Origin of the sequence: Phenylobacterium sp., assembly GCF_035539035.1 — a bacterium.
Classification (GTDB): Bacteria; Pseudomonadota; Alphaproteobacteria; order Caulobacterales; family Caulobacteraceae; genus Phenylobacterium.
Genome location: NZ_DATLJI010000009.1, coordinates 1 through 56,010 on the forward strand (window position 1 = coordinate 1; position 56,010 = coordinate 56,010).

General features: G+C 71.4%; 50 protein-coding genes and 1 pseudogene (1 of these 51 only partly in view). 16 read left to right on the forward strand and 35 right to left on the reverse strand.

Annotation, left to right across the window (positions count from 1 at the left end; all coding sequences use genetic code 11):
- Positions 1–274: 274 nt before the first annotated feature.
- On the reverse strand, positions 275–1,429 hold the full coding sequence (locus VM685_RS02815) for an acyl-CoA dehydrogenase family protein (protein WP_325458595.1): 1,155 nt from the start codon (positions 1,427–1,429) through the stop codon (positions 275–277).
- 143 nt (positions 1,430–1,572) lie between these two features.
- On the opposite strand from VM685_RS02815, the gene VM685_RS02820 reads away from it, so the two are divergent.
- The gene (locus VM685_RS02820; protein WP_325458596.1) at positions 1,573–2,139 is read left to right on the forward strand and encodes a GAF domain-containing protein; all 567 of its coding nucleotides are present in this window, start codon (positions 1,573–1,575) and stop codon (positions 2,137–2,139) included.
- A gap of 73 nt (positions 2,140–2,212) precedes the next feature.
- Complete coding sequence (locus VM685_RS02825; RefSeq protein WP_325458597.1) at positions 2,213–2,425, forward strand: hypothetical protein; 213 nt, start codon at positions 2,213–2,215, stop codon at positions 2,423–2,425.
- Between the two features lie 37 nt (positions 2,426–2,462).
- On the opposite strand, the gene VM685_RS02830 is transcribed toward VM685_RS02825, so the two are convergent.
- Together VM685_RS02830 and VM685_RS02835 are read right to left on the reverse strand one after the other, a co-directional pair.
- Positions 2,463–3,761 carry an OmpP1/FadL family transporter gene (locus tag VM685_RS02830; protein WP_325458598.1) on the reverse strand — a complete coding sequence of 433 codons (1,299 nt, stop codon included), beginning with the start codon at positions 3,759–3,761 and terminating at the stop codon, positions 2,463–2,465.
- A gap of 483 nt (positions 3,762–4,244) precedes the next feature.
- A complete protein-coding gene (locus VM685_RS02835; RefSeq protein WP_325458599.1) occupies positions 4,245–4,826 on the reverse strand; it encodes an ATP-binding protein in 582 nt (193 codons plus the stop codon).
- Positions 4,827–4,885: 59 nt separating this feature from the next.
- Between VM685_RS02835 and VM685_RS02840 the strand changes: the two genes are divergently transcribed.
- Positions 4,886–5,062, forward strand: a complete 177-nt coding sequence (locus VM685_RS02840; RefSeq protein WP_325458600.1) for a hypothetical protein — start codon at positions 4,886–4,888, stop codon at positions 5,060–5,062.
- A 571-nt stretch (positions 5,063–5,633) separates the two neighbouring features.
- Here the strand turns inward: VM685_RS02840 and VM685_RS02845 are convergent.
- Positions 5,634–5,792 carry a hypothetical protein gene (locus VM685_RS02845; protein WP_325458601.1) on the reverse strand — a complete coding sequence of 53 codons (159 nt, stop codon included), beginning with the start codon at positions 5,790–5,792 and terminating at the stop codon, positions 5,634–5,636.
- Between the two features lie 997 nt (positions 5,793–6,789).
- On the opposite strand from VM685_RS02845, the gene VM685_RS02850 reads away from it, so the two are divergent.
- A complete protein-coding gene (locus tag VM685_RS02850; RefSeq protein WP_325458602.1) occupies positions 6,790–8,016 on the forward strand; it encodes an alpha/beta hydrolase in 1,227 nt (408 codons plus the stop codon).
- 189 nt (positions 8,017–8,205) lie between these two features.
- Here the strand turns inward: VM685_RS02850 and VM685_RS02855 are convergent, their stop codons facing one another.
- Together VM685_RS02855 and VM685_RS21005 are read right to left on the reverse strand one after the other, a co-directional pair.
- Positions 8,206–8,589, reverse strand: a complete 384-nt coding sequence (locus VM685_RS02855; protein WP_325458603.1) for a response regulator — start codon at positions 8,587–8,589, stop codon at positions 8,206–8,208.
- A gap of 267 nt (positions 8,590–8,856) precedes the next feature.
- Complete coding sequence (locus tag VM685_RS21005) at positions 8,857–9,249, reverse strand: DUF6894 family protein (RefSeq protein WP_414693334.1); 393 nt, start codon at positions 9,247–9,249, stop codon at positions 8,857–8,859.
- 174 nt (positions 9,250–9,423) lie between these two features.
- Here VM685_RS21005 and VM685_RS21010 point away from each other — a divergent pair, with 174 nt between their 5' ends.
- Entirely contained in the window at positions 9,424–9,606 is a 183-nt protein-coding gene (locus tag VM685_RS21010; RefSeq protein ID WP_414693335.1) for a DUF6894 family protein, read from the forward strand.
- 929 nt (positions 9,607–10,535) lie between these two features.
- Positions 10,536–10,715 carry a hypothetical protein gene (locus tag VM685_RS02865; protein ID WP_325458605.1) on the forward strand — a complete coding sequence of 60 codons (180 nt, stop codon included), beginning with the start codon at positions 10,536–10,538 and terminating at the stop codon, positions 10,713–10,715.
- A gap of 170 nt (positions 10,716–10,885) precedes the next feature.
- Here VM685_RS02865 and VM685_RS02870 read toward each other — a convergent pair whose 3' ends face one another.
- On the reverse strand, positions 10,886–11,071 hold the full coding sequence (locus VM685_RS02870; RefSeq protein WP_325458606.1) for a hypothetical protein: 186 nt from the start codon (positions 11,069–11,071) through the stop codon (positions 10,886–10,888).
- A 527-nt stretch (positions 11,072–11,598) separates the two neighbouring features.
- Between VM685_RS02870 and VM685_RS02875 the strand changes: the two are divergent.
- A pseudogene (locus VM685_RS02875) lies at positions 11,599–12,128 on the forward strand (iron-containing redox enzyme family protein).
- 121 nt (positions 12,129–12,249) lie between these two features.
- Here the strand turns inward: VM685_RS02875 and VM685_RS02880 are convergent.
- The 12 genes from VM685_RS02880 to VM685_RS02935 form a co-directional block, all read right to left on the reverse strand.
- Positions 12,250–12,462, reverse strand: coding sequence for a hypothetical protein (locus VM685_RS02880; RefSeq protein ID WP_325458607.1), 213 nt, complete (start codon positions 12,460–12,462; stop codon positions 12,250–12,252).
- Positions 12,459–12,779, reverse strand: coding sequence for a hypothetical protein (locus VM685_RS02885; protein WP_325458608.1), 321 nt, complete (start codon positions 12,777–12,779; stop codon positions 12,459–12,461). The genes VM685_RS02880 and VM685_RS02885 overlap by 4 nt, the downstream gene beginning before the upstream one ends.
- Entirely contained in the window at positions 12,773–13,729 is a 957-nt protein-coding gene (locus VM685_RS02890) for a peptidylprolyl isomerase (RefSeq protein ID WP_325458609.1), read from the reverse strand. The genes VM685_RS02885 and VM685_RS02890 overlap by 7 nt, the downstream gene beginning before the upstream one ends.
- On the reverse strand, positions 13,726–14,517 hold the full coding sequence (gene narI, locus VM685_RS02895; RefSeq protein WP_325458610.1) for a respiratory nitrate reductase subunit gamma: 792 nt from the start codon (positions 14,515–14,517) through the stop codon (positions 13,726–13,728). Before narI ends, VM685_RS02890 begins: the two co-directional genes overlap by 4 nt.
- 11 nt (positions 14,518–14,528) lie before the next feature.
- Complete coding sequence (narJ, locus tag VM685_RS02900; protein ID WP_325458611.1) at positions 14,529–15,224, reverse strand: nitrate reductase molybdenum cofactor assembly chaperone; 696 nt, start codon at positions 15,222–15,224, stop codon at positions 14,529–14,531.
- A complete protein-coding gene (gene narH / locus VM685_RS02905; RefSeq protein WP_325458612.1) occupies positions 15,221–16,747 on the reverse strand; it encodes a nitrate reductase subunit beta in 1,527 nt (508 codons plus the stop codon). Before narH ends, narJ begins: the two co-directional genes overlap by 4 nt.
- Positions 16,747–20,484, reverse strand: coding sequence for a nitrate reductase subunit alpha (locus tag VM685_RS02910; protein ID WP_325458613.1), 3,738 nt, complete (start codon positions 20,482–20,484; stop codon positions 16,747–16,749). The genes narH and VM685_RS02910 overlap by 1 nt, the downstream gene beginning before the upstream one ends.
- A complete protein-coding gene (locus tag VM685_RS02915) occupies positions 20,481–23,228 on the reverse strand; it encodes an MFS transporter (RefSeq protein WP_325458614.1) in 2,748 nt (915 codons plus the stop codon). The genes VM685_RS02910 and VM685_RS02915 overlap by 4 nt, the downstream gene beginning before the upstream one ends.
- Before the next feature lie 311 nt (positions 23,229–23,539).
- Positions 23,540–23,998 (reverse strand): chemotaxis protein CheW, encoded by a 459-nt coding sequence (locus tag VM685_RS02920; protein WP_325458615.1) that lies wholly within the window; start codon positions 23,996–23,998, stop codon positions 23,540–23,542.
- Positions 23,998–25,935, reverse strand: coding sequence for a HAMP domain-containing methyl-accepting chemotaxis protein (locus tag VM685_RS02925; protein ID WP_325458616.1), 1,938 nt, complete (start codon positions 25,933–25,935; stop codon positions 23,998–24,000). Before VM685_RS02925 ends, VM685_RS02920 begins: the two co-directional genes overlap by 1 nt.
- 437 nt (positions 25,936–26,372) lie before the next feature.
- Entirely contained in the window at positions 26,373–27,728 is a 1,356-nt protein-coding gene (locus tag VM685_RS02930) for an ATP-binding protein (protein ID WP_325458617.1), read from the reverse strand.
- Positions 27,725–28,384 carry a response regulator transcription factor gene (locus VM685_RS02935; protein ID WP_325458618.1) on the reverse strand — a complete coding sequence of 220 codons (660 nt, stop codon included), beginning with the start codon at positions 28,382–28,384 and terminating at the stop codon, positions 27,725–27,727. The genes VM685_RS02930 and VM685_RS02935 overlap by 4 nt, the downstream gene beginning before the upstream one ends.
- Positions 28,385–28,524: 140 nt before the next feature.
- On the opposite strand from VM685_RS02935, the gene VM685_RS02940 reads away from it, so the two are divergent.
- The 3 genes from VM685_RS02940 to VM685_RS02950 are packed head-to-tail and all read left to right on the forward strand — an operon-like array spanning position 28,525 to position 29,972.
- A complete protein-coding gene (locus tag VM685_RS02940) occupies positions 28,525–28,791 on the forward strand; it encodes a PepSY domain-containing protein (RefSeq protein WP_325458619.1) in 267 nt (88 codons plus the stop codon).
- Between the two features lies 1 nt (position 28,792).
- On the forward strand, positions 28,793–29,335 hold the full coding sequence (locus tag VM685_RS02945; RefSeq protein ID WP_325458620.1) for a cytochrome b/b6 domain-containing protein: 543 nt from the start codon (positions 28,793–28,795) through the stop codon (positions 29,333–29,335).
- A 25-nt stretch (positions 29,336–29,360) separates the two neighbouring features.
- Positions 29,361–29,972: a DUF6448 family protein gene (locus tag VM685_RS02950; protein ID WP_325458621.1), complete on the forward strand. Its 612-nt coding sequence runs from the start codon at positions 29,361–29,363 to the stop codon at positions 29,970–29,972.
- A gap of 211 nt (positions 29,973–30,183) precedes the next feature.
- On the opposite strand, the gene VM685_RS02955 is transcribed toward VM685_RS02950, so the two are convergent.
- Genes VM685_RS02955 through VM685_RS02965 form a run of 3 tightly spaced genes read right to left on the reverse strand, consistent with a single transcriptional unit; the run spans position 30,184 to position 34,564 of the window.
- On the reverse strand, positions 30,184–30,864 hold the full coding sequence (locus VM685_RS02955; protein WP_325458622.1) for a hypothetical protein: 681 nt from the start codon (positions 30,862–30,864) through the stop codon (positions 30,184–30,186).
- A 15-nt stretch (positions 30,865–30,879) separates the two neighbouring features.
- On the reverse strand, positions 30,880–32,838 hold the full coding sequence (locus VM685_RS02960; protein WP_325458623.1) for a hypothetical protein: 1,959 nt from the start codon (positions 32,836–32,838) through the stop codon (positions 30,880–30,882).
- A 46-nt stretch (positions 32,839–32,884) separates the two neighbouring features.
- Positions 32,885–34,564, reverse strand: coding sequence for a hypothetical protein (locus tag VM685_RS02965; RefSeq protein WP_325458624.1), 1,680 nt, complete (start codon positions 34,562–34,564; stop codon positions 32,885–32,887).
- A 266-nt stretch (positions 34,565–34,830) separates the two neighbouring features.
- On the opposite strand from VM685_RS02965, the gene VM685_RS02970 reads away from it, so the two are divergent.
- Entirely contained in the window at positions 34,831–35,040 is a 210-nt protein-coding gene (locus tag VM685_RS02970) for a hypothetical protein (protein ID WP_325458625.1), read from the forward strand.
- Positions 35,041–35,262: 222 nt separating this feature from the next.
- On the opposite strand, the gene VM685_RS02975 is transcribed toward VM685_RS02970, so the two are convergent.
- Positions 35,263–35,706 carry a MarR family winged helix-turn-helix transcriptional regulator gene (locus VM685_RS02975; protein ID WP_325458626.1) on the reverse strand — a complete coding sequence of 148 codons (444 nt, stop codon included), beginning with the start codon at positions 35,704–35,706 and terminating at the stop codon, positions 35,263–35,265.
- A 2,097-nt stretch (positions 35,707–37,803) separates the two neighbouring features.
- Here VM685_RS02975 and VM685_RS02980 point away from each other — a divergent pair.
- Positions 37,804–40,215, forward strand: a complete 2,412-nt coding sequence (locus tag VM685_RS02980; protein ID WP_325458627.1) for an ATP-binding protein — start codon at positions 37,804–37,806, stop codon at positions 40,213–40,215.
- A gap of 360 nt (positions 40,216–40,575) precedes the next feature.
- On the opposite strand, the gene VM685_RS02985 is transcribed toward VM685_RS02980, so the two are convergent.
- Positions 40,576–40,824 (reverse strand): hypothetical protein, encoded by a 249-nt coding sequence (locus tag VM685_RS02985; protein ID WP_325458628.1) that lies wholly within the window; start codon positions 40,822–40,824, stop codon positions 40,576–40,578.
- A 470-nt stretch (positions 40,825–41,294) separates the two neighbouring features.
- On the opposite strand from VM685_RS02985, the gene VM685_RS02990 reads away from it, so the two are divergent.
- On the forward strand, positions 41,295–42,305 hold the full coding sequence (locus tag VM685_RS02990; protein WP_325458629.1) for a helix-turn-helix domain-containing protein: 1,011 nt from the start codon (positions 41,295–41,297) through the stop codon (positions 42,303–42,305).
- Here VM685_RS02990 and VM685_RS02995 read toward each other — a convergent pair.
- Positions 42,302–43,933 carry a tannase/feruloyl esterase family alpha/beta hydrolase gene (locus VM685_RS02995; RefSeq protein WP_325458630.1) on the reverse strand — a complete coding sequence of 544 codons (1,632 nt, stop codon included), beginning with the start codon at positions 43,931–43,933 and terminating at the stop codon, positions 42,302–42,304. The genes VM685_RS02990 and VM685_RS02995 overlap by 4 nt on opposite strands.
- Positions 43,933–46,134, reverse strand: a complete 2,202-nt coding sequence (locus VM685_RS03000; protein WP_325458631.1) for a TonB-dependent receptor — start codon at positions 46,132–46,134, stop codon at positions 43,933–43,935. The genes VM685_RS02995 and VM685_RS03000 overlap by 1 nt, the downstream gene beginning before the upstream one ends.
- A 700-nt stretch (positions 46,135–46,834) precedes the next feature.
- Here VM685_RS03000 and VM685_RS03005 point away from each other — a divergent pair.
- Positions 46,835–47,017, forward strand: a complete 183-nt coding sequence (locus VM685_RS03005) for a hypothetical protein (protein WP_325458632.1) — start codon at positions 46,835–46,837, stop codon at positions 47,015–47,017.
- 1 nt (position 47,018) lies between these two features.
- On the opposite strand, the gene VM685_RS03010 is transcribed toward VM685_RS03005, so the two are convergent.
- Genes VM685_RS03010 through trbB form a run of 9 tightly spaced genes read right to left on the reverse strand, consistent with a single transcriptional unit; the run spans position 47,019 to position 55,295 of the window.
- Positions 47,019–48,041, reverse strand: coding sequence for a TrbI/VirB10 family protein (locus VM685_RS03010; protein WP_325458633.1), 1,023 nt, complete (start codon positions 48,039–48,041; stop codon positions 47,019–47,021).
- A complete protein-coding gene (gene trbG / locus VM685_RS03015) occupies positions 48,038–48,784 on the reverse strand; it encodes a P-type conjugative transfer protein TrbG (RefSeq protein ID WP_325458634.1) in 747 nt (248 codons plus the stop codon). Before trbG ends, VM685_RS03010 begins: the two co-directional genes overlap by 4 nt.
- Positions 48,784–49,470 carry a conjugal transfer protein TrbF gene (gene trbF, locus VM685_RS03020; RefSeq protein ID WP_325458635.1) on the reverse strand — a complete coding sequence of 229 codons (687 nt, stop codon included), beginning with the start codon at positions 49,468–49,470 and terminating at the stop codon, positions 48,784–48,786. The genes trbG and trbF overlap by 1 nt, the downstream gene beginning before the upstream one ends.
- On the reverse strand, positions 49,467–50,702 hold the full coding sequence (gene trbL, locus VM685_RS03025; protein WP_325458636.1) for a P-type conjugative transfer protein TrbL: 1,236 nt from the start codon (positions 50,700–50,702) through the stop codon (positions 49,467–49,469). Before trbL ends, trbF begins: the two co-directional genes overlap by 4 nt.
- On the reverse strand, positions 50,699–51,364 hold the full coding sequence (trbJ, locus tag VM685_RS03030) for a P-type conjugative transfer protein TrbJ (protein WP_325458637.1): 666 nt from the start codon (positions 51,362–51,364) through the stop codon (positions 50,699–50,701). The genes trbL and trbJ overlap by 4 nt, the downstream gene beginning before the upstream one ends.
- Positions 51,361–53,802, reverse strand: coding sequence for a conjugal transfer protein TrbE (gene trbE / locus VM685_RS03035; protein WP_325458638.1), 2,442 nt, complete (start codon positions 53,800–53,802; stop codon positions 51,361–51,363). The genes trbJ and trbE overlap by 4 nt, the downstream gene beginning before the upstream one ends.
- A 1-nt stretch (position 53,803) precedes the next feature.
- On the reverse strand, positions 53,804–54,058 hold the full coding sequence (locus VM685_RS03040; protein ID WP_325458639.1) for a VirB3 family type IV secretion system protein: 255 nt from the start codon (positions 54,056–54,058) through the stop codon (positions 53,804–53,806).
- Positions 54,058–54,351, reverse strand: a complete 294-nt coding sequence (locus tag VM685_RS03045; RefSeq protein ID WP_325458661.1) for a TrbC/VirB2 family protein — start codon at positions 54,349–54,351, stop codon at positions 54,058–54,060. The genes VM685_RS03040 and VM685_RS03045 overlap by 1 nt, the downstream gene beginning before the upstream one ends.
- Before the next feature lie 23 nt (positions 54,352–54,374).
- Positions 54,375–55,295: a P-type conjugative transfer ATPase TrbB gene (gene trbB / locus VM685_RS03050; protein ID WP_325458662.1), complete on the reverse strand. Its 921-nt coding sequence runs from the start codon at positions 55,293–55,295 to the stop codon at positions 54,375–54,377.
- 311 nt (positions 55,296–55,606) lie between these two features.
- Between trbB and VM685_RS03055 the strand changes: the two genes are divergently transcribed.
- Together VM685_RS03055 and cpaB are read left to right on the forward strand one after the other, a co-directional pair.
- Positions 55,607–55,822 carry a Flp family type IVb pilin gene (locus VM685_RS03055; RefSeq protein ID WP_325458640.1) on the forward strand — a complete coding sequence of 72 codons (216 nt, stop codon included), beginning with the start codon at positions 55,607–55,609 and terminating at the stop codon, positions 55,820–55,822.
- Positions 55,823–55,845: 23 nt separating this feature from the next.
- On the forward strand, positions 55,846–56,010 hold the 5' portion of the coding sequence (gene cpaB, locus VM685_RS03060; RefSeq protein ID WP_325458641.1) for a Flp pilus assembly protein CpaB. 669 nt of this gene lie beyond the right edge of the window; 165 of the gene's 834 nt are visible here — the first part of the coding sequence; it begins with the start codon at positions 55,846–55,848; the stop codon falls past the right edge of the window.

The following is a 56,010-nucleotide window of genomic DNA, read 5'->3' on the forward strand; positions in this document are numbered from 1 at the left end:
CCAACCACACGCCGCAGAACATCCGCGACGCGGTGCAGCGGCTGAGGGACGCCTACGAGGTCGGCCACGCCGAGTTCGAGGCCCTCAACAGCGAGCCGGAAACCCTGCGCGCCACGGCCTGAGCCGCGTCAGCAGCCAGTACGACGAAGGGCCGGGCGGCGACCTGGTGTTCCGCCTGAACGACGAGGACGAGGTGCGCCCCCCTTCTCGGGGGTGGCGTGCGCGGCGGGATCCTGCCGCCCTCAGCGCGACCCGAGCAGCGCTCGCCCCTCCCCTAAAACGGCGGCAGCCCCAGAACGGTGCGCCCGAGCCAGGTCTTGAGGATATGGGTGGTGGGGCCCATCACATGGGCCGCCTGGGCGTCCCGCAGGAGCCGCCCGGCCTTGCCGTGCTCCTCGTAGCCCCGCCCGCCGAGAAGCATCATCGCGCTGTTGGCGGCCGAGACGCAGGCTTCCGCCACATCCACCTTGGCCGCGAACAGAGCCGCATTCGCGCCCGGCGCGCCGGCGTCCCAGAGCCCGGCCGCATGCGCCACGAACTGTCGGGTCCTGGCCACCAGCCGCCAGAGATCGGCGATCTGCTCCACGAGCAGCGGCTGCGCCATGAGCGGCTCGCCCGTGTGCACGTGAACGCGCGCCTGGAGATGCGACACCGCGGTGCGGAGCGCCGCCTCGGCGAGCCCGAGGTAGACCCCGGACATCGCCACCAGGAAATAGGGCGCGACCACCTCGAAGACATACCAGTCCTGGTCGCCCTCAGTCCCCAGCAGGTTTCCCGGCGGCAGCGTGGCGCCGTTCAGCATCATGCGGCGCGAGGAGTTCCCGCGCATGCCGAAACCTGCCCAGGGGGGGCCCCAGTCAAGCCCCGGCGCGGTGCTGTCCACCAGCAGGCAGGTGAAGGTGCCAGGGTCGATCTGCTCGTCACGCAGCACGGCGGACACGACATAGGAATCCGCGTGGCCGCCGTTGGTCACGAAGCTCTTCTCGCCCTGCAGGGCGAAGCCGCGGCCGGTCCGGCGGAAGGTGGTGCGCGGCAGGTAGAAGTTCGCCCCGGTCCCGGGTTCGCTCAGGGCGAGGCTGGTGATGTGGCGCCCCTGAGCGATGGGCGCCAGGTACCGCTGCTCCTGGAACGGCGTCGCCTTGGCGGCGATCACCGCCGTGCCGACGCAGTGCATGGCGTAGCACATGGCCGAGGACGAGCAGCCGACGGCGAGTTCCTCGGCGATCCGGGCCAGCGCGGCCAGGCCCAGCCCGTGTCCGCCGAGCCGCCGTGGCACGTGGAGCCCCAGCAATCCGGCGGCGGCGATCGCCTGCAGCTGTTCCGCGGGCCAGAGCGCCTCCGCGTCCGTCTGCTCGGCGCGCGGCGCCAGAACCTCGGCGCTCAGGGTTCGCGCGCGGAGGACCAGCGCCTCGACGGGATCGTTCGGCACGCGGCGGCGCTCCTCCAGCTTCCGGGCAGGTCCCCTTAGACGCCGGGGCGCGGCGAGTCATCAGGCTTGCCAGGGCCGCTCCGCCGGCCGTGGCGGATCCGAAGCAGGCCGCTATACTGGCCCGCTCTGGAAAAGAGGCCCGCGTGGACCAGAGACTTGCGGAGCGCCTTGCCGCTCGCCTGAGCGAGAGCCCGGCCCTGACGGCCGAACTCCGGTGCGCCGACGACCTGGAGGCGCTGCTCGACGGGCTGCTCCGCATCGTGGAGCACGAACTCGGGGGCGACATGCTGACCTCGATCCTGCTTCTGGACGAGACAGGGACGCGTCTGCTGCACGGTGCGGCGCCCCGCCTGCCGGACTCTTACAGTCGGGAGATCCACGGCGTAGAGATCGGCCCCAGCGTGGGCTCCTGCGGCACTGCGGCGTATCTGGGGCACCCGGTCTATGTCGTCGACATCGCCCGCGACCCCCTCTGGACCGACTACAGGGACCTGGCGGCCGCGCACGGCCTGGCGGCGTGCTGGTCGACCCCGATCGAACGCCCGGGGGGCGACATCCTGGGCGCCTTCGCGGTGTATCATCGCCAGTCCCGTGGGCCCTCGATGGACGAGGTCGACGCCATCGGCCTCGTCTCAAGGATGGCCTCGCTGGCCATCGAGCGCTTCCGGGCAGGCGGAGCATTGGTCCGGGACACTGCCACGGCGCGCTAGCGCCTCACGGGTGCTCCTGGGGTCCTCGGACGGGCGGCGGAACCCGCGGGAGCCGCCCGAAGTTGCCGCTGGCATGAGCAAGCTCGATCCCGACCACCTCTACGACGAGGGCCTTCAGGTGACGACGGAGGGCGCCGCCGTGGTGATCCTGGGCCCTGACTCGGTGGCGATCGCCCTGACGCCGGCGGCCGCCCGGCGCTCATCCGCCCGGCTGCTCGACGCGGCCGCGACGGCGGAACGCGCCGGGGGTCCCCCTGCTCCGACGCTGCCCATACAGCAGGAATGAGCCGCGCGGCGACGCAACCCCGACGCGTCGGCGGCGGCTAGAAACGGGTGCGGACGGCGATCCCGGCGGAGAGCTCCTGCCGGTCGATGTCGCCGCGGATGCTGGCGGCGGTGGCCGCAGGGCTGCCGGCGTAGAAGTCGAGGTCGCGCCGCAGCCCGGCGTCGGCGAAGTCGGCCAAGGCCAAGGCGACGTCCAGGTCCAGGCTCGATGTGGCCGCGAAGGTCGCCCCAACCGCCCAGGTCGTGCGGTCGGCGTCCGGCACGCCGGGCTCGCGCATCAGGTCCGGCGTCGGCGTCGGCTCGTGCGCGAGCCCCGCGCGCACGGTCCAGGCCGGACCCGCCCGCCATTCGAGGCCGGCGGCGAGGCTGGTGGTGTCGCGATAGGCCTGCTCGATGGCGGCGCTCTGGCCGGCGAAGCCGAGCTCGATCTGGTCGTACCGGCTCCAGCCGTTGCGCTGGACCTGGGCGTGCACGGCGAGCGACGGCGAGGCCTGCCAGCGCCCGCCGAGCGACACCACCCAGGGGGTGGAGAAGGCAACCTGCGCCGGCGCATCGAAATTGGCGGCGGCGAGCGGCCCGCTGAGGCCGGTCATGCGAAGCTGGCCGTCCAGTTCCCGGCTGATCGCAGCGCGGTAGCTGAACCCGAGGGTCAGGTTCTCCAGACGGGCGAGCCCGCCCACGGCCCAGCCGATGTCCCACCCCTTCGCGGTGAGCTGCTGCCGGGCGTCCGGGGACGCCGGGGCGAGGTTGGGCGAGGCGGCGTCGAGCGCGGCCCGGGTCTCCTGGGCGTCGATAGCGAGGCCAAGGTCGAGCCAGGGCGTGGCCTGCAAGGCCACCGCGCCGCGCACCTCCGTCGTCTCGATGCGGTTGCGGTCGAGGTCGTACCGGACGAAGCCGTCGGCGGGATATTCCAGCCGCAGGTGGAACGGCTTGGTCACCGCCAAGCCCACGGCCAGCCGCTCCCCCACCGGGGCGGAAAACGCCAGGACCGGCGCCCGGAAATCCTCCGCCGGATCCTCAAGGCGAGCGGCGCCGCCGACCGGGCCGGTCGGCTGGCCCGGTCGGGTGATCGTCGAGCCGCCGTCGGTCAGCGTCAGCTGCGTCTGGCGGAACATGGCCCCGGCCGCGGCCTGGCGCTCCGTGCGCGCAAGGGCGGCGGGATTCCAGGCCAGGACGTCGGCGCCCTCCAGGGCGACCGCGCCGGCGTTGGCCATGCCCATGGCGCGCACCGAGAGCTCCGGCGTCTGGAAGCCGCCCGCCCGAGCCTGACCGGCGGCCGCGAGGGCGATGGCGGCCGACAGAACCGATCTTCCGGCTGAAGAAAGGGCGGAACTCAAGATCTCAGCTCCCGGTGCAAGTTTATCGCTGCCGCGACTTGTGACGTGGAGGCATTACCACGGTGTTTATCGTGTAGGCTCATCAATGCGGGGGATGAGGAATTCCGTAACCCCAGCCGCCTATTGAGATGATCGGACCGGCGAAGTGGAGATCAAGGGACGTGGCGTTGCTTCTCATCGGGGGCGGTATGCTGGCGCTTACCCTCGGCGTCATGGCGCTCATGGCGCCTGCCCGCCGCCGTCGACCGGAGGAATCCGCGCCAGACGCCGAAACCGCCGAAGACCCGGAGCCCGGGTCCCCGCCCGCGTGACCCGGGCTCGCCGAGCCGCAACCTACTCCAGCCTGAACGGCCTTGTGAGGAGGCGCCGCCCGCGTCCAGCATACCGGTGCGCACGGGGGCGTTGCTCCTGCAGCCGGGGGCGTAGAGCAACTTAAGGCGAGGGCCGCGGCCCGCCGGGCGCGGGACGGGGCCGATCGGTCCCCTAGCCGGCGCCGCGGGGAGGCTCCATGTGCAGCCTGACCGTGAGGCCTTCCCTTCGCCAAGCGACCTCAAGGCTGGCCTGCAGCTGGCTGGGGAGGGCCTTGAGCAGGCGCGATCCGAAGCCGGCCTGCCCGGGCCCCTCCACCGCGGGGCCATCGGTCTCCCGCCACGTCAGCTCGAGGAGGCCCTTCTTCGACGCGCGCCAGCTGACCTGCACCCGGCCCGCGTCTACGGAGAACGCCCCGTACTTCACCGCGTTGGTGGCGAGTTCGTGGACGATCACGGACAGCGGCTGCACCTGATCGGCGGCGAGAAGCAGGTCCTCGCCCTCCAGGATCCGCGGCGCCCGTGGTCCGGAAGCCGCTCGGTGACGAGGGGTCGGTTCCGCCGCGGAGGAATGCGCCGCGAGAGGGAGCCAGAGCTCGAACGTTGAGCCCACCGCCAGTCTACGCTGCAGCATCAGGGCGCCGCCGAGTTGCCCCACGAGGCCGTGCACCATCGACAAGCCCAGCCCGGTTCCCTTGCGGATCGCCTTGGTGGAGAAGAATGGCTCGATGGCGCGGGCCAGGGTCTCTTCGTCCATGCCATCCCGGTGTCGGACGCCGTGAGCCGCACATAGGCGCCCGGCGGGAGACCGCACCGGTGGCCGGTGTCGACGTCCACGGGCGCGGCGGCGATGGTGATTTGACCGCCGTTGGGCATCGCGTCGCGGGCGTTCACCGCCAGGTTCAGCAGCGCCATCTCGAGCTGGTTGGCGTCAGCCCGGGCGGCGGGCAGATCCGGCGCCAGGTCCAGCAGGATCTGAACGCGGGGACCTGAGGTGCTGGCGAGCAGATCGATCATCCCTTCCACCAGCGTGTCGACCGCGACCGCCGTCGGCTGGAGCGGCTGGCGCCTTGGGAAGCCATGTGACACGTGAAGACGTGGAGAACGCCATGGAGGCTGCAACCAGGCGCACTGGTCGGCGGCTGAACAAAGCTGTCATATTGTTCGCGTTGCTCGTCCTGGCGGCGCAGCTGCTTGTCAGCCTTGGCTAGAGGGGCGGCCCAGGTGTCAGAGCGGCACAGCAAGAGCCGAGCCCGCAACCGCACCATAAAGCTCCCAGCGCGAAGCCAAGGCGCGCATCGCGAGAACGGCCACCCGCCGCACAGCTTGGCCTCCTGGGAAGCAGATGAGGGTATCTAGCGCGCTCCGCCGAAGGGATTGACCCCTCGCCTCCCTCGGGTCACTTGCGACCCTGAGGGCGCTGAGCCCAGCTCCGCTGGCTAGATTGCACCGCGCGTGCGATGCACCTAGGCCCCTCGCCGTAGTGTCGCACCGAGGGTGTCGAAACTCGGCGGCTGCTGACGCCGTCCGACATCGCCCCAGCAATCACCGACAGGACTCCTGGTTAGATGCCGCGCCTCTTTGCCACCGTCGCAGAGGCTTCCAGCTCACGCCAAGCCTTCGCGATTTTCTCAAGCTCATCGCGCACATGCGGGTCTTGAGCCCGCAGGGCTGCGCGTTCAGCTTGCTCCGCATTTTCCCGATATTCAGCGACACGATCCATGTCTCGGTGTGCGCGAGCCAGGCGATGCAAGCAAGGGCGTAGCAGCGTGCCAGGAGGGGCGAGCCCTCCGCAGGTTCCGCCGCGCACGAGCAGACTGGGTTTGCCGTAACCTCGTTGCAGCGTCTTGAACGGAACGCGCGCGCCCCCGATCAGTTGAGTTCTCTTGGACGGGCTTCGTCACGTCGGCAATCCCCGCCGTGGATGCCCTGGCCTGCCGATAAGCCATACGGGCAGCACGATGCTCCAGACTCACTCGGGCACAGTGAAGCGGTCACCGAACGGGGTGCTGTACGAACTCTATCGAACCGACGGACGCGCAATGCTCTACATCCCCGAGATACGTAGCTGGGAAGTGAACGCCCAGCGGCTCCCGGGGAATAGACACGCGCTCGTGGACTGGCTGCCCAAGCCAGGGATCGACCCTCAGGGAGCTTAGGCGCGAATAGCCGGGAACAGCGGTCGTCCGCGCATCGCTAGCCCCCGCCAGACGGGCGCGCGTTCTTGACGGCTCGCCCTGCTACGGCGTGCAGTTGCGCGCGAGGCTCGGCGCACTCGGGATGAGACGCTCCGGTCGAAGAGACAGCTGGCGCCCCAATCGAGCCTCGGCTCCTGATGATCGCCTTGCGGTACGCGGGTGAGCGGCGCGTGCGGGCGCCGGCCCCGGCAGGACGAGAAAGAGAGCGCTAGTCGCGGACGTTCACTCAACAGGCTCAGAGCCTGGTCCGGAACGACGCTCCGCCGGCCCCGGCGCCAGGTCGTCTTCGGGCGCCTGTTCGGGAAAGTCCCAAAGTCCCCTTCCATGCTCCCTCAGAAGCGAACACCCAGCCAGTTCCCGCCTCTCCCAGCGGAGAGCGGTAACAATCCATGCCACCGGGCTTGCAGTTGCGCCTCCATGCAGGCGGCACGCCACCTCCCGCGACCAACGTCGGCTAAGGGTGGTTAGGCGGAACACCGGCGCGGCTGGCGGGTTGCCTCTGCCCAGCAGGTAGGACCAGCCATGCCACTTCTCTCGATCATTCGCTTCTTCACCACGCTCCTGTCCCTCCTGGTCCTTGGCGCGGCCGGATATCTCCTGTGGACCTGGTACCAGGGGGAGTGGGTCCGCGATGCCGTGGGCGTGCCGCGGACCGTTCGGGAGGACTGGCGGCTCTGGGCGGGTATGGGCCTGCTCGCATGGTCCACCCTGGGCCGTTTCCTGGTTCTTCCGCTGATTGCCCGCGGTGACCACCGACCGACCGAACCGCGGCGCGGCAATGGCCACGAAGTCAACGGGGCGAACGGCTCGAGCCTGTATGTGGAGCGACACGGCCGTGCGGATGGGCCCCCGATCATCTTCACGCATGGCTGGGGGATGGACAGCACCTTCTGGTCCTACGCGAAGGAGGATCTCGGCGACCGCTTCGATCTCACGTTCTGGGACCTGCCAGGGTTGGGTAAGAGCCGGGCGCGCCACATCGGCCTTCCGGCTTTCGCGGCGGATCTGGCCACGCTGCTCGAGGCGTCGGGCCGGCGTCCGGTCGTCCTCGTTGGACACAGCATCGGCGGCATGACGATCCAGACCCTTGTGCGGGACCGACCGGAGCTGGCTGAGCGCATCGCCGGGGTGGTGCTGCTGAACACCACCTACACCAACCCGCTGCGGACGATGATCTTCAGCGGCCTGCTGCGCGCCCTCCAGAAGCCGGTCATCGAGCCTGCCATGAAGCTCACCAAGATCCTGCATCCGCTCGTCTGGCTGTCGAAGTGGCAGAGCTACCTCAGCGGCTCGTCACACCTCGCCCACCGCTTCGGGTTTGGGCGGTACGTGACGCGCAGCCAGCTGGAGCACGTGACGCTGCTCTCGACCCGCAACCCGCCGGCGGTTGAGGCCGCGGGCAACCTCGCCATGCTGCACTGGGACGCCACCGGCGCGATGACCAGCTTCCGCCGACCGGTGCTGGTCATCGGCGGTGACATGGACCTCGTCACCAAGCTCGAGGCCAGCCGCGAGATCGCGGACACCTCGCCCAAGGGCGAACTCCACATCGTCCAGGGCGTGAACCACCTCGGCCCCATGGAGCGTGCGGACCTCTACAACCGCCTCATCGCCGACTTCGCGCTTGCGGTGCAGCCCGCCGCATCTGCGGATCTGCCGCGCGACCGCCCGCAGGGCCCATCGGCCGGCGCCGACTGGCGCATTGACGGCGACAATCCAGCTATCTCCCGCGGCGCGGGGCCCCTCTAGCGCACCCAGGTCGGGGCGGCTGCACAAGCCCGACTTAGGATCGCCGCCGGCGCGGGATAGCTATGGTGCGCAGTGGCCACGCAGGTGAGTAGCACGGGTTCTGGAGCCCTTTAGGCCGCGAAACGGAGCTCTGGAAGCTCGCCAAGGCGCGGTGGACGTGCAGAGGCTTGGAGATCCCTGCTGAACTATCTAGGCCGGCGAATTGGAGACGTTGATCAGCCCGGAGATGGCGATGACGATCTGACATGGCGCAAAGGGCTTGGGCACAAGGACGCTACCCGGCACGCCCTGGGAGGTCCACTCAGCCTCGCTGTCACCGCTCACGTACACTACCGGCAAGCCGGGTCTCTGCTCCCGAACCTTGCGCGCAACGGCCCACCCGTTGAGTCCAGGTCCCAGCCGAATGTCTGTCACCAAGGCGACAAACGCCGGGTCGCTGCCGAGCCAGGCCAGGGCTGCGTCTCCGGAATCTACCACAACGACCGCGAACCCCACTTCTTCAAGCGCCGACTCCACGAGGTCAGCTACGAGAGCTTCGTCCTCCGCCAACAGCACGAGCGGTCTTTCCGTCATTTGAGGCTTCCCGCGGTGCGGCTGGATAGGCCATGCCACCTGGATGAATCCCACTTCTGATCAACGCTCGGCAGGCGCTTTGGCCTCCGATCCGCCAAAGAAGTTCTCGGAAGCTGCCGCGAGGGGGCCGTTGCGCGGGCTATCGTCGAATGGCGTAGGTGCGCAGCGCCAGACGCAACTGAGAGCTACGAGTTCGCTGGAGCCCTGTAGGCCCCGCTGCCCTCCTTCACGCGAGAAGCAGCCGCTTCGAAGGTCAGCCGAGGGTGGCTAGCGGCCACTGCCGCCTTCGTCGCGTGATGGGCGTGCCCCGGTCGCGACTGGACCTTCTGTAGCGGACAAGATGAGGCTCAACACCGTGAGGCCCCGCTCATCAGTCACGGTCATCTCCCACTCGCCGGTTTTCCAGAATTCGACCTCGTGGGCGAGAAGCAGCTCGGTCATGGATCGAAGCGCAATTCGTCGAGCCCCGCCGATGTCCGGCAGCTCGACGCCTTCCTTGTCCGGATAGCTGCGCCCGTCGCGTTGGTGAAAATGAAATCGAGGCATAACGGCACGCCCAACCAACTCATGCCCACGGCGGTTGCAGCCAGCAGCAGTTAATGTCGGGAACCCGACGCCGAGCTTGGCTTTGTGCCGATTGCGCTTGGGTCTAGCGGACATTGGCTCACGCGTGCCTCTCGGCAACTTTCAACGATTGCAGTAGGTTGATGTTCGTCCGGGGACGAGCCTCGTTCGAGGAGCCCCAGATGCCCCGCTACTTCTTCCACTTCGGCGAAACCCCGAGCGGCGTGGACAGCCGGGGTCAGGAACTGCCTGACCACAACACCGCCCCGCATCGAGGCTGTCCGCCTCCTGGGCGAAGTGCTGAGGGACAAGGCGGGAGAGTTCTGGGACGAGCAATCAATGAAGCTCATCATCACTGATGACACAGGCCTGATGCTCTTCGTGCTCGACGTTTCCGCGATTGAAGCGCCCGCTGTCACTCGTCTGCGAACAGGTCCTAGATCGATCGGCTGAGCCTATGCGGGGCTTGGGGTGCGGACGTTCTGGACGTCTGCGATGGGTCGATAGCGGAACTTGGCTCTGCCACCAGAAGCTGACCTTCAGCCGAACCTAGCGCCGGAACACTGCCTACGAGCGTAGAAGGGGCAGCGCACGCAGGCACCCTGCACGGTCAAGGAGAGTTCGCGCCAGCGCTGCTCCATTTCTCGCCGCTGCAGTGAGAGGCTGATCACCCCATCTCGGCGTGCCCGATACCCCGTGGCCGCCGGGATTCGCTCCATGATCTGCCGGCATTTGCTCGTCAGTCTTTTGACGGAGCGAGAGCGCCCTTTGGCTCCGAAAGCGAGACCGAACCGCATTCCAATGATTACGTCCGCGACGTCGACCAGCCGTTGAGTGTCGGAGGGTGCCATGAACGATCTCCTGCGCTGCGCTTGAAGGCAGCGGAAGCGGGCTCCCAATTTGGTGGACCGACAAGCGCCAGGACCGGACGGTGACTGCTAGGTGCCTCACGCCAGACGGCAGCCCAGCCCCCGCACATGCCCCCGTCGGCCATTTCGGCCGCGCCGGTCCGCCTGTGCAACCGACTGACCAGCGAATACGCATCGAGGGTCACCGAGTCCTACTCGTCGAACTTGAGGATGTACTCTCCGGGTTCGTCCTGCTCCATCTATTGCGCACCAGTACAAGGAGCTACCGCTGGACGGACGACGGCCAGCGGAGGCCCCGGCGGCGTGACGCTCACGCTGCTGCCTTCAGGAGCCCTCTTGCCCACTGCCCCGCGGGCTCGCGGCCCGCAAGCCTGGACCGACCGCGCCAAGGCTTGCCAGCTCTCGGCGCAGTTGAGTTCTGGCGTGCGGCCGGAAACAAGACGGCGGACGAACGTCGTTCATTAATTTGATCCCGATCGTGTTCTTCAGGCGGATGCGACCGATGCTTGCAGGATGCTGGCTGTCTACGAGTTCTATGTCGCCGAGCGGAGCCGACAGCTGCGGTTCGTACCCGTGGCCTGCCGTTCGGCACACGAGCTTGTCACGCGCGCCCGGGAACTCCTGGAGCGGGACAGCGCGGAGTTCGTCGAGGTTCGCGAGGGGGCCTCTGTGCTGTTCAGGCTCCTGAACTAAACAGCCACTGGCGGAGACCGACGGATCCGCCTTGGAGCGTGCGCGTTGCAGGTGGTGCGCATCTGCGCAAGACAGTTCCCGGCGTCGCCCTCCTCAGCCTCGGTCGCGCAGGCGACCGAGGTCTTCTTGTGCCTACAAAGGGCGATTGTGCGGCGAGGCGCGCCACCCGCCTACTCCTCCTGACGGAGCTCCCGCATGTTCAGCTCCGCCACAAGACTTCCCTTGTGCAGGATCTCTACGGCGTGGCAGCTGCGATGCTCCCGCAGCCACTTCCGAGCTATGGCGGCCACCGCCTCGGGGCTCGGCGCTTCCACCAGCTCGACATGCGGTGAAGAGCCGTCCAGCCGACGGCCCACCAAGGTATAGAACGGTTCGGCGGACACACCCGACCATAGCTGCGGCGGACGGTTGTGTCGACGCTCCGACACTTCCCCCTCGGGTCGGAACCACAGTGCCGGTCAGGCTTTTCTGAACAGCAACCTTGTCCATGACGGGCCTCATGCTCACGTGCCTCGGCGTTTGCACGCCGGCCTTCCCAACACCGCAGATGCTGCACACGGGCCTGGCCCAGTGGAACCGCCGCCGCCTGGCGGTGGCGACGCCGCACGAGGACTGGCAGGGCGAGCTCAGCGCCAACCAGCGGATGCTGCGCCTGGAGGGCGCCTTCGTCGAGGCCTTCCGGGCCCACGTCCAGCCGCTGGTCGCCGACGTCCCCTCCGATCCGGAGGGCTTCATAGCCTGGTTCGAGGCGCTGAAGGACAACGGTCCCGGCCAGTACGACCCCCTGTTCGCCTGGCTCGAGGCCGACGCCGACCTCGAGCAGATGAAGTGGTTCCTTACCCAGGAGGCCGCCGGCGAGGCGGGCTTCGACGACCTCGTGGCCATGACCCAGGTGAAGCTGTCCGCCCGCCCGAAGATGGAGCTGGCCCGCAACTACTGGGACGAGATGGGCCGCGGCCACATGGGCGGCATGCACGGCCCGATGCTCGACCGCACGGTCCAGGGCCTGGGCCTGAAGCCGACCATCGAGGGCACCTGCTGGCAGTCCCTGTGCCTGGCCAACACGCTCACCGCCTTCGCCACGACCCGCCGCTACGCCTATCAGTCGATCGGCGCGCTCGGCGCCGTGGAGCTCACCGCCCCGACCCGGTGGGCGCCGTGGCCGAGGGCCTCAAGCGCCTTGGTTGCCCGCCGGAGCAGCGCAAGTACTTCGTCCTCCACGCCCAGCTCGACATCGAGCACTCCAAGGCCTGGAACGCCGAGGCCCTGGTCCCGCTGGTCGAGGAGAACCCGGATTGCGCGAAGTACATCGCGGAGGGCGCCATCATGCGCCTGGTGGCCGGCGAGCAGTGCTTCGAGAGCTACCGGGCCCACCTCTGGGCTAGCGCAAGCGTCGCCCACGCAGCGGAATAGGCGCACTGGGAAAGCGAGTTCGGGGACGGGGGAAGCTCGAGGTCCGTTCTCGCCAAAGTGGGAGGGCGAGTTGCTACGTCCACAGCGTGGGCGCTGTCCGTTGTGGTTCTTCGACGGCTCCCTAGAGCACGAACCAGATCGTCAGCAGGATCAGGGCGATGGTGACGACCGCCCAGAGGGTCGGCCAGACCGCCGGCGCCCCCTCCTTCACCGAGACCTTGGCGAGCGGTTCGCTGCCGTGCATCTCATCCGAATAGCCGCTGTCGACGGAGCGCTTCAGGTCCGGGTTGAGCCCCGGCCTGTCGCCGCCGCCCGTGGGTTCGGAATTTGTCATGAGGGCTCCCTTTCCGTCTCCGGCTCCTCCGCCGGCGCTGGACCGGCCTGGGCGAGCCGCCATTCCAGCATGGTCTGCAGGCAGGCCCAGCCGGCGTCCTGCCGGTCCCGCAGCCGCGACATGAGGTGCGTCCAGTCCTCGGCGCCCGCATAGTCGGCGAAATCGGCCACCGCCATCCGCAGGAAGTCCCCGGGCGCGACCTGCTCGCGCTCCGCCGCCGCCGCGAGCTTCCGGCCCAGCGGCTCGGGCAGGGCGGCCAGGTCCAGCGCCGCCGCCGACCGCCGCGAGGCGGCCAGGAGTTCGCCCAGCGTCAGCATCCGGTCCCGTCCGCGCAGGAGCCGAAGCCGGCGTCGGGGGGCGTCACCTGCACGCCCTCGATCTGCGCGGCGTCGGCCAGTTCGGCCACGTACTGGGCCGCGCCGATCGCCCAGGCGCGGGCCTCCAGCATGTCGCGGATGCGGTCATGGACCACCTCGAACGGCAGGGCGCGGCCGGGGATCTTCCGCTCCAGGCGCACCACGTGCCAGCCGAACCGCGAGCGGACCGGCTCGGCCCGGGTCTCGCCCTCGGCGAGCGCCTCGATCGCGTTCTGCACCTCCTCCACCAGCTCGCCGCGCCGGATTTGGCCGAGCGAGCCGCCCTGGTTCTTGGTCGGGCAGGCCGAACGCGCCGCGGCGGCCTCGGCGAAGGCGGGCCGGCTGTCGCCGACGAGCTCGATGATCGCCCGCGCCTCCGCCTCGGCCTCGGACCAGGCCGCGGCGTCGTCGCCGCCCGGCTCGATCAGGATGTGGGCCGGCTCGAACAGCGTCGGGGTCACGAACCGCGCCTGCAGCCCCTCGTAGACCCGGCGGCATTCCTCGTCCGACGGTTCACCGGGCTCGACAGCCGCCTCCAGCGCCTGGCGGACCAGGCTCTCCTCGGGGGTCTCGTAGCGGCCGTCGCCGACGGACTCAGGATCGGGGGTGAGGCCCCGGACCCGGGCGTCGGTCAGCAGCAGCTCGCGCACCACCAGCGCCCGGGCCGCGGCCTCCCAGGAGGCCTGCGCGTCGGCCCCCGGATGGTTCTGCGTCTCCTGGGCGATCGCCTCGGGCTCGATCTCCACCCCGTTGACGCGCACGACCGGCATCAGCGGCCGGCCCACGGGCGCGCCGCCGCATCCGCCGCGGCTGCTCCTGGCCGGTTGCGGCGGCGGCTCCGGGGCCGGCGGCGGGGGGCGCGGGGCTGCGCCGCCGCGCGAGGTGGTGAGGACGAACCGCACGTCACTCATTGGCTCTCCTCCACGGCCGCCCGCTGGACCACCGGGCCGCCGTAGCTGGGGGCCGAGCCCGCGACACCGTGCGACAGCGAGGCCGGCTGCGGCTGCTTCACCGATCCGCGCGTGCGGACCAGCTGGTAGCCCGGGCGGATCAGGAAGAAGAGCGGGATGCTCCAGATGTGCACCAGCCGGCTGAACGGCGTCACCAGGAAGAGCGTCAGGCCCAGGATGATGTGCAGCTTGTAGACCAGCGCCGCGTCGACGATCAGGTCGGCGGCGTTGGGATTGAAGGTCAGCAGGCCGTTGGCCCAGCCCATGAAGAGCAGCATCTCCTCGCCGTTCAGGTGCTGGATCGTCCAGTAGGTGGTGGCGAGCCCGAGCGACAGCTGCAGCCAGAGCAGCAGGAGCACGGCGATGTCCGTCCAGTGCGAGCTGCGCCGGATGCGGGCGTCGAACAGGCGCCGGTGCAGCAGGAGCGTGGCGCCGATCCACGCCATGATCCCCGCCGCGCCGCCGACGATCAGGGCCGCCCGCTGCTTGAAGCCGTGCTCGATGCCGATGGCGTCGAAGACGTTGATCGGCGTCAGCAGGCCCACGAAGTGGCCGCCCAGCAGGACCAGCACGCCCATGTGGAAGAGGTTGGAGCCCAGCATCATCTGCTTCCGGCGCAGGAACTGGCTGGACTGCGAACGCCAGGTGTACTGCGCCTTGTCGAAGCGGAAGATGCTGCCGACGATGAGCACGGTGATGGCGAGGTAGGGAAACCAGCCGAAGGCGAGTTGATTGATGAAGGCCTGCATCGCGCGCTCCCTCAGCTCTCGGCCGGCGGCCGGTCCGCCGGACGTTTCCACGCCCTGAGCTTGGCCACGAAGCCGGTCGGCTCGGGCGTCTCGGGGCCGAACTTCACCGGCGCTTCCTCCCAGGCGGCGTCCACCGCCACGAAGTCGTCGGCGCTCGGGTCAGGTTGTCGCCGCAGGTCCTCCAGCGCCTCGGGATCGACCCGCCCGCCGGAGAGCTCGATCAGCGCCTGCAGCACCGCGCCGTACGGCGTCCGGCGCTTGGCCAGGCGCTCGAAGAGGCCGTGGAAGACGTGCGCCGGCTGGGCCAGCATCTCCCGGGCCTCCCGGGGCGGCAACAGGGACGCGAACTCGAGGAAGGCCGGCAGGTAGTCCGGCAGCTCCTCGGGCGTCATCCGGAAGCCCTGGCCGAGATAGGTCTCGCGCAGGTCGATCATCGCCTGGCCGCGCTCCCGGCTTTCCCCGTGCACGTGTTCGAACAGGTGCAGCGACAGCGACCGGGTGCGGTCGAACAGGTCCACGTAGCGGCCCTGCAGGTCGATCAGCTCGTCGCGGGCGAATTCCTCGAAGAGCGGATCCAGGGCGTAGCGCGTCCTGGGCTTCAGCGCCCGCTCCTCGGTGATCGCCGCCCGCAGTTCGCCGGCGCCCGCCTTCAGCTCCTCGGTCGGATACGACAGCAGGAGCGAAAGCGCCTTTAGGGTCCGGCTCATGAGGGGATGTCCATGTACTTCTTGCGGGGGGTCTGCTGCCGCCGTCCGAACAGGTCGGCCTTGGTCGTGCCGTTGGACCCCTCGCGGAAGGCGAAGCCGGCGGCGCCGCGCAGCCAGTAGGCGTCCTCCGCGTCCTCCCGATGGGTGGTCGGGATGACGTAGCGGTCCTCGTAGGCCGCCAGCCCCATGTAGCGGTACATCTCCTCGATCACCGCGCCGGTGAGGCCGACCTTGCCGGCGATGCCTTCGTCGATCACGCCCTCGAGGGTCTTCGCCCGCATGTAGGCCCGCATGGCGAGCATGCGCTCCAGCGCCTGGGCGATCGGCTCCTCCGCGCCGGCGGTCAGCAGGTTGGCCAGGTAGCGCAGCGGGATGCGGAGCGAACGGACGTCCGGCATGCCGTCGTTGACGGTCATCTTGCCGGCCTCGGCCGCCGACTGGATCGGCGACAGCGGCGGCACGTACCAGACCATTGGCAGGGTCCGGTATTCCGGGTGCAGAGGGAATGCGACCTTCCACTCGAACGCCATCTTCCAGATCGGCGAGCGGGTGGCCGCCTCGATCCAGGTCTCCGGCACCCCGTCGCGGCGCGCCTGCTCCTGCACCGCCACGTCATTGGGGTTCAGGAAGACCGACAGCTGGGCCGGGTAGAGGTCCTTGGGGTCCTCGACGCTGGCGGCTTCCTTGATCCGGTCGGCGTCATAGAGGATCACGCCGAGGTAGCGGATGCGGCCGACGCAGGTCTCCGAGCACACCGTGGGCTGTCCCGCCTCGATGCGCGGGAAGCAGAAGATGCACTTCTCCGACTTACCCGAGGACCAGTTGTAATAGACCTTCTTGTAGGGGCAGGCCGAGACGCACATGCGCCAGCCGCGGCAGCGTTCCTGGTCGATCAGCACGATGCCGTCCTCGGCGCGCTTGTAGATCGCGCCCGAGGGGCAGGCGGCGAGGCAGGAGGGGTTCAGGCAGTGCTCGCACAGCCTGGGCAGGTACATCAGGAAGGTGTTCTCGAACTGGCCGTAGATCTCCTTCTGCACGCCCTCGAAGTTGTAGTCCTGGGAGCGCTTGGAGAACTCGCCGCCCAGGTCGTCCTCCCAGTTGCCGCTCCACTCGACCTTCTTCATCACCTCGCCGGTGATCAGCGACCGCGGCTTGGCGGTGGGCTGGGCCTGCAGCTCGGGGGCCTTCTCCAGCCACTCGTATTCGAAGGTGTAGGGTTCGTAGAAGTCGTCGATCTCGGGCAGGTCGGGATTGGCGAAGATCTTCGACAGGATCCGCCACTTGGCCCCGATGCGCGGCTCGATGCGGCCGTTGGCCTTGCGCACCCACCCGCCCTTCCAGCGGCTCTGGTTCTCCCAGTCCTTCGGGTAGCCGATGCCCGGCTTGCTCTCGACGTTGTTGAACCAGACGTATTCGACGCCTTCCCGGTTGGTCCACACGTTCTTGCAGGTGATCGAGCAGGTATGGCACCCGATGCACTTGTCGAGGTTCAGCACCATGCAGACTTGCGCGCGGACCTTCATCAGACTTTCGCCTCCTGCTCGGACTGGGCGGCGGCTTTGTCGAACCAGTTCAGCTGGCTCATCTTCCGCACGATGATGAACTCGTCCCGGTTGGCCCCGACCGTGCCGTAGTAGTTGAAGCCGTAGGCCAGCTGGGCGTAGCCGCCGATCATGTGGGTGGGCTTCATGTTGATGCGGGTGACCGAGTTGTGGATCCCGCCGCGCTGGCCGGTGATCTCCGAGCCGATGGTCCCGACCAGCTTCTCCTGGGCGTGGTACATGATCGCCAGGCCCTCGGGCACGCGCTGGGACACGATGGCCCGGGCGGTGAGCGCGCCGTTGACGTTGAAGGCCTCGATCCAGTCGTTGTCGCAGACCCCGGCCTTCTCCGCGTCCGCCTCGCTGATCCACACCGTCGGGCCGCCGCGGCTCAGCGACAGCATGATCAGGTTCTCGCAGTAGGTGGAGTGGATCCCCCACTTCTGGTGCGGGGTGACCAGGTTCAGCACGATCTCGGCGTTGCCGTTCGGCAGCTGCCCCACCACCGACTGGTAGGAGCGGGTGTCGATGGGCGGGCGCCAGGTGCAGAGCTCCTCGCCGAACGCCCGCATCCACGGATGGTCCTGGTAGAGCTGCTGGCGCCCGCTGAGCGTCCGCCAGGGGATCAGCTCGTGCACATTGGTCCAGCCGGCGTTGTAGCAGACCTCCTCGGACTCGATTCCCGACCAGGTGGGCGAGGAGATGATCTTCCGCGGCTGGGCGGCGACGTCGCGGAAACGGATCTTCTCGTCCTGCTTGCCCTCCGCCAGGTGGGCGTGCTCGCGACCGGTGAACTCGCTGAGCGCGGCCCAGGCCCGCATGGCCACGTCGCCATTGGTCTCGGGCGCCAGCATCAGGATGGTCTCGCAGGCGTCGATGTCGGTGAGCACCCGGGGCCGTCCCTTGGTCGGGCCCTCGGGGACCGTGCCGTTCAGCGCCGCCAGGTGCTTCACGTCGACCTCGGTGTTCCACACCAGGCCCTTGCTGCCGTTCCCCTTCGCCTCCAGCAACGGCCCGATGGCGGTGAAGCGGGCGTAGGTGTTGGGGTAGTCGCGCTCCACCAGGCTGACCTTCGGCATGGTGACGCCGGGGATCGGCTCGCACTCGCCCTTGCCCCAGTCCTTCACCTCATGGGTCTGGGCGAGCTCTTCGGCGGCGTCGTGCTGGATCGGCGTCAGCATCAGGTCGTGCTCGACGCCCAGAACCTCCGGGCACACCTCGGAGAACGTCCTGGCGATGCCGCGGAAGATCTCCCAGTCGGTCTTGGAGTCCCACAAGGGGTCTACCGCCGCCGTCAGCGGGTGGATGAAGGGGTGCATGTCGGAGGTGTTGAGGTCGTGCTTCTCGTACCAGGTGGACGAGGCGAGCACGATGTCGGCGTAGAGGGCGGTGGTGGAGAGCCGGAAGTCGATGCTCACCATCAGGTCCATCTTCCCGGTGGGCGCGGTCTCGTGCCAGGCGACCTCCTCCGGCTTCGCCCCGCCGGTGGCCGACAGGTCGTCGCCGATCACCCCGTGCAGGGACCCGACGAGATGCTTCAGGAAGTACTCGTGGCCCTTGCCGCTCGCGCCCAGGACGTTGGAGCGCCAGAAGAAGATGTTGCGCGGCCAGTTCACCGGGTTGTCGGGGTCGTGGCAGCTCATCTTGAGCTCGCCGCTCTTCAAGGCCGCGGCGGTCCAGGCGCCGGGGTCCTCGCCGCTCTCGTGCAGCTGGCGGCCGAGGTCGAGGGTGTTCCGCTCCAGCGCCGGGGTCGAGGGCAGCCAGCCCATCCGCTCGGCCTTGACGTTCCAGTCGATGGCGCTGGTCGGCCAGGTCCCCTCCGCGGCGGTCGGCGACAGCATGTCGGTCATCCGCAGGCTGTCGTAGCGCCACTGGTCGGTGTGGGCGTACCAGAACGAGGTGGCGTTCTGCTGGCGGACCGGGCGGATCCAGTCCAGCGCGAAGGCCAGCGGGAGCCAGCCGGTCGCCGGCCGCAGCTTCTCCTGGCCGACATAGTGGGCCCAGCCGCCGCCCGACTGGCCGACGCACCCGCACAGCACCAGCATGTTGATGATGCCGCGGTAGGTCATGTCCATGTGGTACCAGTGGTTGATACCCGCCCCGACGATGACCATCGACCGGCCGCGGGTCTTCTCCGCGTTCTCGGCGAACTGCTGGGCGACCGAGATGATCGCCTCCCGCGGCGTGCCCGTGATCCGCTCGGCCCAGGCCGGGGTGAACGGCACGTCGTCGTCGTAGCTCTTGGCGACGTTCTCGCCGCCGAACCCGCGGTCGAGCCCGTAATTGGCGCAGAACAGGTCGAAGACCGTGGCCACCAGGCCCTCGCCGTCCTTCAGCGCCAGCCGGCGGGCGGGCACGTTGCGGGGCAGGACGTCGGGGTGGTCGGTGGCCACGAAGCTGGTCGGCGCGTCGCCGCCGAAATAGGGGAAGTCGACCGGGACGATCTCGTCATGGGCCTCCGCCAGGGTCAGCTGCAGGTGGATGTCGCGGCCCTGGCCGTCCTTCTGCTCCAGGTTCCACTTGCCCTTGTCGCCCCAGCGGTGGCCGGCCGAGCCCGTGGGGCAGACCGGCTGGCCCGAGGCCTGGTCGATGCCGACCGTCTTCCAGTCCGGCTTGTTCGCCTCGCCGAGCGCGTCGGGGAAGTCGTCGGCCCGCAGCATCCGGTCGGCGACGTAGCGGCCGTTCCTCTGGACCAGCCGCACGAGCAACGGGAGGTCGGAGTACTTGCGGATGTAGTCGTCGAAATAGGGCGTCTGCCTGGCGAGGTGGAACTCGCGCAGGATCACGTGGCCCATGGCCAACGCCAGGGCGGAGTCGGTGCCCTGCTTGGGGTGCAGCCAGAGGTCGGAGAACTTGGCCGCCTCGTTGAAGTCGGGCGCGACCACCACGCTGCGGGCGCCGCGGTAGCGCACCTCGGTGTAGAAGTGGGCGTCGGGCGAGCGGGTCATGGGGATGTTGGAGCCCCAGACGATCAGGAACCCCGAATTGTACCAGTCGGCGGACTCCGGCACGTCGGTCTGCTCGCCCCAGGTCTGCGGGGACGACGGCGGCAGGTCGCAGTACCAGTCGTAGAAGCTGAGCGGCACGCCGCCGATCAGGGACAGGTAGCGGCTGCCCGCGGCGTAGGAGATCATCGACATGGCGGGGATCGGCGAGAAGCCGGCGACCCGGTCGGGCCCGTACTTGCGGATCGTGTAGGCGTTGGCCGCGGCGATGATCTCGTTGGCCTCGTCCCAGCCGACGCGGACGAAGCCGCCGCGGCCGCGCCGGCTGACCCAGTCCTGGCGCTTGTCGGGCGCCTCGGCGATCGAGCGCCAGGCGGCGACGGGGCTCAGGGACTTGCGCGCCTCGCGCCAGTGGCGCAGCAGCCGGCCGCGGACCAGCGGGTACTTCAGCCGCGCTCCGGAATAGAGGTACCAGCTGTAGCTGGCCCCGCGCGGGCATCCGCGGGGCTCGTGGTTGGGCAGGTCGGGCCGCGTGCGCGGATAGTCGGTCTGCTGGGTCTCCCAGGCGACGATGCCGCCCTTCACATAGATCTTCCACGAGCAGGAGCCTGTGCAGTTCACCCCATGGGTCGAGCGCACGATCTTGTCCGCCGCCCAGCGCTTCCGGTAGGCGTCCTCCCAGCTGCGGTCCTCGCGGGTGGTCATCCCATGGCCGTCGGAGAAGGATTCCTTCTCCCGCTGGAAATAGGTCAGGCGGTCCAGGAGATGGCTCATCGGCTTCCTTCCGGGGCAGGGACGGTCGTGGGGGGAACAGGCGAGCGGCGGCGCTCCACGTCATGCAGCAGGCCGCCCGGGCGCGTGTAGACAGCGAAGGTCAGCACGGCGCAGGTCACGTAGAAGCCGAGGAAGCCCCAGAGGGCCGCGTCGGCGGCGCCGGTGCCGGCGATCGACGCGCCATAGGCCTTGGGGATGAAGAAGGCGCCGAAGGCGGCGATGGCCGAGGTGAAGCCGATCACCGCGGCCGCCTCGCGGTCGGCGACGCCCGGAGGGGTCGTCCGCCCGACCGTCTCGCGCCAGATCGCCGGGATCATCTGGAAGGTGGAGGCGTTGCCGACGCCGCTGAAGAAGAACAGCAGCATGACCATGCCGAAGAAGCCCCAGAACGAGCCGGCGTGGAGGAACCAGACCATCCCCGCGACCGCGGCGATCATGCCCAGGAAGACGACGAGGGTGATCCGCCCGCCGCCGTAGCGGTCGGCGAGCCAGCCGGTGCCGGCCCGCGACGCCGCGCCCACCAGGGGCCCGAGGAACACGTAGCGGAGGGACTCCACCTCGGGGAAGGCGAGCTTGGCCAGCAGCGGGAACCCGGCCGAGAAGCCGATGAAGGAGCCGAAGGTGCCGGTGTACAGCCAGCACATCAGCCAGGTGTGCGGCCGCTGGAAGATGGTCGCCTGTTCGGCGAAGGAGGCCCGGGCGCTGGCCAGGTCGTCCATGCCGAACCAGGCCAGGATGGCGCCGGCGATGACGAACGGGACCCACAGGAAGCCCGCATTCTGCATCCAGACGCGCTCCCCGGCGCCGGTGGTCTGCCCCTCGCCGCCGAGCGCCCCGAAGAGGGCGAGCGTGACGGCGATCGGCACCACGAACTGCATGATGCTGACGCCCAGGTTGCCCAGGCCGGCGTTCAGGGCGAGCGCCGAGCCCTTCTCCGCCTTGGGGAAGAAGAAGCTGATGTTGGCCATGGACGAGGCGAAATTGCCGCCGCCCAGGCCGCACAGCAGGGCCAGGACCACGAAGATCAGGTAGGGCGTGCCGGGATCCTGGACCGCATAGCCGATGCCGAAGGCCGGAACCAGCAGGGAGGCGGTGGACAGGGTGGTCCACAGCCGCCCGCCGAAGATCGGCACGAGGAAGGCGTAGAATATCCGGAGCGTCGCGCCGGAAAGCCCCGGCAGCGCCGCCAGCCAGAACAGCTGGTCGGGCGTGAAGCGGAAGCCCACGGCAGGCAGGCGCGCGACCACCACGCTCCACACCATCCAGACGGCGAAGGCGAGCAGCAGGCAATAGGTGGAGATCCAGAGGTTGCGGCGGGCCACCGGGCGCCCCGCCGCGCGCCAGAACACCGGATCCTCGGGCCGCCACTCCGTGATGGGGGGGCGCCGCAGGGGCGCGGCGCCTCCGGCCGCGAGCGGCTGCGGGCCGGGACCGACGCGGGCCGGGTCATGGATCGCCTCCATCTCCGGCAGCTCCGGCAACGCCTCGGGCGGGGCGCCGGACCGGATCTCCATCCGGCGCACTGCGACGTGCATCCAGGCAAGCGCCGTGCCCACCAGCAGGAAGAGCAGGAAGAAGCAGCTGGTCCACACGCCCGTGAGGTCGTTCAGCACCCCGAACACCAGCGGCAGCACGAAACCGCCCAGCCCGCCAACCATGCCGACCACGCCGCCCACGGCGCCCACATGCTGCGGATAGTAGACCGGGATGTGCTTGAAGACCGCGGCCTTGCCGAGGCTCATGAAGAACCCCAGGACAAAGATGGTGACGACGAAGGGGACCAGGCCCATGGACGTGGAAAAGGCGATCGGCCCCTGGACGCCGTGGATCACATAGTCGGTCGGCGGGTAGGACAGCATGAAGGTGCAGAGCGCCGACACGCCGAACGTCCAGTAGAGGACCTTTCGCGCGCCATAGCGGTCGGAGAGCCGCCCGCCGTAGATGCGGAACAGGCTGGCCGGCACCGAGTAGAAGGCGGCCAGCATGCCCGCCGCCTTCACGTCCAGGCCGTAGACGCCGACCAGGTAGCGCGGCAGCCACAGCGCCAGGGCCACGAAGGCCCCGAAGACGAAGAAGTAGTAGAGCGCGAAGCGCCAGACCTGGATGTTGGCCAGCGGCTTCAGCTGCGCCAGGAACGGCTCCGGCTTTACGCCCGCCGACCGGCGGCGGGCAAGGTCGGGGTCTTCCTTGGTCGACAGGAAGAAGAGGACCGCGGTCAGCAGCAGCACGCCCGCCCAGATCTGCGCCACGGCTTCCCACCCGAACGCCACCATGACGAAGGGAGCCAGGAACTTGGTGACCGCCGCGCCGACGTTCCCGGCGCCGAAGACGCCGAGCGCCGCACCCTGCCGTTCCCGCGGATAGAACCTGGAGACGTAGGAGACGCCGACCGCGAAGGCGCCGCCGGCCAGGCCCACCCCCAGCGCCGCGGCGAGCAGCTGCGGATAGGTCTCCGCACGGGAGACCAGGAAGGTGGCGATCGCGGCGAGCGCCATCACGACGGCGAAGACCCGCCGCCCGCCGATCTGGTCCGACCAGATCCCGAGCACGAGGCGGACCAGCGAGCCCGTCAGCACAGGGGTGCCGACCAGCAGCCCGAACTGGGTCTCGGTGAGGCCCAGCTCCGCCTTCAGGCCAAGCCCGATGATCGAAAAGATGGTCCAGACGGCGAAGCAGACCGTGAAGGCGAGCGTGCTCGCCCATAGCGCACGCGCCGCACCGGGCGCGCTCCCGTCAGCAGCCATCGTCACGGCATCACCCCGTCCCGGGACATCCACCTGGAGGCTCAATCCGCCACCGGTGGGATTGTTCCGCCCGCCGGCAGCCAGGCCTCGCCGCGGCCCTCGCCCGCGCCCGCGGCCTGGGGATCAAGGCTGCGGCGCTTCAGAGGGCGCCCGGGGCCGCGGGGCGCCCTCCTTTCTGCGGCCGTGTTGGCTGCGGCCGCGCACGGCGCGACGTCGTGCCGGCGGCGGCACGCCGTCCCCGGGGGCCGGGTGCAGGCGCGGCGCCCGGGCGGATAGGAGGGAGGCGCCCCGGCCTCCGGCCGGTCGGGCGCTTAGGCCGCGAGATCGACCGCGGGCAGCGCGTTCTCCAGGTTCAGCAGGGTGACGATCTCGTCCCCCAGGGTGATGACGCCCCGGACCATCTCCGCGCCGCCGTCTCCCCCCAGCTCCGGCGGCGCCTGGATGTGGGCGCCATCGACGGTGATGATGTCGCAGACCGCGTCGACCAGCAGCCCCACCGGGCGGTCGCCGAGCTCCGCCACGACCACCACGGACGAGGCGTCCGGCGATCGCGGCGGCAAGCCGAGCCGGGACGAGAGGTCCAGCACCGGCAGTACGGCGCCCCGCAGGTTGATCATCCCCAGCACGTACGCCGGGGCGTGCGGCAGGGGCGTCGAAGCCGACCAGCCGCGGATCTCACGAACCGTCATGATGTCGAGCGCGAACAGCTGCTCGTCCACCCGGATGGAGATCAGTTCGTGGGCGCCCGGCGAGCTTTCCGCGGCCTCCATCAGAACTCCTCCCAGGTGTCGACGTCCGCCGCAGGCTCGGTTTCGGGCTGGCGCATCGCCCCCCCTCCGCCGGCATGGGTGGAGACGGTCTTCAGAGCCGGGCGCGAGACCGGCCCCGCAGGGCGGGCCGTCGGCGTGGGCCGGCGCGCGGACGCCGCGGCGTTGTCCTGGCCCACCTGGAAGCGGCTGATCAGCCGCGCCAGCTCCTCGCTCTCCTGGGCCAGGCTGTGGCTGGCCGCGGTGGACTGCTCGACCATGGCCGCGTTCTGCTGCGTCACCTGGTCCATCTGGTTCACGGCGGTGTTCACCTGGTGCAGGCCCGTGGCCTGCTCCTGGGCGGAGGCGGCGATCTCCGAGACCACGGTGGTGATGTCGGCCACCTGCTCGACGATGCGGGTGAGCGCCTCGCCCGTCTGGCCCACCAGCGACACCCCCTGCCCCACCTGTTCGCTCGACGCCGAGATCAGGGCCTTGATCTCCTTGGCGGCGTCGGCGGAGCGCTGGGCGAGCGCCCGGACTTCCGAGGCGACGACCGCGAAGCCGCGGCCGGCGTCGCCGGCGCGGGCCGCCTCGACCCCGGCGTTGAGGGCCAGCAGGTTGGTCTGGAAGGCGATCTCGTCAATCACCCCGATGATCTGGCTGATCTGCTGGGCGGACTTCTCGATCTCGCTCATGGCGGCGACCGCCTGGCTGACGATCTCTCCCGAGCGCTCGGCGTCCGCGCGGGCGGTGGAGACCACGTCACGCGCGTGGTTGGCGCCCTCGGCGGTCTTGCGGACGGTGGCGGTGATCTGGTCCAGCGCCGCCGCCGTTTCCTCCAGGCTCGCCGCCTGCTGCTCCGTCCGCTTCGAGAGGTCGTCGGCGGCCTGGCTGATCTCCTCGGCGCCGGAGCGGAGGCCGCGGGTGTTGCCCGTGATGACCTTCATGGTCTCCTGCAACTGTCCCATGGCGTCGTTGAAGTCGGCGCGGAGCTTCTCGTAGTCCTCGGCGAACGGCTCGTTGAGCCGGAACAGGAGGTCGCCCGCGGCCAGCTTCTCCAGGCCGGTGGCGATACCCTCGACCACCTTCTGCTGCTGGCGGGCGGCCTCGGCCTTGGCGGCCTCCTGGCGCCGCCGCTCTTCCTCGGCGGCCTTCGCCTGCTCGGCCGTCATGCCCTCGAGGCGCAGTTTCTCGATGGCCGCAGCCTTGAAGGTCTGCACCGCCTCCGCCATCTCGCCGATCTCGTCCTTGCGGCCCATGCCGGGCACGTCGACGGTGTTGTCGCCTTCCGACAGCTTGCGCATGACCCCGGTGATCTCCGACACCGGCTGGCCGATGGTCTTCGACAGGAGCAGCGCCATCGCGGAGGCGGTCGCCAGCGCCAGGAGGGCGCTCACGGCGAGAATGATCTCGGACTGGCCGATTACCTCGAGCTGGCGGAGCCCCGCTTCGTCGTCGCGCTTCGCCTGCACGGCGCGGATCTCAGCCATCACGGCCCGCACCTCGGTGAGCGTGTTCTGGCCGGTCATCGCCGCCCCTTCCGCATGCGTGGCGGGATTCGTCAGAAGATCGAGCTGCCGCTGCGCCTTGTTGGCGCGCCATTCGTCATAGGCGGCCTTCAGCTTCTGCCGCCGCGCGCGGACATCCGGCGTCTTGGCGTGGGCGACGAAGGCGTCCAGCCGCTTCGTCGTTTGTTCGACATTCTGGTTGTAGGTCTCGATGAACCTCGCGTCCGGGCTCACGGAATAGGCGCGGATTGCGTTCTGCTGCTCGAGGATGCTCGCCATAATCTCGGAGACCTCGAGCACCGCCTCGGCCGCATCGTTGTGCGCCGCGCTGGCGCTTCGGATGTTCTGCAGCTGGAGAAACAGCGCCCCATTGGCGACGACCAATATGCCGATCACCACCGCGAAAGCGATGATCAGTTTCCGCGAGATCTTCAGGTTACTCAGAAGCATTCTCTTATCCCCCCGGTTGTAGATTTAGGAAATGGTCTGCCCGAATACCTTGCTATATCGTTACGGGATAGTTTTGGGCGATAATTGTTATCTTGCTAATCGCCGTCCACGGCGAATACTTCGGCAGGTTATTATAGAGATGGGCGATCGGCTGATCAGACCTGCAGCCAGCTGCGCCGAACAGGAGCGGTCGCGCCAAAGCAGACCCGGGGGCGGTGCTGAGCGGCGCCTCGGTCATGCCGCTCCGCGTTCGAGCGTCTGACCTCGCGACGGCAGACGTGAAGGCCCGGACGCGGGCCCGATCACCATCGGAGACAGCGCCGGACGGGTGCCGCCAGCATCGACGAATCAGCGCCGTTGCAGGGCGCTCCGGAGGGGGCCGTCGCGGGGACGCCGCGTCGGCGCCTCAGGTCGGCCAGGCCATGGGCAAGGCCCGGTCACCCCGCCAGCGAGCGTGGCCCCGTAGGCGCCAGGTCCAGGACGGCTTCGAACCCGTCGTCCCGTCCGGCGGCGGGCGAGCGCACCGTCAGGCGCGCGCCGGCTCCGGAGGCGATGCGCTCGGCAATCGCGAGCCCCAGGCCCGCCCCGTCGGCGGCGGAGCCCCCCCGCTGGAAGCGGCGCAGGACCGTCGCCAGGGTGTTCTCGTCGACGACCGGGCCGGAATTGATGACCCGCAGAACGCCGGACGGGGTGAGCACCACGTCTACGGGGCGCCGGCCGTCGCCGTGCCGGAGCGCATTCTCGATCAGGTTCCGGGCGAGGATGCCGAAGGCGTCCGGATCCATGCGGGAGCCGTGGGTCTCCGCCTCGGGGACGCTCAGGCGCAGCCCCCCCGCGTAGGGGTGCATCCGCCTGACGTCGTGGGCCACGTGGGCGAGCACCGGCCCGAACCGCTGAGGCGTTTCTGCGAGCACCCCGCCGCCTTCGGCGCGCGAGAGCTGCAGGAGCTTTTCGCAGAGCCGCGCCAGCTCGAGCAGCGAGTTTTCGACCTGCCTCGCGCGCCGAAGCGCCACCTCGTCGCGCAGCTCGGCGATCAGCCGCTGCGTCTGCGCGAGCGCAGCCGCGACCGGCGTCCTCAGCTCGTGGGCGCTGTTGGCGGTGAAGGACCGCTCGGCCTCCAGCGCCTGGCGCAGCCGCTCGATGAGCCTGTTCGCCGCCGTCCCGATCGCGAGCGTCTCCCTGGGCAATCCGTCAAGCGGGAGCGGCGCCAGGTTGCCGGCGCCGCGCGCCTCCATCTCCGCCCGGAAGGCGCGAAGCGGGCGGAGACTCGCGCGCACCAGCCACCAGGCGCCGGCCAGGGTGAGGGGCAGCAGCAAACCCAGGGGGACGAGAAGGGCGACGGCGGCTTCGAGCACGGCCTCCCGCCGGTGAGCCATCTGTTCGGCGATCTCGATGACGACCCGGCCGCTGACGGCGCCTTCGCCGTAGATCCGGTGCGTTCCTGTGCTATGGAACCCGAGCTGCGGCGTGCGGGGAAACACGCTGGGATCGGCGTCGTGCGAGCGCAGCAGCACCTCCCCTTCGGGACTGCGGACCACATAGGACATGAACTCCTCATGGCGCGCGAACCTCGACACCTGGCGGGCGCCGGCCGCGGCGTCGCGATCGGTGATGTCCAGCACCGCCAGCGGAAGCAGCCGTTGCGCCGTCTCCTGGAGGGCCGAGTCATAGGCTTCGTCCAGCTCGTGCCGGATCACGACGGCGGCGCACAGGGTGGCCACAAGCCAGGTGAGGCCCACGGTCAGCGCGACGCCCACGCCGAGCCGCGACTGGAGGCTTCGCGGCCACCTCATCCGGAGCCCAGGCGGTAGCCCACCCCCCGGACAGTCTGCACGGCCGCGTGGCCGAGCTTCTTGCGCAGCCGGCTCACATGCGCCTCGATGGTGTTGCTCTCGACCTCGTCGCCAAAGGCGTAGAGACGCTCCTCGAGCTGGGCCTTGGACAGGATGGCCGTGGGGCGCCGCACGAGGGCCTCGAGGAGGCTCCATTCCCGGCCGGTCAGATCCACGCGCTTCCCGCCGCGGTAGACGGCCCGCGCCGCCAGGTCGGCCTCGATCGCGCCCACCCTGACGATCGGGTTCGGATTGCCCCCATAGCGCCGCGAGACGGAGCCGATGCGCGCCGAAAGCTCCTGCAGGCTGAAGGGCTTCACCAGATAGTCGTCAGCCCCGGCCTGAAGGCCAGCGATCCGCTCGGAGACCTGGTCGCGGGCCGTGAGCACGATCACCGGGGTCGCATCCCCGCCGCGCCTGAGCTCGCTGAGGAACGCCAGGCCGGAACCATCCGGGAGCATGAGGTCCAGCAGCAGCAGATCATAGGCCGCAGCCCGGACGCCGCTCCGCGCCTCATCCAGGGTCTGGACCCAGTCCGTCGCATGGCCGTCCGCGGCCACCTGGTCGCGCACCGCCTCCCCCAGCCTCACATCGTCCTCGATCAGAAGGACACGCATGCTCGCCACCGCCCCGCGGAAACCACCGCAGCTATCCCACGAAGCTGACACGGACCTGAAGGCCAAACACGCGCGGCGTCAGGCGCAGGTCAGGGTCTTGCGGGACCGTGCCCATGTCGAAACCCAGGAGGAGATCCGACATGAAGCCCCTGCTCACCGCCTGCGCCGCCATGCTGCTCGGCGCCGGCTCCGCCTCGGCCGCCGAACTGTGCAGCGTGCCCGTCGCCGAATGGCAGCCGCGCCAGGCGCTCGAGAAGAAGCTCGCAGCCGACGGCTGGAAGGTGAAGCGGCTGAAGACGGAGGACGGCTGCTACGAGGTCTACGGCCTCGACCGCCAGGGCCGCCGGGTGGAAGCCTATTTCAACCCCAGGACGCTGCAGAGCGTGAAGGTCAAGGTGGAGCGCTGAGATGGACCAGCCGTCGATCCGGGTCTGGGACCCGCTCGTGCGGCTCTTCCACTGGAGCCTCGCCGCCAGCTTCGCAGTTGCGTGGCTGACGGCCGACGCGTGGGAGGACCTGCACCGCTGGGCCGGCTACGCCGCGGCGGCGCTCATCGTGTTCCGGCTCGTCTGGGGGCTCGTGGGGCCGCGCTACGCGCGCTTCCGGCAGTTCGTCCGCCGACCGGGCGCGACCGCCGCCTACCTGGCGGCCATGCTGCAGGGACGCGAGCCGCGCCACCTCGGCCACAACCCCGCAGGCGCCGCGATGATCGTGGCCCTCCTCGCCGTCCTCGGCGTCACGGCGCTCACCGGCTGGCTCTACACGACCGACGCCTTCTGGGGCGCGGAATGGGTCGAGGAAACACATGAAGCCGCCGCGAGCCTGATGCTGCTGCTCGTCATCGGGCACATCGCCGGCGTGACCCTGGCCAGCCTGCGCCATCGCGAGAACCTCGCCTCCGCCATGCTCACGGGCCGCAAGCGAGCGCCCTCCCCGGCGGACATCATCTGAGCTCGCCAGACCAAGGAGACACACCATGACCCTGCCCAAGCACTTCCGGATCGCCGGGGCCCTGGCCGGGCTGAGCCTGGCCGTCCTCGCAACCCCCGCCGCCGCGCACTGCGACGCCATCGATGGGCCCGTCGCGGCGGCCGCGCAGGCCGCCCTGGCCAGCGGCGATCCCTCGCCCGCCCTGATCTGGGTGAAGCCCGAGCGCGAGGCCGAGGCGCGCGCTGCGTTCACGCGAAGCCTCTCGGTCCGGCGCCTCGGGCCGGAGGCCCGGACGCTGGCGGACCGCGCCTTCCTGGAAACCTTGGTGCGGCTGCACCGCCAGGGCGAAGGCGCGCCCTACACGGGGCTTGCGCCAGCCGGCCAGGACCTGGGGCCCGCCATTCCGATCGCCGATGCGGCGGTGGCGTCGGGATCGCAGGCGGAGGTGGAGGCGCTCCTCGCCAATGCGGTGAACCGGGGCCTGGCGGCGCGCTTCACGGCGCTGCGGGACCACAGGCCGCGCGACCCTGCCGACCTGGCGGGCGGGCGCGCCTATGTCGAGCGCTATGTCAGCTACCTGCACTATGTGGAGGGATTGCACAGGGCCGCGTCCGAAGGGGTCGCCGCGCCCGCGCGTGCGACGGCCGAGGATCACTGATCAAGCCGACGCGGCGACCGGGCTCGGACTGCGGCGGAGCCGTGGGGCCGATCCCTGGATTCCTTGCAGCATCCGCTGCTCGCGGACGCGGCGGCCATGATGAGCGGCCGGGTTCCGCCCCGCCCAGCCCGGGCCCGCCTCACCGAGGGGGCGGGTCCGGGCGAGCCGCAGCCGGACCGCCGGTTGCCGCGGCCTGGGCGAGCCCGGCCGGCTAGTCGGCGATGGCCCGGGGCGCGTCGGTGGTGCTGGTCGGAAGCGCCGCGAGCTTGCCGACGGACATCAGCTTCGGGAGCCCGGCGCTGATGCGGGCAAGGTTCCCCATCTGTCCGGAGATCGCGCCGGCCGCGTCCTTGACCTTAAGGAGCTTGCCGCCGCCGCTGGCCATGGCCATGGGATTAGCCCCGGCCGACTGCAGGAGGCCTCGGCCCTGGTCCACCGCCTGCTTGTCCATCAGGATCGCGAGGGCGAGGTTGTAGACCGCAACCCCGATCTTCCTGCGCTCCGCCTCGGTCGCCTTCGCCTCCAGCTCCTTGCTCTTGGCCGAGAAGTCCACCGCCGCGAGCTGGGCGGCCGCATCCGCGGTCACCTGCCGGAGCGCGGCTTCACGTTCCTTGGGGTCCGACTTGGCCTCCGCCGCCTTCAGCAGGTCCCGCAGACGCGTGGCCTCCTCCTTGGAGCTCACCGCCTCGAGCAGCGAGATGGCCGACACACGGGTCAGCTGCTCGGCCTGCTGGGTCGTGGCCAGGAAGGAGTCGATGTCGCCGGGCGCCGCGGCGGCGCCGCCGCCAAGCCCTGGCACACGCGCCTTGAGCGCGCCGATCTGCGCGGTGGCCGGCGCGGCGGCGCCCGAGATGGCGATGACGGCCAGGGCCGCGGCGAAATGCTTCTTCATGGATCTTCCCCCGGTTCAGCGGCCGCTCAGGGCCTGTTGGAAATCGGATTTCTCGGCCAGCGTCCGCAGCAGGGTCGCGGCGGCGGAGGCCACGTCCGCGTCGATGAGCGCCTCGCGCTCCGCAGGCGCGACACCGCTGTAGTAGGCGCGGGTGCGTACGGTGGTCTCAAGACCGCTCCGGAAGACGACCTCGGCGTCCCGCTTGAGGCGATAGGTGACGCGCAGCGCCACCTCGCTCGTGCAGACGCCGCGCTCGTCGCAGGCCTCCTTCACCAGGTCGACCCGGCTCACCGGCTCGACGCACATGGCCGCGCCCGCTGCGCCGAGCGGCGCGGCGGCCTCGAACTGGCCCGTCTGGGCGAGCGCCTCGGCCGTCGCGCCCGCGAACTCGGCGAGTTCGGTTTCGCGGCCCGGGGCGCTGGCGAAGCGGTTGAGCGCGAGGGGTTCGAAGCCCGTCACCCGCCGTGCGCCCAGGGTCTCGGAACCGCTGCAGGGCCGGACCGGCGGCGTGCGGACCGGCGGGGCCCCCACCGTGGCGACACGCACCACATCACCCGCCCGCACCGCAGGCGCCCCGGCATAGACGGGCAGCGCCAGCTCGCCGCCGGCGGATCCCTCCGTTGTCGAGGTGACCTGCCCCGACCAGATGGGCGCAAGCACCCCGCCAGGCGCGTAGGGCGCGGGCGCGGCCGGGCGCACGATGCTGAACGCCGCCCCGACGCGCAGCAGGCCTTTGGGATCTGCGATGGTCACCGTCCCGCCCGACGCCGCCTGGACCCGAAGATCCGCCCGGTCGAGCTTCAGCTGGGCGCCCATCTTGCGGGCGAGGTCCAGGATGGCGTTTCGAACGGCCACCTCGGCGCGCGCGGCGCCGTCATAGCCCATCCCGCCCGTGATCTCGTCCTGCAGGGTGTCCTCGCCGAACCCGGCGTACTGCACCCGCCCGTTGCGGTCGACGATCTCGGCCAGCACCCGTCCCTGCGTCACGCGGACGGTCTTGTGCGCGACATTCGTCGGCATGACGAAGGTGATGGTGGGCGCCACGCTGAGACGCACGAAATAGTCGGGGAGCCTTCGGCCGGTGGTCCGGTCCGCCCGCAGATCGGTCAGCTGCCGGACCGAATCCACCACCGCCGAGTAGCTGGCGTTCACCGGCACGAGGTTGAGGGGCGCCTTCTCGCCGAGGGCGTCCGCGAACATCTGCTCCAGCGCCGCGTCCGCGAACGGCGAACCGTTGGCGGCCACGCGCACCACGGCCCGAGGGCGGTCGATCTCACCGAGCCGGTTGGTGGAGATCTTGGACCATTGTGATCCCGCCGCCGGCCGGCCTCCGAGCTGCGGCTGCGCCACGGCGTACTGGGCCTCGGCGAACACCACGCGCAGTTCGCCGTCGGGGCTGAGGAAGGAATCGTCCACCCCGACACCCGCCGCGGCGCCCTTGTCCAGGATGACGAGCTCGCCCGCGAACCCCTTCACCGCGGCGGTGATCTCGAACGGCCGGAACGCGGCCCGGCTCTTGCCGACCAGGTCGGCCAGGAGCGCGTCGTAGAGGTCATGCAGCCGCGCGCGCTGGAGCGCCTCCGGCGGCGGCCCCGCCGACTGGAGGGCCGTGTCCGAACGATAGGCCGTTGCGGTGTAGCTGAAGAGCACCTCCCCCGTCACCACGTTGGTGAAGTAGAGGCTGCCGGTCATGGCCAGCTGGCGCTCCACCGTCCCGTTCGCCTTGGGAATGCTGTACTCCGAAACCCGTGGGACCTGCAGCGAGACCACGAAGGTCTTCAGCCGGTCGCCGTCGGACATCCGCTGGACGACATTGGGATAGGCCGCCCGGAAGCGCGTCGCGAACAGCTCCCGCGCCGCGGGCGCGCCCAGCACCCCGCGGGCGAGCTCCGCGTGGTCCCCGGCAAGCGAATTCGTGAGGACCGCCGGCAGCACGAAGAGCTGCGGCTCGGCGGCCCGGGCGGGCGCGCACACGGCCGCGCAGGTCGCGGCGGCAAGTCCCAGTCCGAGCCGGCGCACGTCAGACGCCGGGCCTGCACGCGCTGAGGCAGAGCACCACACGCTGGCCCTCGGTCCTGGAGTCCAGGGTCGCGAAGCTTGGATCGCTGGCGAGCGCCATGGCGAGCGCCTGGTCGATCGGTTCCGCGCCCTTGTAGGACACCGTCAGCTCCACCTCGGTGGAGCTCGCCGTGCGCTGGACGCTGCTTTCCACGCCGGGCAGCGAGGCCACGGCCTGGCTGAACCGGGCGCGGACGGGCAGCGGGATGAAGCTCCCCGTCAGGCGCAGGACGAGCTCGCGTCCGTACATGCCCCGCTGCTTCCAGTAGGTCTGCACCTGGCTTCCGATCTCCGGCCCGACGGCCATGGCGAGCTTGCGCGCCACGTCGTCCGCGCAGGCGTCCGTGTTGATGCCCGAGCCGTAGGCGGACATGGTCTCACCGGCGATGGATTCCCCATCCACGGTGGAATAGGCCTTCACGGTCACCACGCCGCTGCAGGCGTACTGGCCCGTGGCGGCGTTGATCCCCGAGTCCACGATCACTGAGGTTCCGGCCATGAAGAAGTCCGCGGCCTGGTCCTTGCGCGCGTAGCTCACATAGCGGGCGAGCTCGCCCGAGCTGGTCATCTTCTCGAGCGTCAGGGGCTGGTTCTGGAAGTAGCGGCTCCGGAAGACATCGTTGTCCAGCACGCGCAGATCATAGCCCCGCAGCTGGCCAAGCAGCGCCGCGTAGGTGCGATTCAGGTTCTCCGGCGCGGTGGCCTGCGGCTGATACTTCACCAGCTTGCGGTAGCTCAGGTCGTCGTGAACCTCCGCCTGGACATCGGTCCTGGAGAAGCTGGACGAACCGCTCGACTGGGCTGACGCGCTCGATGCCGAGGCGCTGCCCCGCACGGACGAAGCGCTGTTGCTCGAGCCCGAGAACTGGCCGCTGGACTTCGCATTCACGCTGCCCGACTGCCGGGCCGAGAACTGCGCCTGCTGCGCGGCGCTCAGCGACGCGGCGCCGCCCTGCCCCGAGGTCGAGGCCGCCATGTTCGCCGAGCCGCTGCCGGAGGCCTGGGCGGCGCCCTTCGCCTTGAGGCTCTCGCTGTAGCGGCCGCTGGCGCTGCTCGACTCGGAGCTGCGCGCGTCGATCGTGGAGGCGCTGCGCGAAGCCTGGGCGCTGGCCGAGCGCGAGGAGGCGCCTTGCGAGGACCGGTCCGAGAAGCTCGCGCCCTTGCGGGTGCTGAACTCGACCAGCTCCTCCACCGGAGCCTTAAGGTCCCGCGGCGTGGTGCGGTACTCGTCCATGACCGCCAGCAGGGAGTAGCTCCGCGCGGTCGAGGTGTTGAGCGCCACGCCCTGGTCCGACAGGAGCTCCCTGAACGCCCGGTCGTCCAGCGACAGGGTCAGCGAGACCTCGAACTGGCCGGCGATGTTCTGGGCGGAAGAGTCGGCGATGGTCTCGTCCCCCACCTGCTCGACGATGCTGTCGATCCGCGCGGCGACAGCCGGGTTGGCGGTCGTCCCTGCGCCCAGGACCTTCTCGATCGCCGCGATCACCGCCTTGCGCTTGGCTGCCCGTGTCGCGAGCGCCCGCACGGTCTGCGGATTGCCCTTGGCGGCCGCCGCGCCCGTGCCCCGAACCGTGAATTCCGCAGCCCCGGCCGGGCTGGCCGCGAGGCAGCACGCCGCCAGCAGCGCGATCTTCAGCTTCATCTTGCCCCCCTTGCCGCGGATCGTCCGGCCACGGCTGAACGCGCCCCATTCTGGGCCAAAAGGTTGCGTTATCCTGAACACCGACCTGCGATCCGAACGCTGAGCCTTCCCCGCCACTCCCGCCTCCCGGCCGACGGGTCATGGAATTGCGAGCCGCCGGAGCCTCAGCGACGCGCCGGCTGACAGGCTGTGGGGACCGCGAGAGGGGCGGAAGCTCAACGACGGATCGGGCTTGCGTCCCGGGGACTTAGGGCTAGGACCCAGGCATGAAGAAGGCCTCGGAATACCGGCAGCACGCCCGCCAATGCCGCACCCTCGCTGCGAGCCTGGACGGCGAGGCTCGGGCGCAGCTGCTGGAGATGGCGGCGACCTGGGATCGGATGGCCGACGACCGCGCACGCCTGGTCCGCAATCATCCGGACCTGGGTCTGGAGGGCGAGGCGGAGGAAGAGGGCGAAAGCCCTCCTGACTCATGAGACGCTCACGGGCGGCGCCACGGGGGCCAGCCTCGGGCTCGCGCAGCCGCCACATCGGCTCGCGGAAGCGCCGCCGGCGGCCACCGCGGACGAAGAGTTCCCACGGCCGCGGCCGACTTGCGCCTGCGCGCGGCGAGCCGCCCGCGCGGACGCGCCTTGCGCCCGGAGAGCTCGTATGGGGGGCCCACCCGACGGCTGGCCAGACCTCGGATGCAATACTGCCTATTCGGAGCTGAGCTTCTCCAGTTGCTCCAGCAGGGCCGCGAAGGAGGGCGCAATGAGCCTCAGTTCCCGCAGGTTCTTCGTCGATAGCGCCTCGAGCACGCCCTCGCCCTTAGGAGTGAGGGAGATCAGGACCCGGCGACGGTCCTCGGGATCGGCCCTCCGCTCCGTGTACCCCCCTCTTTCGAGACGACTCACCAGCTCCACCGCGCTGTGATGCCTGAGCAGCAGCTCCGCGGCGAGATCGCCGACCGACATCGGGCGGCTCAGCGAATACGCCTTGATGGCCAGGAGCGCCTGGTGCTGCTGCGTGGTAAGGCCGACGGAGCGCGCGCCGGCCTCCGTGAAGGCGAGGTAACGGCGGACCGCATAGCGGAACGACGCCAGCGCCTCATAATCGGCGGTGGCCACGGCGGGCTTGACCTTTCGGCGCGACGACGGCATCCGCCCCTCCTCTCAGGTGCAGCCCGATAGATCAACACGCGCCCGCGCTGCATGGGCTGCGGAATCGCCGGCCGCCAAGAGTCCGCCATTCCCTGTCTGCGTGTGACCGCGTGGGTGCCGGTCATCTGCCGGGCCGAGCCCCTCGGCGTGGGCAGGACAGCCGTCGTCTCGTCGTCGATCCGGACGAGCTTTGCAACGCCGGGGGCTTATGAGGTCTGGGTGGACGGCTTCGCCCCTGAGCGCGGCGCCGAGCCGACCGGTGGCGGCGGTATAGCCCTCTCCGAAGGGTTCGACCCGCGCACGGCCGACGAACCTATCGCACGTTGGGCGCCCACAACAGGGAACGCGTGCTGCACGGGCCTCTCCGCGCCTAGGCGCCGTCGCCGAACGCCGGGGCGGTCCCGGCCCGCACGGTGGTGCGGGAATCCGGCGCCAGACCAAGGCGGCGGCCGAAGCTGCCGTACCGGCCGAGCCCGAGTTCGGCGGTTGGCGGTGTAGCCGGCCTGGCCCAGGTTCACGCCCGAGGCGCTGCGCTCGAGGTCAAGCGCGGCGTTGTAGGCGCCCACCCCTCGCCCGCTCTGCGCTGATACGAGAGGCGGCTGGCGTCGAACACACGGTCGGGGACGAGCCGCCGGCTGGACCGGGCGCGGACCGCATGGTGACGCCGCGCACGGAGGCCACGAGAATCGCGGCCGCGGCAGGCGGGGCCAGGACGGCGGCGCGTCGCGGTGCGGAGCCGCCCGCGCGGGGGTCTGCACCGCCGTCCGCCGGCCGCGAGAGGGGCGGCCGGCGCGGGCTCCGGAGGCGGCCGGGGCGTCCCGAGGAACGACGCCAGGCCCGCCCAGCCACTGAGCACCTTGGCCGTCGCACTTCAAGTCCCGTCGTCCCTGGCGCAGGGAAACTGGTGCGACATCGGCCGGAGCCGGGGCGGGCGATGGCCTGGCGCTCAGGGCGCCTGCATGTCGCCCCCGGGTCACCGCCAAGGCCGCCGTCGCAAGCGCCCAGGCCGCCGAGGCGATCGAGCCGGATGAACAGGCGCTGGACATCGGCCGCGTTCTCCTCGACCAGGGCGGTGGCCTCCGCCCGGACGAGCCCCCCGCGAGCGCGACCAACTCCGCGAGCCGTGCGCCGGCAGAGGCCGGCTCGTTCGGCCGCCCCGGCCCGGCGGCGCAAGGCCTCCGGCGCGACGTTGAGGTGTGCGGCCACGACCGAGATCGGGACCGGCCGGCGCCCCTCGTCGGGCGCCGGCACCGCCGTCTCCAGGAGCAGATTCTGGGTGTTGGCCCGCGCCGCTTCCAGAATGAAAAGTCCGGTGGGCGGGTCCGGAGCCCAGCGCATGACGCCCTCGATGAAGCGCGGAAGGTGCTCGTGCAGCAGGCGATTGACCACCCGAACAGGCGTTTCGGTGCGGGCGGGGCCGGGCCGAGCAGGTCCCGGGCAGCTCGGCGCATGATGTTGGGGGCCCGGAGCGGCGACTGCAGCGCTGCCGTGAAGTCCGGGACGTTGCGCCCCAGAGCCTCATGCGCGCCCCAGCCGTGGAGCGGAATCGCCCCGGCCTGTTCGGTTGAGCGGTGTCGTTCCAATAGGCCACGCCATGTCGGGGCGAGAACCCAGCGCCTCGTCCAGCGCCGCCGCGAGATCGCTCCGCCCCGCGCGTTCGAACCGCGGGCAGTTCGCGATCCTCTTCGTAGATCCGCTCCCCGGCGCTGCTGGCGTGCGATCGCAGGAGGGCTCTGCCGCAGACCGGGCCGCGGGGTCGGCCCTCTCACGCACCTCGAAATCCGGCGCATCGCCAGACGCGAACAACAGAAACCGCCTGCTCTCGAGGCGCCTCCCTGCTCCTGAGGCGCCCAGCACGCGCCCCTTCGCGGCGCGAGCGGGGAACGGTCTCTGAGGCAGGCGGCGCCGTGGCCGGACTCGCGGGTGCGAGGCCGCCCCCCCCCCGCGCCCCCAGGCCGTCGCGACAGCCTCCAGCGCCTCCGGTGGCTCCGGCCGGCTTAATGGGCTGGTCAGGCTTGCTAGCGCAGACTCCAGCCGTGTTTGGGGGGTAGGATTGTGTTGACGGCTGCGAGTAAGAACAGAGACTTAACCCAGCTGGTGCTGGTGGGCGGCGCGGTCTTCGGCCTCGCCTACATCTGCCTGGCGGCGCCCCGCGGGCTTGACCGTGTCGCGCCAATCTGGCTCCCGAACGCCCTGCTCCTGGCGCTTTTGCGGCTCTCGCCCGTGCGCCGATGGGGCGCGCTCTCGGCGATCGCTTGGGTCGGGAACGCTATCGCCAACCTTGCGGCGGGCGACCCGGCGCCCCTCGGGCTCGGCCTGGCGCTCTGCAATGTCCTGGAAGTGCTCGGCGCGGCGGCCGCGCTTCGGAGGCCAAGGGGGTCTTCGCTCGACATCATGCGCGTGCGGGACGGGCTTCGCTACGCCGCCGTCACCGTCGCGGCGGCGGGGGCCGGTGCGGCGCTGGCCGCCCTCATGCTTCACATCGCGGGCGCCCCCCCTCGCTTCGCGGGCGCCATGACGTGGGCGATCGCCGACTTCGCAGGCCTGTTCATCGTCGCGCCCTGCCTGGTCGTGCTCCTGAGCGCCTCCGAGCCGCTCCGACGCCTGAAGGAGCGGCCGCTGTGGCCCTTCGCGCTCCTGCTGGCGGCGACGCTCCTGGCGTTCCTTCAGAACCAGTTCGCGCTCGCCTATCTCGTGCTGGGGGCGCTGCTGCTCGTCACCTGGCTCACCGGCTTAATTGGTGCGGCTGTCGGGATTCTGCTTACCCTTGGACTGGCCGCCGGGGCGACGATGGCGGGCCTTGGGCCCTTCGCCATGGGCGGCGGTTCCGTCGTGAAGCAGGTCGTCCTGCTGCAGCTCTTCCTGGGGGTCTGCTTCAGCCTCAGCCTGCCCGTGGCGGTCCAACGCCGCCGCGCCCGCAGGCTCGCAGATGCGCTGGCGCAGGCGCTGGAGGTCTCGCGGGACGCTGAAGAGCGCTACCGCCTCATCGCAGACAGATCCCACGACATCATCGTCCGGGCTGATTGCGACGGCACGTTGCTCTATGTCTCACCCGCCTGCCGCACCTATGGTTACGAGCCGGAAGACCTCATCGGGCGGCACGCGGACGAGTTCCTACATCCAGATGACGTCGCCCACCACAACGAGAACATGCGCCTGCTGTTCGCCGGACAGATCCCGCCCGCCAGCGAGCGCCAGCACCGGTTCCGCAGCCACAACGGGGCCTACGGGTGGCTCGAGGGCAATCCAGTGCTCATCCCCGGGCGCGACGGGCGGCCCGTCGAGATCCTGAACGTGTTCCGCGATGTCTCCGAGCACAAGGCGCTCGAGGCGGCGCTGTCGCACGCTCGCGAGGAAGCCGAGGCCGCGGCCCAGGCGAAGTCCGAGTTCCTCGCCAACATGAGTCACGAGCTGCGCACGCCGCTCACGAGTGTAATCGGCTTCACCCGGCTGGCGCTGGAGCGACCCGCCCTGGACGACCTGTCCCGGACCTATGTCCAGCGGGTCAACGACGCCAGCCAGGCCTTGTTGAGCACCGTCAACGACATCCTCGACTTCTCGAAGCTCGAGGCCGGCCAGGTGACGTTCCATCCGCGGCCGACGCCGCTGCTTGCCCTGCTGCGCGCGTCCCTGTCGCTCTTCGAGCCGCAGGCGACGGCGAAGTCGATCAGCCTCGGGCTCGAGACGGACATCAACGGCGAGCTGATGCTGCTGGCCGATCCCGACAGGCTCCGTCAGGTGCTGCTCAACCTGCTGGGCAACGCCGTCAAGTTCACGGCGGCGGGCGGCGTCACCCTGCGGGCCGGATATGCCGCCGGCGCCGGGGTCCTGCGGGTAGAGGTGGTCGACACCGGTCCCGGCATAAGCGAGGAGGACCGCGCCCGCCTGTTCCGCCGCTTCAGCCAGATCGACGGTTCGCTGGCCCGAAGCCATGGCGGCACGGGACTCGGACTGGCCATCTGCAAGGGGATCGTCGAGGCGCTGGGAGGCCACATCTCGGTTCGCAGCCGCCTGGGTCAGGGCAGCGCCTTCTGCTTCGAGGTCCCGCTGGACCAGGCCGCTGCGCCAGCCGAAGGGCCGGAGGCGGCGCGGCCCTCGATCGCCGCCGGCCTGCGCGTGCTTGTCGTCGACGACCACGCGATCAACCGGGAGCTCGTCGGACTATTGCTCGCGGGGGTCGCCGCGCAGGTGAGCGACGCAGGCGGCGGAGAAGAGGCGATCGAGATGGCGGAGTTGTGGCCTTACGACGTCATTCTGATGGACCTGCGCATGCCGGGCCTCGATGGGGAAACCGCGCTGCGACGGATCCGGGCCTCGCTTGGCCCCAACGCCCGCACGCCGGTCCTGGCATTCACCGCCGACGCCACGCCGGAGCTCGAAGCCCGGCTGTTTGACCGGGGGTTCCAGGGGATGGTCGGCAAGCCGGTCGCCCCCGATGCGCTCCTCAGCGCCATCGCACGGGCGTGCCCCGAGCACGAGGAGACGGCGGACTCGCGCCAGGTCGGCTGACCGACCCGGGTCGCCCGCGAAGCCTCCCACCGGAGCGTCCGCCTTCGCCGGGGTGGAGCGGCCGTGAGCCGGTGCGGCCGCCGCCCCGCCGCTCCCCCGCCGAGCCACCGCCACCGCTCTGGAGGCGTGGTGATTGACAACTCGACGATTCGGCAGCGCCATCAGGCGAAATGGACCTCCCGTCCGGGCAGAGATGCGCCCGCAGATGAAGGCTCGAACAGGATGAGCACGTCCGGCAGCAACATCCTGCGGTTTCCCGGCGCTCGGCTCGGGACGCCCCGGGCGTCCGGGGCCGGGCCGGCCAAGCCGCCGGCAGACCTCTTCCCCTTCCCGCAGGCAGGCGGCGATCCCACGCCGCCCTCAGCCCAGTTCACGGCTCTCGTCGAGGCGATCTGCGCCAGCGCCGAAGGGCCAGGGGGCGCGGGCGGGCCCGGACGCCCGGGACTGCTCCAGGACCTCGGTGAGCGCTGGGGCGGCGACGAGGCGCTCCGCCGCAGGCTCGCCGAGGCCGTCCGCGTCGTGCTCGCGCGTGCCGCCGGAGACGCGGCGTCCCGCCCCCGCTGACCGGTCCCGGTCCGCCGGTCCGCGCAGGACGCGGCCGGCGCTCATCACGGGTGTCCGCGCCGCGCGCCGCAGAGGACGCCGGAACCTGCGCGCCTCTCGGGGCGGGGCGCCCGGCGAAACTCACGCAAACCTCTGCTGCCGGTTGACGGCCACCCCGGGCGCCGTCGGACCTGGGCTGCGTGCCGCGCCACGGGGATTTTCGCGGCGCTGTGGTCGAGCTTATGCGGCCGCGTCCTCCTGTTCGCAGGCGGTTACGGGCTTGTGGCGTCCTCGGCCCCGTCGGCCTTTCAGCCGGGCCTCATCCCCCAGCCCCCCTTGGCCAGCGGCGTCGTCGCCCGGCCGCGAGGGGCGGGCGTAAGGGGCGCCTCCTCGCCTCATGTGCGTCTGCGTGAGCCTCGCCTGTCGTCTTCGCCGACCGTTCAGCTTTCGCGGCGGCCGGAAGCCGAAGCCAAGGCGGCTCGCGATCGCATTGACGCACAGCGCCACATTATGTCCTGTGGCCCGCAGAGGCCCGAATGACGATCCCCATCGACTGGGTGCAGAAGCGCTTTCAGGCGCAGGGCGGAGGGCTCTTCGAAGAGCTTCTTCGCCGGACAGGCGTCGCCCGCGACGCCACCGCCCTGACCCGGTCGGAAAACACGCTGCTGATGCTGCACAGCATCGTGGTGCTCCGCGACGAGGGCCATGAGCTCGGCAGCCGGCGCCTGCCGCCCGGCTTCGCGTCGGTAGGCCTGCGGGTCATGGGGAGCGGCCGCACCCTGGGGGCCGGGCTCGCGGCGCTCGCCCGGTACTTCGCCGTGGCGGACGCCACCTTTGACCTGGATCTGCGCATCGACGGAGACCAGGCGGAGGTCTCGCTGCGCGCCTCTGGTCCCGACCGAGCCCAGGCCGCCCTGCTGGAGGACATCTGGCTGGCGCCGCTCAACGCCTTCATCGCGTGGCATATCCGCGACCGCACGCCCGTCACCGCCATGACCACGGCGCGTCAGGACCACCCCAGCCTGGGCGGCCGACACTACTGGGACCGGGCGACGGTCGCCGCGCACGACCGGACGGCGTTGCGCCTGCCCACCGCGAGCCTTGCGCTGGAACGACGCGCCAGGGCCTTCGAGGAGCCGCTCTGGGACGCGCTGCGCTTTTCGCTATGCGGCGAGCGTGACGCCGCCAGTCTGCCGGACGGCCGCGCCATCGACGCACAAACCACCCGGCAAGCGTTCATGGCCCTGCCGCATCTCGGCGCGCGCCAAGCCCGCCGCCAAGTGCGCGAGGCCACCGGCGCCAGCTTTCGCGACCTCCGGGCCGAGGCGATCGTAAGCCGGGCGCGAGCGATGCTCTGCGAGACGGACCGCCCCGTGGCCGACATCGCCGCCGAGCTGGGTTACGCCGAGGAGCGCAGCTTCCGCCGCTTCCTGCGCAGGCGCACCGGCTTGTCGCCTACCGCCATCCGGGCCGCGGGCGCGGCCGGCGTGCGGCTGTCGGCGGTGCATCGCCAGATCCACGAATTGACCCGCATTATGGACACCTAGCGAGCGACGTCGGGGGCCGGCGTGGCGCAGGTGAAGCTCTCGGCGTTGCGCGGATCGCCTGCACCTCGGTACCGGACCCACGCCGGGTAGGCGCATAGCGGGCGCTCGCCCCGCGCTGCGCGCGAGCCGTCGGTGAGGCTCAGGCCATCCGGCGCCGTCCCGCCTTCCCGCCAGGTGTCCAGGGCCAGCAGGGGGTCCCAGACCGGTTCGAAGGCGCTGAGACCGCCCGGCCCGTGCCCATAGCCGGGGATGGTGTAGAGCCGGGCCGAACGCGCAAGCGCCGGGCCGCCATTCGCGGACTGGAGCCGCCGCCAGTAGTCGTAGGTGGACCAGGGGCTGACGACCGCGTCGGCCAGGCCATGGACGACGATCAGCTTGCCGCCCCGCGCCATAAACGCCGACAGGTTGGCCGGCCGGACGTCGAGGCTCGAGGCGGCCGCCGCCAGCGCGCCGGCCAGGGCGCCGGGCGTGGTCGGATTGACCTCCAGGGCATTCAACGAAGGATCGCGGGTCGCCACGAAGCGGAGGAACCCGTCCCAGAACCAGCCGATGATTGGCATGTCCGGGATGGGAGGCGAGACCGGCGCCGCCTGGCCAAGTTGCTGGGCCCCACGCAGATCGGCGCCCTGCAGAACCGGCCAACCCGGATAGGCCGTCTCGCCGGTCCGCCGATAGCTGAACCGAACCGGCGTCGCGTAACGCCGCAGCGCGGAGAGCTGTGGCGCTGTCAGGCACGGCGTCGTTGCTTCGGCGGAGCCGCAGGTAATCGGCGCCACGTCCGCCCGGCAGGCCGCCGGGTTGGAGATCAAGTGGTCGGTCAAGCCGTCCAGGGCGTCGCACTGCGCCATCACCGTCTGGAACAGCAGCGCCTGCAGCTCCGGCCCGACGTAGGCGCCGGGCGCGGCGAACCCGCGCATGACGTGACCGAACGCGAGGGCCGCCGTGCCGCCATTCCAGAACGGATAGAGCGCGATCGCGCCGTCGAAGTCCTCCGGCCAATGCGAGACCGCCAGCAGCGCCTCTCTGCCGCCGTTCGAGCCGCCAGCAAAATAGACCCGGGTTGCGGCGCGGCCGTAGTAGTCCTGCATCAGGACGCCGGCGAGATCACGCGTCTTCTTCACGGCGTCGCCCGCGTAGTTTCGGAAAGCCTCTCCGTTCAGCGCGAACTCGGCGTCGACCGCCGGGCTCGGTGCAGCGGGGCTGGCCGCCTGATGGCCGCTGTCGCTGCCGAACACGGCATAGCCCCGGTAGACGGGCGGCGGGACCTTCTCGGGTGGCATGTTGAACAGCGGCCCATCGGTCACCGGGGTCACGCCGTCGAAGCCGCCGCCGCCCATCATCAGCGCCTTGCCGCCCCAGGCCGTCGGCAGGGTCATCGACACCCCAATCACGGGCGCCAGGGCGTCCACGGGGCGAATCGCCGCCTCCACCCTGCAATAGCCGCCGCCGCCCGGCGGGGTCGCGAAGGTCGTCGAGACCACATGCGCCCCGCGAGTCGGCAGATTCATGGCCGTTGCCGGCACCTCCCGGCCCTGCAGGGCCGCGCAGGCCGCTGGACCGGGCGCCTCCGCCCTCGCCGCCGTAGCGGCCGTCAACGCCAGCACGGCGGCCACGATCCCGATGCGCATCAGAAGCGCGCCTTGAGCTCCGCGCCAACCTGGCGCGGAGACCCGAACGAGCCGTCGCGGCTCCCAAACCCATCCACCGCCAGCATGGACGTCCAATAGCCCTTGTTGAACAGGTTCGTGGCGAACACGCGCACGCTGTAGGTGTCGTCGGGCGCGTCCCAGATGACGTTGGCGTCGACGACCGCGAAGGCCGACTGGCTCTCCGCCGGATCGTTGAACTCCCGGAAGTACAGCTTGGACCGATAGGCCACGTCGCCGCGAATCGTCAGCTGCCCCCAATCCTGCGGGCCAGTCATGTACTGGGCGCCCAGGGCGCCGGAATACTTGGGCGCGTTCGGCAGGCGGTTGCCGCGCACGTTCTGGGAGCCCAGCGCGGGGGCCAGGGAGTCGACGCTGACGAAGTCGAGGAACTTGGCGTCCAGGATGGAGGCGTTGGCGTTGAAACTCCAGTGCTCCACGGGCGCCCAGTTGGCCTCGACCTCCAGGCCCTTCAGGCGCGCGGCCGCCGCATTGGTGATGCGGCCGGCGATGCCGACGACCTGGGTAAGCTGGAAGTCGGTGTAGTCGTACAAGAAGGCCGACGCGTTCAGGCGCAGGGTGCGGGCCAGCAGTTCGCTCTTGAAGCCGGTCTCGTACGACTTGATGTACTCGGGCGCGAACGCATTATTGCACCCGGAGTTGTTCACCCCCCCGGCCTTGAAGCCCTTCGCGACCGTCGCGAAGGTGTTGAAGGTGTCGCTGACCTCGTACTGCGCGCCGGCCCGATAGGTGACGCCGTCGTAGGTCAGGTCATCCACCTGTCGGGGGCAGGTGTTCAGCGTGGTGGCCCCGGTCACGAGGCTGCCGATGTAGTTGCGGTGTACCACATCGATGTCGTCCCGGGAGTAGCGCAGGCCGCCGATCAGCTTCAGGCGCTCGGTAACCTTAAGGGTCGCGTCGGCGAAGGCCGCACGCGAGAGGGTCTTGTTCTCCGGCATGTCCTGCACGAGGAACGAATTCCGCGGCAGCGGCGCGAAGCCCAGCGGAAAGGCGTAGAAGGTCACGATCGAGAGCTTGTCGCGGGCATAGTAGGCGCCGGCCACCCAGTCCAGGGGCCCCGTCGCGCCACCCAGGTTGAACTCCTGGGAGAAGGTCGTCGCATGCTCGTCCGCATGGGACTCCACGATCGCCAGGTCCACCCCGTCGCGGTCCATGTCGAACTGGTTATCGTAGCGCTGGAACGCGGTGATGGACTTCACCTGCAGCGCCTCGCCCTGCCACGCGAGAGTATTGCTGATCTGCTCGATGTTGCGCGCGCTGCCGGTGACGCCGAGAGCGCTCGTCCGCAGCTTCTTGGTCGGAATGATCGCCGCGGCGATGAACGGGTTGAGCGCCAGGCCGGTGGCGTTGGGGGCGGTGGACGGCACATAGTAGTCCGCCGCCCCGCTGGCGCGGATCGCGCTGAAGGCCAGGTCGTTTGTCAGGCCCGGCGCGAGGTCGAGGCTCACCCGCAGGCGCGCGGCGGTGGTGGAGAGCGTATCGAGGTCCGGTCCACGGGCGATGTTCTTGACGAAGCCGTTGCTGCGCCTGTTGCGGTCGATGACCAGGCGAGCGCGGACACGGTCGCCAACCGGCGAGTTCAGCACTGCCTGGAGGTGGTGCTCGTCATAAGTCGCATAGCTGGCCAGCACCTGGCCGCCCAACTGGGCCTTCGGCGCCACGCTGACGAAATTGATAGCGCCGGCGTTGGCGTTTCGGCCGTAGAGCGTGCCTTGCGGCCCGCGGAGAAGCTCGACCCGATCGAGGTCGGATTGGGCCAGCACCATGCTCGGGCTTCGCGGCTGGTAGACCCCGTCGATGTTCACCGCGACGGAGGGTGCGCCCGTGGTTGTCGAGCGGCCGACGCCGCGGATCGCGATCTGCGTTGTGCCCAGGCTCCGGCCGAAGGTGACGTTCGGGACGGCGAACTGCAGGGTCGAGACGTCGTCGATCCCGCGGTTGGCCAGCGTCGCGCCCGTCAGCGCCGTGATCGCGGCGGGAACGTCCTGCACCGACTCGGAGCGACGCTGCGCCGTGACGACGAGTTCCTCCAGCTGCCCGCCATCGCTGCTTCCGGGCGGACCCCCTGCGACCTGGGCCATGGCCACGCCTGAGAGGGCCGTGCTGCCGATCAGAACGGCGAGGCCGGTCACCATGCGATGGCGGCGATGCGAAGGCGTCATCTGGAAGTCCCCCCTTAGGTCTCTTGCTTGCGAGGGACATGCCGCGGAACGGGCCGCGCGAGGAGGTCCGGTTCGGACCTGCGGGGGGGCCGTTTCGGCGCTTCCGCAGTGTCCGCGCCTGCGACGGGTGGCGCGAGCCGCCCTGGGTTCGATGGGATGGCGTCCAACGCCGGCCGCGAGCGCCGCAAGAAGGGCCCCGGACGAACGTCGGCGCATGCCCGGCGTTCTGCCGTAGGTCCGCAGCGGCAGAGGCGTCTGAGGGCGAGGACTCCGCTGGAGCTCCATAGATCGCGAGAGGACCTCGCCGGGGTCTCCACGGGGTGCACACCGCCCCGCCCGGAGGGACCGGCGTAGCCCGCCAGGCCCCGGCTCATGGCGGCGCGTCGCAGGGGCGCGAGGCGCTGCGGCGAACGAGGTCGCCGCCAGGGCCGTCGACGATCGCTCGCGCCCGCATCCGCTTGCACCTGTGGTCGGTTCCCAGTCGCGGACGGCCCGACATCGAACGGGCGAAAGGCGCCGGGCCGACCGGCGTCCGCTCGCGGGAACACCGGGTCGTCTGGCGGGTTGCGGTACGGCGGTGGCGCGGGAGGCGACCTCTGCGCCCGTGCCGACCGGGAGGGTCGCGCGTGGACAGGGCGGCCGCGGCGCCCGACGGGAACGGCGGCTTGGCGCGCGCCCTCGGGCGCCCCATCATCCGCCGATGACCGACCGCTACCGGATTCGCCCCGACCGGGAGGGCTTCACCGTCTACGACCTGTGGACGGGCGAGGCCGCCGTCATCGCCATGGCCCCGCAGACCGGCCTCAGCCGCGAGGACGCCGACCACACCGCCGCCCTCCTCAACCTGCGCGCCAGGCGCGGCGAGCGCGCCGTCTTCCAGTAGCTCAGCCCCCGGGCCAGGCCTCGATCGCCAGGTCGCGGGGCAGCAGCACCCGCAGCGGATGGCCCGGCTCCAGGGCGATGCGCGGGCCGGCGTCCAGGGTCCGGCCCACCACCTGCCCGCCCACCTGGCCGCCGACGTCGGCCACCCCGCCGCGCAGGGCCCGCCAGGCCGCCGCGTCGCTGTCCCGCACCGCCAGCTCGCCGGCCGTCGCCAGGCCCAGCGCCACCAGGGTCCCGGCGGCCATCTCCCGCCACCTGTGGTCGACGCGGCCCGCCAGACCGGCGGCCCCGTCGGCGTCCAGCGCGGGGGCGCCGCCCAGCTCCACGGAGCGGCCGTCGGGCAGGACCAGCCGGCTCCAGGTCACCCGCAGGCGCCCCTGCCCCCAGGCCGCGGGGCGCGCGTACTCGCCCAGCAGCCGGCTGCCCTGGGGGATGAGCAGGCGCCGTCCCGTGGCGCTGTCGTAGGCGTTCTCCGTCACCTGGGCCGTCGCCGGCCCCGGCAGGTCCGAGCGCACCGCCGTCGTCAGCGCCGCCCGGATCGTCTCCCCCGCCGCCAGCACAAAGGTCGGGGCCGCCGGCGCAGCCGCGGCCGGCCCCGACCCTTCGCGCCCAACGGCCGGCGAGGTCCGCGACCCGCCCGACGTCCCCGCCACGAACAGCCCGCTGGCCCGCGCCCGGTCGCCCTCCGCCTTCGCGGCCTCGACGGCCGGGATCATGGGGCCGGGGGTCCCCGGCGCGACCAGCGCCGGCGGCTCCGGCGGCGCCACGGACGGCAGCCGCAGGTAGTCGCGCGGCAGGGCCAGCAGCCGCTCGGGCGGCGGGGGCGTCGGCGGCGCCGGCTGTTCCGCGACGGCCGGCTCGCGGCGGGCGGTGAGCGCCCAGCCGGTGACCGCCGCCAGCGCCGCGGCCGAGATCGCCGCGGTGAACAGGACGGCGCGCCGGGAGAGCCGCACGGCCTGCGGCGCCGGGCCGCGCAGCCGCAGCCGCCGGGCGAGCGCCCGCTCCTCGTCGCGGGCGCCGCTCACGGGCGCGGATCCCGCACCAGGCGCACCCGGGCGGCGCGCCGGCCGGTCCCGAGCCGCAGCTCGGCGGCCGGGAAGACGCCCTCGACGATCATCCGCGTCCCGCGGACCCGGACGCGGGCCGCCTCGAGGCCGCCGTCGGCCGAGGCCACCAGGAGCGGCGGCAGGCCGCCCTTGGCGAGGGCGGGCGGGAAGTCGACATAGGTGCGGCGGCCGTCGTCGAAGACCCTGAGCGGCCGGAACGGCGCCCGGCCCTCGATCCGCCACCCGAAGTGCAGGTCCGCCGGGTCCGGGGCGGCGTCCGCGGCCGCGGGCGGAGCCGCCGGGGCCGGCGTCCCGCGCACCGCCACCAACTCGCCCTCCGGATAGCGCCAGGTCACCGAGGCCGCCCAGTCGGACGCCGTGGAGCGGAGCTCCAGGTGGTAGGTGCGCCGGTCGGTCTGGACCACCAGGTTGGTGGCGAGGCCGGACGCGGTGGGCTTGACCAGCACATGCACCCGCCGCCCCGGGCCCGCGCCGCTCTCGGCCTGGCCGATGATCCAGCGGGCGGTGTCGCCGGCCGCCACCGGCCCGGTCCCGGAGAGCTGCTCCCCGGGCTCAAGGGCGATGTCGGTGACCCGGCCGGGCGCGGTCGTGACCACGTCCAGCCGGGCCGGCGAGAAGGGCAGGACGAGGGGCGGCAGGGGCCCGGCGGCGGCGGGGCCGGCCAGGGCGCAGAGCGCGCCTGCGAGGCGGAGGACGGACATCAGGAGAGTTCCCTGGACCAGTCGAGGTGGGTGACGAAGACGCCTAGGGGGTTGCGGCGCAGGGCGTCGGGATCGCGGGGCGGCCGGAGCGCCACGCCGAGGATGGCGCTCCAGCGCTCGGCGCCGGCGAGCGCCCCGTCCACGTAGCGGCGCTCCACCCACTCCACGCGGAAGCTGTCGGGGGAGGCGCGCACCACGCTGGCCACCTCCACGCTGACCTGCTCGCGCCCCAGCCGCCCGAACGGGTCGGACCGGTGGGCGTGGTCGTTGAGGGCGAGCGCGGCCACGCCTGCGGCGTGGTCGTACGCGCGCAGCCAGTTCTCGCGGAGCACGACGGGATCGGCCGGCAGGGCGCGCACGTCGCGCACGAACTGCGCCAGCTGGGCCGCCACCTGGGCGTCGCCCGGCCGCCAGCCGGCCTCGGCGGGCCCCACCGCCCTCACCTCGCCCAGCCGGTCCACCTCCACCACCCACGGCGTCACCGTCCCCTTCCCGGCGGTCCACACCAGGGCCGCCCCGCTGCCGCCCGCCAGGGCCAGGGCTCCGAAGGCCATCAGCCGCCAGTTGCGGGCCTGGACCCGGGCCGAGCCGATCCGCTCGTCCCAGGCCTGGCCGGCCCGCTGGTAGGGGGTCTCGGGCTCCGGCGCGCGGCCGTAGCGGGCGGACGCCCGTCGGAAGGGGATCATGGGGACTCCTCTCTCAGGGGTACGGCGGCGCCGCCGCCGGAGCTGTCGCCGGCGCGCAGCGCGTGGGCCGCCGCCCCGACGCCGGCCGACACGGCCTGGGCGGCCCGCAGCCGCCGGGCCCAGGCGGGCGCCTCCGACGCCTCGGAGCTGGCCGGGCCGCCGCCGCCGGGCGCATCGCCCGAAGGACCGGAAATACCGGAAGCCCCGGAAGCAGCGGAAGGACCAGAAGGCCCCGAAGACGGGGCGCGCGGACCGCCCGCAGGCGGACCGCCCCCCGCCCCGGGCGGGCCCGGCCGGAAGGCCGGCGCCCCGCTCCGCAGGCCCCGCGCCGAGGCGAGCGCCCCGGCCGCCGAGCGGACGCCGGCCGCGCCGGCCACCGCCAGGCCGCCGGTCATGAGCGCGGTCCCCACGGCGGCGCCGGCGCCCAGCTGGGGCGCGCCGGAGACCAGGCCGGTGGCGATCCCGGGACCGAAGATCCCCAGGCCGAGCAGGGAGAGCGCCCCGAGCGCCACGGCGAGCGCCTCCTCGAGCGTCGGCTGCTCGCCGGCGAAGTCCGCCACGAAGCCGTCGAACAGGGTCGAGCCGACGCCGACCACCACGGCCAGGACGAGGACCTTCACGCCGGAGGCCACCACGTTGCCGAGCACCCGCTCGGCGAGGAAGGCGGTGCGGCCGAACAGGCCGAAGGGCACGAGGACGAAGCCCGCGAGCGTCGTCAGCTTGAATTCCAGCAGGGTCACGAAGAGCTGCACGGCCAGCACGAAGAAGGCGACCAGCACCACCAGCACGCAGGCCAGCAGCACGGCCAGCTGGACCAGGTTCTCGAACACCTGCGGGAAGCCGGCCAGCTCGCCGGCGGCGGCCAGCAGCGGCCGCACGGCGTCCACGCCCGCGGAGGCGATCCGCCCGGGCCGCAGGAGGTCGGCGGCGGTGAGCGCCGAGCCGGCGGCCTTGAGCCCCAGGCCCGCGAAGCTGTCGAAGACGATCTGCGCCAGGCGCTGGAAGTCGCCGATCAGGAAGGCGAAGGCGCCCACATAGAGGGTCTTCTTGACCAGCCGGGCGAGGATCTCCTCCCCGGGGCTCCAGGCCCAGAACAGGGCCGCCAGCGTCACGTCGAGGGCCACCAGCAGCCGGGCGAGCGAGGCCACGTCGCCGCGCACCAGGCCGAAGCCTGAGTCGATGTAGCGGCTGAACACCGCCAGGAACTGGTCGATGACCCCGGGATCGGTCACGGCAGGGGCTGTCCGAGGAAGCGGGCGAGCCGCGCCCGGGCGTCGGCCGCCGCCGCGGCCGCCCTCGCCCGCTCCAGGGCCTCGGCCTGGCCCTGGGCGGCCAGGAGCGCGGTGAGGTCGGAAAGCTGCTTGGATTGCACCGCCAGCAGCTGGTTGCCGGCCTGGGCCGCCTGCAGGGCGCCGCCGGCCCCCTCGCTGGCGCGCGCCAGGGCGGAGGCCTGGGCGTTGGTGGCCGAGAGGCCCGCCACGACGCCGGCCTGCACCTCCAGGGTGCGGCGCAGGGACTCGACCGCCGTCTTCCAGCGGGTCTCGGCCGCCTCCGCCATCGCCCGCCCGGAGGCGTCGGTCACCCGGTCCGGGTACTGCGCCGCCAGCTGGGCGCGCAGGGCGCCGGCCTCCTGCGCCAGCCGGCCGGCCCGGGTCAGCAGGCCGTTGACCCGGGCGAGGTCGCCATCCAGGACGCCGGCCGCCTTCAGGTCCAGGGCCGCGAGGTTGCGCGCCTCGTTCTGCAGGCTGGCCAGCTGGTGCTGCACCTGCTCCAGCGCCCGGGCCGCCTGCAGCAGGTTCTGGGCGTGGTTGGCGGGGTCGTAGACGGCGAGCTGCGCCCCGGCCGGGGTTCCGGCCAGGGCCGCGGCCAGCGCCAGCCCGACGAGCCGCCTCACGACCGCGGCTCCATCAGCGGCGCCACCGCCCGCGCCGCGGGATCCGCGGCGACCAGCTCGGCGGCCCAGGGCAGGCCGCGCCGGCGCAGCCAGGCGGCGGCGAAGCCGTCGGGGCCGGCCTCGCCGAGGACCTCGTCGATGGCCGCCTGGTCGGCGCGGCCCGAGGCGGCGCAGACGGCGAGCGCCAGGCGCCCGAGCTCCAGGTCGAACAGCCGCGCCCCCTCCGGCGACTGCAGGTAGTAGTCGCGCCGGGGCTGGGCGCGGGCGAGGATCTCCAGCTGGCGCTCGCCCAGGCCGAAGCTCCGGTAGAGGGCGGCGATCCCCGGCTCCAGGGCGCGGGGGTTGGGCAGGAAGAGCCGGGTCGGGCAGCCCTCCACCAGTGCCGGGGCCACCGGGCTGTCCGCCAGGTCGGCCAGGGACTGGGTGGCGAACACCACCGAAGCGTTCTTCTTGCGCAGGGTCTTCAGCCATTCGCGCAGGCGGGGCGCGAAGACCGCGTCGGACAGCGCCAGCCAGCCCTCGTCCACCAGCACGAGCGTGGGCCGGCCCGAGAGCCGCCCCTCCACCCGATGGAACAGGTAGTCGAGCACGGCCGGCGCCGCCCCCTGCCCCATCAGGCCCTCGGTCTCGAAGGCCTGGACCTCGGCCTCGCCCAGCCGCTCCGCGTCGGCGTCCAGCAGCCGGCCGAACGGACCGCCGAGCACATAGGGCGCCAGCGCCTGCCGCAGCGCCTGCGACGGCAGGAGGGCGCAAAGCCCGGTGAGGGTCCGCTCGCCCCGGGGCGCCGAGGCCAGGCTGCCCAGGGCCGACCACAGGTGCTCGCGCAGCTCCGGCGTCGAGGGGGCGCCGGCGCGGGCCAGCAGCCGGCCCAGCCATTCGGCGGCCCAGGCCCGCTCGGCCGGTTCGTCGATGCGGGCCAGGGGCTGCAGGGCGACCCCGCCCGCGGGGCCCAGGTCCACGAAGCTCCCGCCCATGCCGAGGACGGCGGCGCGGATCGAGCCGCCGTAGTCGAAGGCGAAGACCTGGGCGCCCGGATAGCGCCGGAACTGCAGGGCCATGACCGCCAGCAGCACGCTCTTGCCGGCCCCCGTCGGCCCGACCACGAGGGCGTGGCCCACGTCGCCGACGTGCAGGGCCAGCCGGAACGGCGTGGAGCCCTCCGTGCGCGCCTGCAGCAGGGGCGGTCCCGCCAGGTGGGCGTCCGCCTCCGGCCCGGCCCAGGCGGCCGACAGCGGCAGGATGTGGGCGAGGTTCAGGGTGGAGATGGGCGGCTGGCGGACGTTGGCGTAGGCCTGGCCCGGCAGGGAGCCCAGCCAGGCCTCCACGGCGTTGAGGGTCTCGATCCGGCAGACGAGGTCGCGGCCGCGCACCAGCTTCTCGGCCTGGCGGATGCGGACGTCGGCCATGGCGGGCGACGGGTCCCAGACCACGAGCACGGCCGTCACATAGGCGTGGCCCACGGCGTCGGCGCCGAGGTCCTGCAGGGCTGCGTCCGCGTCGGCCGCCTTGTTCTCGGCGTCGGTGTCCACCAGGGGCGCGGGCTCGCCGGTCAGCGCCTCGCGCAGGATCGCGGCCACCGACTTGCGCTTGGAGAACCACTGGCGGCGGATGCGCCCCGCCAGCCGGGCGGCGTCGGCCCGGTCCAGGGTGATGGCCCGGGTCATCCAGCGGCAGGGGAAGGCCAGGCGGTTGAGGTCGTCGAGCAGGCCGGGCCAGGTCTCCACCGGGAAGCCGGTGACGGTGAGCACCCGAAGCGCCGCCCCGCCCAGGCGCGGCTCCAGCCCGCCGACCAGGGGGGCGGACGCCAGCAGGGCGTCCAGGTGCATGGGCGTCTCGGGGACCGCCACTCGCCCGGCGTCCGGGGCCACACAGGCGTGCAGGTAGGCCAGGGTCAAGGCGTCGCCCAGCCAGGCGAGCTCGGCCATGTGCGGCTCCAGCTGCGCCAGCATCCGGTCGGTCCGGTCCATGAATCCCGCCAGCTCCGCGCGCCAGTCGGTCTCCTGCGCCTCCCGCCCCTCCAGGAACCAGCGGCCCAGCCTGCCGGCCCGGTCCGCGGGCGGCAGCCACAGGACGGTGAGGAAGTAGCGGCTCTCGAAGTGGGCGCCCTCGGCCTCGAAGCCCGCCCGGCGCTCCTCGTCCGCCAGCCGCGACAGCGGGTCGGGGAAGGCGCCTTGCGGATAGGCCAGGGCCGGCCGGCGCTGCGCCTCCACGAAGACCGCCCAGCCGGAGCCCAGGCCGCGCAGCACGGCGTTGGCGCGGGCCGCGGCGGCGGCGAGCTCCGCGGGGGTGGCGCTGTCGAGGTCGGCGCCCCGGAAGCGGGCGGTGCGCTGGAAGGCGCCGTCCTTGTTCAGCACCACGCCGGGCGCCACGAGCGCCGCCCAGGGTAGGTAGTCGGAGAGCCGCGCGCCGCCGCGGCGGTACTCGGCGAGGTCCAGCATCTCAGGCCTCCAGCCAGGCGGGCAGGCGCAGGTGGCGGCGGACCACCTCCAGGACCTGCGGGTCGCCGCGCGCCGCCCACATGCCGCCCAGGTGCCCCACCGCAAAGACCACGAACCCCGCCAGCCAGGCCCGCAGGCCGAGGCCCACGGCGGCGGCCAGGGTGCCGTTCAGGATGGCCAGGCCCCGCGGCGCCCCCGCCAGAAGGATCGGCTCGTAGAGGGCCCGGTGGACCGGCGCGCGGAAGGCCTCGTCCATCAGACGAGCGCCCCGCCGCCGAACGAGAAGAAGGAGAGGAAGAAGCTGGAGGCCGCGAAGGCGATCGACAGGCCGAAAACGATCTGGATCAGCCGCCGGAACCCGCCGCCGCTGTCCCCGAAGGCCAGCGTCAGGCCGGTGACGATGATGATGATCACCGCCACGATCTTGGCCACCGGCCCCTCCACCGACTCCAGGATCCGCTGCAGGGGCTCCTCCCAGGGCATGGACGAGCCGGCCGCCAGCGCCGGACCCGCGGAAGCAAGGCCGGCGACCAGCGCCAGTCCGGCCATGAAGATGCGCGAGGGATGCATGCTCAGGACTCCGCAAGGGCCGGCCGCAGCCGGTAGGCGCCGGCGGGGTCGAGCCCCTCCAGCCGGGCGAGCTCCACCAGCCGCCGGCCCGCGCCGCGGCCGTCGAGCACGGCGATGAGGTCGATGGTCCCGGCGATCAGCGCCCTGGGCACGGTCACCACCGCTTCCTGGACGAGCTGCTCGAGCCGGTGCAGGGCGCCGAGCGCCGAGCCCGCATGGATCGTCCCGATGCCACCCGGGTGGCCCGTGCCCCAGGCCTTCAGGAGTTCGAGGGCCTCCCCGCCCCGCACCTCGCCGATGGGGAGGCGGTCGGGCCGCAGCCGGAGCGCCGAACGCACCAGGTCGCCCAGCCCCACCACCCCGTCCCGGGTGCGCAGCGCCACCACGTTCGGCGCGGCGCACTGCAGCTCGCGGGTGTCCTCGATCAGCACCACCCGGTCGCCGGTCCGCGCGACCTCGGCCAGCAGGGCGTTGGCGAGCGTCGTCTTGCCGCTGGAGGTGGGCCCCGCCACCAGGATGTTGCGCCGCTCGGCGACGGCGCGCGCCAGCACGCCCGCCTCGCCCGGAGTCATCACCCCGGCGGCCGCATAGTCCGCCAGCGGAAAGACCGCGACTGCCGCCCGCCGGATCGCGAAGGCCGGGGCGGCCACCACCGGCGGCAGCAGCCCCTCGAAGCGGGCGCCCGACCCCGGCAGCTCGGCTGAGACCCGCGGCGCCCCGCCGTGCACGTCCGCGCCCACGTGGTGGGCCACCAGGCGTATGATCCGCTCGCCCTCGGGCGGCGCCAGCCGCTGGTCGGTGGCCGCAAGCCCGCTCCCCAGCCGGTCGACCCAGAGCCGGCCGTCCGGGTTGAGCATGACCTCGCTGACGTCCGGCTCGTCGAGCCAGGCGCAGACCTGCGGCCCCAGCGCCGAACGCAGCATGCGCAGGGCCCGGGCGGCGGCCTCGTCACGGAGGGAGATGAGGGACAAGACGGCGTCTCCACGTCGAAGGAGACGCTCAAGGAAACCCCGCCCGCGTCCGGATCAACAGCAACTTGCGCCGGTCGCGCCCCGGCGCGCAGCGACAGGAGAAGGCGGGGCGGACTCCTTCACGTGTCCCGGTTGCGACGGGGAAAACCGTGGCCTCGCCCATCAAAAGATCGAACCGCACGCGCCGCGCCAACCTTAGCTCCCCCCCACGCCCGGACGGCCAAGCTCGGCCTCGCGGGCGGGAACGAACTGAGGGACTCCAGATGAACAGGATGCATGCCGCCGCCAGGTCGTACCTCGAGACGGTCCTCGCCCGCCTCCGGGGGTTCCGCCGGGACGAGGGCGGGGCCGCGCTCGTCGAATACGCCCTGCTGATCGGCCTGATGGCAGTCGCCGTGATCGCCGCCGCGGGAGCGCTCACCCCGAGCCTGACCCAGGCCTTCGGGAAGGTCGGGACCCAGCTCACGACGCTCAAGTAGCCTGGAGCGGAAGGGGGCGCCCCATGCGCAAGCTCGGTCTCATGCTGCTGGCGGCGTCGCTGGCCATCGGCGCCGCCGCGACCCTGGGGCTGCGCCTGCTCTCGGGCCCGGAAGCCCAGGCCGCAGCGCCGGCGCTTCCGCAGGCCGGCGTCGTCGTCGCCGCCCGGCCGATCGGCTACGGGGAGGCG

Excerpts from the sequence above, each read along its gene's own strand:
- VM685_RS02825 (WP_325458597.1), top strand. The coding sequence starts at position 2,213 with ATGAGCAAGCTCGATCCCGACCACCTCTACGACGAGGGCCTTCAGGTG.
- VM685_RS02835 (WP_325458599.1), bottom strand. The coding sequence starts at position 4,826 with ATGGACGAAGAGACCCTGGCCCGCGCCATCGAGCCATTCTTCTCCACC.
- VM685_RS02845 (WP_325458601.1), bottom strand. The coding sequence starts at position 5,792 with ATGGATCGTGTCGCTGAATATCGGGAAAATGCGGAGCAAGCTGAACGC.
- VM685_RS02850 (WP_325458602.1), top strand. The coding sequence starts at position 6,790 with ATGCCACTTCTCTCGATCATTCGCTTCTTCACCACGCTCCTGTCCCTC.
- VM685_RS02855 (WP_325458603.1), bottom strand. The coding sequence starts at position 8,589 with ATGACGGAAAGACCGCTCGTGCTGTTGGCGGAGGACGAAGCTCTCGTA.
- VM685_RS21005 (WP_414693334.1), bottom strand. The coding sequence starts at position 9,249 with ATGTCCGCTAGACCCAAGCGCAATCGGCACAAAGCCAAGCTCGGCGTC.
- VM685_RS02865 (WP_325458605.1), top strand. The coding sequence starts at position 10,536 with ATGCTGGCTGTCTACGAGTTCTATGTCGCCGAGCGGAGCCGACAGCTG.
- VM685_RS02880 (WP_325458607.1), bottom strand. The coding sequence starts at position 12,462 with ATGACAAATTCCGAACCCACGGGCGGCGGCGACAGGCCGGGGCTCAAC.
- VM685_RS02885 (WP_325458608.1), bottom strand. The coding sequence starts at position 12,779 with ATGCTGACGCTGGGCGAACTCCTGGCCGCCTCGCGGCGGTCGGCGGCG.
- VM685_RS02890 (WP_325458609.1), bottom strand. The coding sequence starts at position 13,729 with ATGAGTGACGTGCGGTTCGTCCTCACCACCTCGCGCGGCGGCGCAGCC.
- narI (WP_325458610.1), bottom strand. The coding sequence starts at position 14,517 with ATGCAGGCCTTCATCAATCAACTCGCCTTCGGCTGGTTTCCCTACCTC.
- narJ (WP_325458611.1), bottom strand. The coding sequence starts at position 15,224 with ATGAGCCGGACCCTAAAGGCGCTTTCGCTCCTGCTGTCGTATCCGACC.
- narH (WP_325458612.1), bottom strand. The coding sequence starts at position 16,747 with ATGAAGGTCCGCGCGCAAGTCTGCATGGTGCTGAACCTCGACAAGTGC.
- VM685_RS02910 (WP_325458613.1), bottom strand. The coding sequence starts at position 20,484 with ATGAGCCATCTCCTGGACCGCCTGACCTATTTCCAGCGGGAGAAGGAA.
- VM685_RS02915 (WP_325458614.1), bottom strand. The coding sequence starts at position 23,228 with ATGGCTGCTGACGGGAGCGCGCCCGGTGCGGCGCGTGCGCTATGGGCG.
- VM685_RS02920 (WP_325458615.1), bottom strand. The coding sequence starts at position 23,998 with ATGGAGGCCGCGGAAAGCTCGCCGGGCGCCCACGAACTGATCTCCATC.
- VM685_RS02925 (WP_325458616.1), bottom strand. The coding sequence starts at position 25,935 with ATGCTTCTGAGTAACCTGAAGATCTCGCGGAAACTGATCATCGCTTTC.
- VM685_RS02930 (WP_325458617.1), bottom strand. The coding sequence starts at position 27,728 with ATGAGGTGGCCGCGAAGCCTCCAGTCGCGGCTCGGCGTGGGCGTCGCG.
- VM685_RS02935 (WP_325458618.1), bottom strand. The coding sequence starts at position 28,384 with ATGCGTGTCCTTCTGATCGAGGACGATGTGAGGCTGGGGGAGGCGGTG.
- VM685_RS02940 (WP_325458619.1), top strand. The coding sequence starts at position 28,525 with ATGAAGCCCCTGCTCACCGCCTGCGCCGCCATGCTGCTCGGCGCCGGC.
- VM685_RS02945 (WP_325458620.1), top strand. The coding sequence starts at position 28,793 with ATGGACCAGCCGTCGATCCGGGTCTGGGACCCGCTCGTGCGGCTCTTC.
- VM685_RS02950 (WP_325458621.1), top strand. The coding sequence starts at position 29,361 with ATGACCCTGCCCAAGCACTTCCGGATCGCCGGGGCCCTGGCCGGGCTG.
- VM685_RS02955 (WP_325458622.1), bottom strand. The coding sequence starts at position 30,864 with ATGAAGAAGCATTTCGCCGCGGCCCTGGCCGTCATCGCCATCTCGGGC.
- VM685_RS02965 (WP_325458624.1), bottom strand. The coding sequence starts at position 34,564 with ATGAAGCTGAAGATCGCGCTGCTGGCGGCGTGCTGCCTCGCGGCCAGC.
- VM685_RS02970 (WP_325458625.1), top strand. The coding sequence starts at position 34,831 with ATGAAGAAGGCCTCGGAATACCGGCAGCACGCCCGCCAATGCCGCACC.
- VM685_RS02975 (WP_325458626.1), bottom strand. The coding sequence starts at position 35,706 with ATGCCGTCGTCGCGCCGAAAGGTCAAGCCCGCCGTGGCCACCGCCGAT.
- VM685_RS02985 (WP_325458628.1), bottom strand. The coding sequence starts at position 40,824 with ATGAGCGCCGGCCGCGTCCTGCGCGGACCGGCGGACCGGGACCGGTCA.
- VM685_RS02990 (WP_325458629.1), top strand. The coding sequence starts at position 41,295 with ATGACGATCCCCATCGACTGGGTGCAGAAGCGCTTTCAGGCGCAGGGC.
- VM685_RS02995 (WP_325458630.1), bottom strand. The coding sequence starts at position 43,933 with ATGCGCATCGGGATCGTGGCCGCCGTGCTGGCGTTGACGGCCGCTACG.
- VM685_RS03000 (WP_325458631.1), bottom strand. The coding sequence starts at position 46,134 with ATGACGCCTTCGCATCGCCGCCATCGCATGGTGACCGGCCTCGCCGTT.
- VM685_RS03005 (WP_325458632.1), top strand. The coding sequence starts at position 46,835 with ATGACCGACCGCTACCGGATTCGCCCCGACCGGGAGGGCTTCACCGTC.
- trbG (WP_325458634.1), bottom strand. The coding sequence starts at position 48,784 with ATGTCCGTCCTCCGCCTCGCAGGCGCGCTCTGCGCCCTGGCCGGCCCC.
- trbF (WP_325458635.1), bottom strand. The coding sequence starts at position 49,470 with ATGATCCCCTTCCGACGGGCGTCCGCCCGCTACGGCCGCGCGCCGGAG.
- trbE (WP_325458638.1), bottom strand. The coding sequence starts at position 53,802 with ATGCTGGACCTCGCCGAGTACCGCCGCGGCGGCGCGCGGCTCTCCGAC.
- VM685_RS03040 (WP_325458639.1), bottom strand. The coding sequence starts at position 54,058 with ATGGACGAGGCCTTCCGCGCGCCGGTCCACCGGGCCCTCTACGAGCCG.
- VM685_RS03045 (WP_325458661.1), bottom strand. The coding sequence starts at position 54,351 with ATGGCCGGACTGGCGCTGGTCGCCGGCCTTGCTTCCGCGGGTCCGGCG.
- trbB (WP_325458662.1), bottom strand. The coding sequence starts at position 55,295 with ATGCTGCGTTCGGCGCTGGGGCCGCAGGTCTGCGCCTGGCTCGACGAG.
- VM685_RS03055 (WP_325458640.1), top strand. The coding sequence starts at position 55,607 with ATGAACAGGATGCATGCCGCCGCCAGGTCGTACCTCGAGACGGTCCTC.